General features: G+C 71.9%; 52 protein-coding genes and 2 pseudogenes (2 of these 54 cut by a window edge). 29 read left to right on the forward strand and 25 right to left on the reverse strand.

All coding sequences use genetic code 11. The annotated features are described in order from the left end of the window. Positions 1–114 carry the final stretch of a cytochrome P450 gene (locus tag ABD339_RS10700; RefSeq protein WP_344564625.1) on the forward strand. It extends 1,149 nt beyond the left edge of the window, so 114 of the gene's 1,263 nt are visible here — the last part of the coding sequence; the start codon falls outside the window, past its left edge; it ends in the stop codon at positions 112–114. Positions 115–221: 107 nt separating this feature from the next. Here ABD339_RS10700 and ABD339_RS10705 read toward each other — a convergent pair whose 3' ends face one another. The 5 genes from ABD339_RS10705 to ABD339_RS10725 form a co-directional block, all read right to left on the reverse strand. Beyond that, on the reverse strand, positions 222–1,214 hold the full coding sequence (locus ABD339_RS10705; protein WP_344564627.1) for an AraC family transcriptional regulator: 993 nt from the start codon (positions 1,212–1,214) through the stop codon (positions 222–224). A gap of 373 nt (positions 1,215–1,587) precedes the next feature. Further along, entirely contained in the window at positions 1,588–2,394 is an 807-nt protein-coding gene (locus ABD339_RS10710; protein ID WP_344564629.1) for an alpha/beta fold hydrolase, read from the reverse strand. Positions 2,395–2,773: 379 nt separating this feature from the next. Then, positions 2,774–3,100, reverse strand: a complete 327-nt coding sequence (locus ABD339_RS10715; RefSeq protein ID WP_344564631.1) for an SCO4225 family membrane protein — start codon at positions 3,098–3,100, stop codon at positions 2,774–2,776. 226 nt (positions 3,101–3,326) lie between these two features. After that, on the reverse strand, positions 3,327–4,007 hold the full coding sequence (locus tag ABD339_RS10720; RefSeq protein ID WP_344564632.1) for a response regulator: 681 nt from the start codon (positions 4,005–4,007) through the stop codon (positions 3,327–3,329). Next, a complete protein-coding gene (locus tag ABD339_RS10725) occupies positions 4,004–6,415 on the reverse strand; it encodes an ATP-binding protein (protein ID WP_344564633.1) in 2,412 nt (803 codons plus the stop codon). Before ABD339_RS10725 ends, ABD339_RS10720 begins: the two co-directional genes overlap by 4 nt. 372 nt (positions 6,416–6,787) lie before the next feature. Between ABD339_RS10725 and ABD339_RS10730 the strand changes: the two genes are divergently transcribed. Continuing rightward, positions 6,788–8,248 carry an FG-GAP and VCBS repeat-containing protein gene (locus ABD339_RS10730; protein WP_344564634.1) on the forward strand — a complete coding sequence of 487 codons (1,461 nt, stop codon included), beginning with the start codon at positions 6,788–6,790 and terminating at the stop codon, positions 8,246–8,248. A gap of 141 nt (positions 8,249–8,389) precedes the next feature. Here ABD339_RS10730 and ABD339_RS10735 read toward each other — a convergent pair whose 3' ends face one another. Beyond that, entirely contained in the window at positions 8,390–9,421 is a 1,032-nt protein-coding gene (locus ABD339_RS10735) for an aminoglycoside phosphotransferase family protein (RefSeq protein WP_344564635.1), read from the reverse strand. A 928-nt stretch (positions 9,422–10,349) separates the two neighbouring features. Here ABD339_RS10735 and ABD339_RS10740 point away from each other — a divergent pair. The 3 genes from ABD339_RS10740 to ABD339_RS10750 all read left to right on the forward strand — a co-directional run bounded on the left by ABD339_RS10740 (position 10,350) and on the right by ABD339_RS10750 (position 12,687). Then, the gene (locus ABD339_RS10740) at positions 10,350–11,291 is read left to right on the forward strand and encodes a D-alanyl-D-alanine carboxypeptidase family protein (RefSeq protein ID WP_344564640.1); all 942 of its coding nucleotides are present in this window, start codon (positions 10,350–10,352) and stop codon (positions 11,289–11,291) included. 146 nt (positions 11,292–11,437) lie between these two features. After that, entirely contained in the window at positions 11,438–11,920 is a 483-nt protein-coding gene (locus tag ABD339_RS10745; protein WP_344564642.1) for a DUF6153 family protein, read from the forward strand. An 89-nt stretch (positions 11,921–12,009) separates the two neighbouring features. Then, positions 12,010–12,687 (forward strand): DUF305 domain-containing protein, encoded by a 678-nt coding sequence (locus ABD339_RS10750; RefSeq protein WP_344564644.1) that lies wholly within the window; start codon positions 12,010–12,012, stop codon positions 12,685–12,687. 164 nt (positions 12,688–12,851) lie between these two features. On the opposite strand, the gene ABD339_RS10755 is transcribed toward ABD339_RS10750, so the two are convergent. Continuing rightward, the gene (locus ABD339_RS10755; protein WP_344564646.1) at positions 12,852–13,847 is read right to left on the reverse strand and encodes an aldo/keto reductase; all 996 of its coding nucleotides are present in this window, start codon (positions 13,845–13,847) and stop codon (positions 12,852–12,854) included. Positions 13,848–13,976: 129 nt separating this feature from the next. Here ABD339_RS10755 and ABD339_RS10760 point away from each other — a divergent pair, with 129 nt between their 5' ends. Both ABD339_RS10760 and ABD339_RS10765 read left to right on the forward strand, forming a co-directional pair. Further along, a complete protein-coding gene (locus ABD339_RS10760) occupies positions 13,977–14,852 on the forward strand; it encodes a helix-turn-helix transcriptional regulator (protein ID WP_344564648.1) in 876 nt (291 codons plus the stop codon). 77 nt (positions 14,853–14,929) lie between these two features. Next, positions 14,930–15,550 (forward strand): L-threonylcarbamoyladenylate synthase, encoded by a 621-nt coding sequence (locus ABD339_RS10765; RefSeq protein WP_344564650.1) that lies wholly within the window; start codon positions 14,930–14,932, stop codon positions 15,548–15,550. 5 nt (positions 15,551–15,555) lie between these two features. Here the strand turns inward: ABD339_RS10765 and ABD339_RS10770 are convergent, their stop codons facing one another. Together ABD339_RS10770 and ABD339_RS10775 are read right to left on the reverse strand one after the other, a co-directional pair. Continuing rightward, a complete protein-coding gene (locus ABD339_RS10770; RefSeq protein WP_486388539.1) occupies positions 15,556–16,005 on the reverse strand; it encodes an oxygenase MpaB family protein in 450 nt (149 codons plus the stop codon). Next, a complete protein-coding gene (locus ABD339_RS10775; protein ID WP_344564652.1) occupies positions 16,005–16,418 on the reverse strand; it encodes a hypothetical protein in 414 nt (137 codons plus the stop codon). Before ABD339_RS10775 ends, ABD339_RS10770 begins: the two co-directional genes overlap by 1 nt. 283 nt (positions 16,419–16,701) lie before the next feature. Between ABD339_RS10775 and ABD339_RS10780 the strand changes: the two genes are divergently transcribed. The 5 genes and pseudogenes from ABD339_RS10780 to ABD339_RS10800 all read left to right on the forward strand — a co-directional run bounded on the left by ABD339_RS10780 (position 16,702) and on the right by ABD339_RS10800 (position 20,614). Continuing rightward, the gene (locus tag ABD339_RS10780; protein WP_344564654.1) at positions 16,702–17,571 is read left to right on the forward strand and encodes a DMT family transporter; all 870 of its coding nucleotides are present in this window, start codon (positions 16,702–16,704) and stop codon (positions 17,569–17,571) included. Positions 17,572–17,819: 248 nt separating this feature from the next. Next, the gene (locus ABD339_RS10785) at positions 17,820–19,031 is read left to right on the forward strand and encodes an MFS transporter (protein ID WP_344564656.1); all 1,212 of its coding nucleotides are present in this window, start codon (positions 17,820–17,822) and stop codon (positions 19,029–19,031) included. 185 nt (positions 19,032–19,216) lie between these two features. Then, positions 19,217–19,597 (forward strand): TnsA-like heteromeric transposase endonuclease subunit, encoded by a 381-nt coding sequence (locus ABD339_RS10790; RefSeq protein WP_425575953.1) that lies wholly within the window; start codon positions 19,217–19,219, stop codon positions 19,595–19,597. A 102-nt stretch (positions 19,598–19,699) separates the two neighbouring features. Beyond that, positions 19,700–20,346: pseudogene (locus tag ABD339_RS10795) on the forward strand (TniB family NTP-binding protein); the annotation flags it as partial. 73 nt (positions 20,347–20,419) lie between these two features. Beyond that, positions 20,420–20,614, forward strand: coding sequence for a hypothetical protein (locus ABD339_RS10800; RefSeq protein ID WP_344564658.1), 195 nt, complete (start codon positions 20,420–20,422; stop codon positions 20,612–20,614). 236 nt (positions 20,615–20,850) lie between these two features. Here the strand turns inward: ABD339_RS10800 and ABD339_RS10805 are convergent, their stop codons facing one another. Genes ABD339_RS10805 through ABD339_RS10815 form a run of 3 tightly spaced genes read right to left on the reverse strand, consistent with a single transcriptional unit; the run spans position 20,851 to position 23,121 of the window. After that, entirely contained in the window at positions 20,851–21,558 is a 708-nt protein-coding gene (locus tag ABD339_RS10805) for a B3/B4 domain-containing protein (RefSeq protein ID WP_344564660.1), read from the reverse strand. A 49-nt stretch (positions 21,559–21,607) separates the two neighbouring features. Continuing rightward, positions 21,608–22,255, reverse strand: a complete 648-nt coding sequence (locus ABD339_RS10810) for an FMN-binding negative transcriptional regulator (RefSeq protein WP_344564661.1) — start codon at positions 22,253–22,255, stop codon at positions 21,608–21,610. 29 nt (positions 22,256–22,284) lie between these two features. Continuing rightward, positions 22,285–23,121 (reverse strand): EamA family transporter, encoded by an 837-nt coding sequence (locus ABD339_RS10815; protein ID WP_344564662.1) that lies wholly within the window; start codon positions 23,119–23,121, stop codon positions 22,285–22,287. A 119-nt stretch (positions 23,122–23,240) separates the two neighbouring features. Here ABD339_RS10815 and ABD339_RS10820 point away from each other — a divergent pair, with 119 nt between their 5' ends. After that, a complete protein-coding gene (locus ABD339_RS10820; protein WP_344564664.1) occupies positions 23,241–23,825 on the forward strand; it encodes a helix-turn-helix domain-containing protein in 585 nt (194 codons plus the stop codon). Positions 23,826–24,372: 547 nt separating this feature from the next. Here the strand turns inward: ABD339_RS10820 and ABD339_RS10825 are convergent. Then, a complete protein-coding gene (locus ABD339_RS10825; RefSeq protein ID WP_344564666.1) occupies positions 24,373–25,755 on the reverse strand; it encodes an APC family permease in 1,383 nt (460 codons plus the stop codon). Then, the gene (locus ABD339_RS10830) at positions 25,749–26,627 is read right to left on the reverse strand and encodes a carbon-nitrogen hydrolase family protein (RefSeq protein WP_344564668.1); all 879 of its coding nucleotides are present in this window, start codon (positions 26,625–26,627) and stop codon (positions 25,749–25,751) included. The genes ABD339_RS10825 and ABD339_RS10830 overlap by 7 nt, the downstream gene beginning before the upstream one ends. A gap of 193 nt (positions 26,628–26,820) precedes the next feature. Here ABD339_RS10830 and ABD339_RS10835 point away from each other — a divergent pair, with 193 nt between their 5' ends. Beyond that, positions 26,821–27,717: a LysR family transcriptional regulator gene (locus ABD339_RS10835; protein ID WP_344564670.1), complete on the forward strand. Its 897-nt coding sequence runs from the start codon at positions 26,821–26,823 to the stop codon at positions 27,715–27,717. Positions 27,718–27,871: 154 nt separating this feature from the next. Then, positions 27,872–29,713, forward strand: coding sequence for a serine hydrolase domain-containing protein (locus ABD339_RS10840; protein ID WP_344564672.1), 1,842 nt, complete (start codon positions 27,872–27,874; stop codon positions 29,711–29,713). 649 nt (positions 29,714–30,362) lie between these two features. Here the strand turns inward: ABD339_RS10840 and ABD339_RS10845 are convergent. The 5 genes and pseudogenes from ABD339_RS10845 to ABD339_RS10865 form a co-directional block, all read right to left on the reverse strand. Beyond that, a pseudogene (locus tag ABD339_RS10845) lies at positions 30,363–31,310 on the reverse strand (SDR family NAD(P)-dependent oxidoreductase); the annotation flags it as partial. A gap of 213 nt (positions 31,311–31,523) precedes the next feature. After that, positions 31,524–32,258 carry a nitroreductase gene (locus ABD339_RS10850; protein WP_344564674.1) on the reverse strand — a complete coding sequence of 245 codons (735 nt, stop codon included), beginning with the start codon at positions 32,256–32,258 and terminating at the stop codon, positions 31,524–31,526. Between the two features lie 31 nt (positions 32,259–32,289). Continuing rightward, a complete protein-coding gene (locus ABD339_RS10855) occupies positions 32,290–32,922 on the reverse strand; it encodes a TetR/AcrR family transcriptional regulator (RefSeq protein ID WP_344564676.1) in 633 nt (210 codons plus the stop codon). Between the two features lie 225 nt (positions 32,923–33,147). Then, positions 33,148–33,624: a hypothetical protein gene (locus ABD339_RS10860; protein ID WP_344564678.1), complete on the reverse strand. Its 477-nt coding sequence runs from the start codon at positions 33,622–33,624 to the stop codon at positions 33,148–33,150. Between the two features lie 373 nt (positions 33,625–33,997). Further along, positions 33,998–34,834: an endonuclease/exonuclease/phosphatase family protein gene (locus tag ABD339_RS10865; RefSeq protein WP_344564680.1), complete on the reverse strand. Its 837-nt coding sequence runs from the start codon at positions 34,832–34,834 to the stop codon at positions 33,998–34,000. A 443-nt stretch (positions 34,835–35,277) separates the two neighbouring features. On the opposite strand from ABD339_RS10865, the gene ABD339_RS10870 reads away from it, so the two are divergent. Further along, entirely contained in the window at positions 35,278–36,249 is a 972-nt protein-coding gene (locus ABD339_RS10870; protein ID WP_344564682.1) for a L,D-transpeptidase family protein, read from the forward strand. A 249-nt stretch (positions 36,250–36,498) separates the two neighbouring features. Beyond that, positions 36,499–37,068, forward strand: a complete 570-nt coding sequence (locus ABD339_RS10875; RefSeq protein ID WP_344564684.1) for a hypothetical protein — start codon at positions 36,499–36,501, stop codon at positions 37,066–37,068. A gap of 168 nt (positions 37,069–37,236) precedes the next feature. Here ABD339_RS10875 and ABD339_RS10880 read toward each other — a convergent pair whose 3' ends face one another. Then, complete coding sequence (locus ABD339_RS10880) at positions 37,237–37,698, reverse strand: GNAT family N-acetyltransferase (protein WP_344564686.1); 462 nt, start codon at positions 37,696–37,698, stop codon at positions 37,237–37,239. An 89-nt stretch (positions 37,699–37,787) separates the two neighbouring features. After that, positions 37,788–37,916: an LPFR motif small protein gene (locus ABD339_RS10885; protein ID WP_344564688.1), complete on the reverse strand. Its 129-nt coding sequence runs from the start codon at positions 37,914–37,916 to the stop codon at positions 37,788–37,790. Positions 37,917–38,081: 165 nt separating this feature from the next. Between ABD339_RS10885 and ABD339_RS10890 the strand changes: the two genes are divergently transcribed. Beyond that, positions 38,082–38,453 (forward strand): VOC family protein, encoded by a 372-nt coding sequence (locus ABD339_RS10890; RefSeq protein ID WP_344564690.1) that lies wholly within the window; start codon positions 38,082–38,084, stop codon positions 38,451–38,453. 92 nt (positions 38,454–38,545) lie between these two features. On the opposite strand, the gene ABD339_RS10895 is transcribed toward ABD339_RS10890, so the two are convergent. Then, positions 38,546–41,254 (reverse strand): polysaccharide lyase family 8 super-sandwich domain-containing protein, encoded by a 2,709-nt coding sequence (locus tag ABD339_RS10895; RefSeq protein ID WP_344564692.1) that lies wholly within the window; start codon positions 41,252–41,254, stop codon positions 38,546–38,548. Between the two features lie 367 nt (positions 41,255–41,621). On the opposite strand from ABD339_RS10895, the gene crcB (ABD339_RS10900) reads away from it, so the two are divergent. Next, positions 41,622–42,119, forward strand: coding sequence for a fluoride efflux transporter CrcB (gene crcB, locus ABD339_RS10900; protein ID WP_344564694.1), 498 nt, complete (start codon positions 41,622–41,624; stop codon positions 42,117–42,119). Between the two features lie 14 nt (positions 42,120–42,133). Beyond that, the gene (gene crcB, locus ABD339_RS10905) at positions 42,134–42,508 is read left to right on the forward strand and encodes a fluoride efflux transporter CrcB (RefSeq protein WP_344565057.1); all 375 of its coding nucleotides are present in this window, start codon (positions 42,134–42,136) and stop codon (positions 42,506–42,508) included. Between the two features lie 58 nt (positions 42,509–42,566). Here crcB (ABD339_RS10905) and ABD339_RS10910 read toward each other — a convergent pair whose 3' ends face one another. Further along, complete coding sequence (locus ABD339_RS10910; protein ID WP_425575954.1) at positions 42,567–44,639, reverse strand: SpoIIE family protein phosphatase; 2,073 nt, start codon at positions 44,637–44,639, stop codon at positions 42,567–42,569. A gap of 495 nt (positions 44,640–45,134) precedes the next feature. Here ABD339_RS10910 and ABD339_RS10915 point away from each other — a divergent pair, with 495 nt between their 5' ends. From ABD339_RS10915 to ABD339_RS10925, 3 genes are all read left to right on the forward strand, one after another. Continuing rightward, positions 45,135–45,557, forward strand: a complete 423-nt coding sequence (locus ABD339_RS10915) for an ATP-binding protein (protein ID WP_344564696.1) — start codon at positions 45,135–45,137, stop codon at positions 45,555–45,557. Between the two features lie 276 nt (positions 45,558–45,833). After that, complete coding sequence (locus tag ABD339_RS10920) at positions 45,834–46,718, forward strand: SigB/SigF/SigG family RNA polymerase sigma factor (RefSeq protein WP_425575964.1); 885 nt, start codon at positions 45,834–45,836, stop codon at positions 46,716–46,718. 377 nt (positions 46,719–47,095) lie between these two features. Then, complete coding sequence (locus tag ABD339_RS10925; protein WP_344564698.1) at positions 47,096–47,923, forward strand: SigB/SigF/SigG family RNA polymerase sigma factor; 828 nt, start codon at positions 47,096–47,098, stop codon at positions 47,921–47,923. Between the two features lie 80 nt (positions 47,924–48,003). On the opposite strand, the gene ABD339_RS10930 is transcribed toward ABD339_RS10925, so the two are convergent. Further along, positions 48,004–49,125, reverse strand: a complete 1,122-nt coding sequence (locus tag ABD339_RS10930) for an NAD(P)/FAD-dependent oxidoreductase (protein WP_344564700.1) — start codon at positions 49,123–49,125, stop codon at positions 48,004–48,006. A gap of 146 nt (positions 49,126–49,271) precedes the next feature. Here ABD339_RS10930 and ABD339_RS10935 point away from each other — a divergent pair, with 146 nt between their 5' ends. The 3 genes from ABD339_RS10935 to ABD339_RS10945 all read left to right on the forward strand — a co-directional run bounded on the left by ABD339_RS10935 (position 49,272) and on the right by ABD339_RS10945 (position 51,296). Further along, complete coding sequence (locus ABD339_RS10935; RefSeq protein WP_344564702.1) at positions 49,272–49,634, forward strand: EthD domain-containing protein; 363 nt, start codon at positions 49,272–49,274, stop codon at positions 49,632–49,634. A 79-nt stretch (positions 49,635–49,713) separates the two neighbouring features. Further along, positions 49,714–50,820: an NAD(P)H-dependent amine dehydrogenase family protein gene (locus tag ABD339_RS10940; protein ID WP_344564704.1), complete on the forward strand. Its 1,107-nt coding sequence runs from the start codon at positions 49,714–49,716 to the stop codon at positions 50,818–50,820. Beyond that, complete coding sequence (locus ABD339_RS10945) at positions 50,817–51,296, forward strand: carboxymuconolactone decarboxylase family protein (RefSeq protein WP_344564706.1); 480 nt, start codon at positions 50,817–50,819, stop codon at positions 51,294–51,296. The genes ABD339_RS10940 and ABD339_RS10945 overlap by 4 nt, the downstream gene beginning before the upstream one ends. Positions 51,297–51,392: 96 nt before the next feature. Here ABD339_RS10945 and ABD339_RS10950 read toward each other — a convergent pair whose 3' ends face one another. Continuing rightward, positions 51,393–53,060, reverse strand: a complete 1,668-nt coding sequence (locus tag ABD339_RS10950; RefSeq protein WP_344564708.1) for a GMC oxidoreductase — start codon at positions 53,058–53,060, stop codon at positions 51,393–51,395. A 389-nt stretch (positions 53,061–53,449) separates the two neighbouring features. Between ABD339_RS10950 and ABD339_RS10955 the strand changes: the two genes are divergently transcribed. The 3 genes in view from ABD339_RS10955 to ABD339_RS10965 are tightly spaced (at most 26 nt apart) and all read left to right on the forward strand, a layout consistent with a single transcriptional unit that may run on beyond the window. Continuing rightward, the gene (locus ABD339_RS10955; RefSeq protein WP_344564710.1) at positions 53,450–54,295 is read left to right on the forward strand and encodes a response regulator transcription factor; all 846 of its coding nucleotides are present in this window, start codon (positions 53,450–53,452) and stop codon (positions 54,293–54,295) included. Between the two features lie 9 nt (positions 54,296–54,304). Next, complete coding sequence (locus ABD339_RS10960; RefSeq protein ID WP_344564712.1) at positions 54,305–55,906, forward strand: HAMP domain-containing sensor histidine kinase; 1,602 nt, start codon at positions 54,305–54,307, stop codon at positions 55,904–55,906. Positions 55,907–55,932: 26 nt separating this feature from the next. Further along, positions 55,933–56,156: the start of a bifunctional glycosyltransferase family 2/GtrA family protein gene (locus ABD339_RS10965; RefSeq protein ID WP_344564716.1), read on the forward strand. The gene runs 1,297 nt beyond the window's last position; 224 of the gene's 1,521 nt are visible here — the first part of the coding sequence; its start codon is at positions 55,933–55,935; the stop codon falls past the right edge of the window.

Consider the following 56,156-nt stretch of genomic DNA (forward strand, 5'->3'; position numbering starts at 1 on the left):
GAGGTCCTGATCCACCGTCTCCCCGGCCTCCGCCTGCTGGCCGACCCCGCCCAGCTCACGGACACGGCCTCCACCTGGGAGACGCGCCTGGACCACCTCCCGGTCAGCTTCTAGGTCTGCCGGGCGGATCTTCCTGATCGTCCTCTTTCCCGGTGCCGGGCAGAGGCTGCCCCTGTCCGTGCGGCGCACCTGTGCGCCGCCGGCCGGGTGCGCGGGGCGGCTCAGGTGCGCAGGGTGAGTGAGGGGGCGTGCCCGTAGCGGCGGCGGTACCAGTTCGCGAACCGGCCCAGGTTGGAGAAGCCCCAGCGGAAGGCGATCTCCGCCACCGTCACCGGCCCGTCGGCGTCGGCCGCCACCAGGTCGTGATGGGCACGCTCCAGTCGGACCTCGCGCAAATAGGCCAGCGGCGTCCGGCCCACATACCGCTGGAACGCCTCTTGCAGTGCGCGGGGGCTGCACCGGGCCGCGACGGCCAGGTCGGAGAGGGTCAGCGGCTGGTCGCTGCGCTCCTCGATGAGCTGGATGGCCCTGCGCACGGCGGGGTGTGCCACGTTCCCGGCGTACCGCACCGGTTCTGAGCCCTGCACCAGCCGGTGGGTGGCCATCAGCGTCGCGGCGGCCGTCTGGGCGAGCTGCGAGGCGACCAGGGGGCTGGTGCGGGCGACTCCGCCGGACATCACCTCGCGGTGGATCGTCGCCGAGATCCCCGCCCAGCTCTCGGCCGCCGCCTGGGAGATGGTGCCGCCGAGCGCGAACATCGCCCGCGCCGGCTCCTCCCGGCCCAGCGCGTCACCCGCGGCCCGCTCGGCGAGATCGCGGGCCAGCCTGATCGTCGTCACCCTGGTACCGGGCGCCCAGTAGACCCGCAGCCGCTGGTGCGGGTCCATGACGTAGGTCTGGCCCGGAGCGACGAACTGTTCCTCACGGCGCTCGGCGGACTCCAGCCTGATCCTGCCCTGGTGGACCTGGCAGACCAGCAGATACGAGGTGAGCGGCTCGGGCGCGACCAGCGTCTCCGTGCCGTAGCCCAGTGCGGAGAGGGTGATGCCGGGGAAGCCGCCCTCGGCGTACCACGCGGAGAAGTCCTGGGGTCTTTCCAGGGCACGCAGCTCGTACGGGCTGTACGCGGTGCTGATCATCTCGCGCGTCTCGTCGAGATCATCGCTGCGGACCAGCATCCGCATCCGGCTGTCGTCCGCAGCGGGCGTGTTCATCAGAGCCGTCCTCACTCACCGTCGCGTAATCCGGCCAGGGGCCGCGTTCTGCGGCTAGCCTGCCCTTTCAGCAGTGAGTAACGTTCTGAATCCCAGGAGTCAAACACCGTTCGGGGCCGTGGACTTCACACGGTCGAGTATCGGCCATTCTCCTGGAGCCGTACCGCGCATGGGGGTCGGGGGACCCCAGCGCCGTACGGCAGGGCCCCGAGTCGGCATTCCCGGCTCGGGGCCCTGCTGGTATGTGCGGCCTGGTGTGTGCGGCCGGGTGCGTGAGACTGGTGTGTACGGCCTGGTATGAGCCGCTCGGTGCGCGCGGACTGGTATATGCGGGCCGGTACGGGCGCACCCGGGTGTGCCGCCCAAGTTGGGATCAGTCCGCGGCCGAAGCGGGCGCCCCGGCAGGCGGCGCGAAGCGCCGCAGTACCGACCACAGCAGCGCGTTGAACTCCGCGGGCTGTTCCACGTGCGGCATGTGTCCCGACTCCTCCAGGATGTGCGCCTCGCCGCGCGGAGCCAGCTCCGCGAGCGTCTCGGACACCTCCATGGGAATCTCCGCGTCCAGCTCTCCGTGGACGAAGACAGCGGGCACGGTGAGTTCCCCGATGGTGGCGCGCGGGTTGTGGTGTACCGCGTCGGTGAGCAACTGGTCGATGGATTCCGAGGACTCCAGGATCTGCCGGGTCGTCCACGTCAGCAGTGCCGGGTCGGCCAGCGGGCCGTACCAGTCCACGACCCACTGCTTGACGGCCGCTGCCCGGTCGGTGCTCAAAGCCTGCCGCAGCAAGGCGAGCTGCTCCGCCTTCCGCTCCGCCGGCCAGTACCCGGGCCCGTCCACGGCGACCACCGCACGGACGGACGAGGGCGCCCGGCAGGCCGCTTCGAGCACTATCGCCGCCCCGGCCGAACAGCCGACGAGCACAGGGAGTTCCAGCTTGAGCGCGGTCGCCAGCGCGAGGATGTCCTCCGCGTTGTCCGCGATCGTGTTGCTCTCCGGCCGCCCCGAGCGCCCGCAGCCGCGCCAGTCGGGCGTGATGACCCGGTAGTCGCCGGCGAACTCCTCCCGCTGCGCGTTCCACACCGAACCGCAGGTGCCCCAGCCGTGCAGCAGGATCAGTGGCTGCCCGGATCCGTGATCCTCGTAGAACAACTCGACGCCGTTGACATGCGCGTAGGGCACTGATCCTCCTTGCGGTGCGGCACAGAGCACCGGGATGAGACAGGTACAAGCAGGGCCCCGAGCCGAAATGCGACTCGGGGCCTGCCGCACGGCGCCGGAATCCCCCGAGCCCCGGCCACGTGACAGCCCCAGAACCGAACGCGGTTGCCCTGCACAAACCCCCGCCCGGTGAGAACTCGGCGGCCTGGCACGGCGTTCGGCGCCTGGGATTCAGGACGGTACTCACGGCGCGCGGGGCGGGCTAGCCGCAGTGCGCGGGCTCTGGCCGGATAACGCGCCCGCGCGTGCGATACGGGGGCGGAGCCGGAGCGCGAGCCGGAATCGGCGCCGGCGCGATCGGCATAGGGGAATCGGCATGGGAGGAATCGGCGCCGGGCCGTCAGGGCCGGGGGCCCGCGTTGCCGAGACCCCGGCTCAGGGCGCGGACGCACAGGCCGATGAACAGCGCGTTCACCAAAGCGCCGAGGACGACGGCGAGGACGAGCATGGACATGTGGTCCGGCAGCACGAACACCACCAGGCTCAACGGCGCGGTGGCGATCAGTGGCACCACCCCGGCAAGAGAGGCGTCGGGGCTGTCGCTGGAGCTTGCCACCACGGCCCAGATGAGCAGGGCCGCGCACGCGGCGAGGTAGACGCGGGCGAGGACGGTGCGCAGGGCGCCGCGCACGGCGCGCGGGACGGGGCGGGGGGACCGGTCGGTCATGGCGGTGTGCTGCTCCTTGTGGGCGGTGCGGGTGTACACGGGTCGGCGCTTGTCTCGGGTGACGGGCCGGCCGGACCGCCGGGCGGCAGCGTCCGGGCAGGGCGCGTCGCCCGTACGGCGCGCCGGCGCAGGCGGGAAGAAGGGGAGGGGCAGGGCGCGCAGGTGGCGGCGGGTGCCGGGGATACGCGGCGACGCGGGCCGGGCCGGGGCGGGGCGGTGGCCGGGGTCAGGTGTGCGTTCCCGGGTTCGCGCGGGCGAGGCCCAGGTCGTACGCGAGGATCGTCGCCTGCACCCGGTCGCGCAGCTCCAGTTTGCGCAGCAGCCCGTTCACATGGGACTTGACGGTGCCGACGGTGATGTCGAGTTCGGCGGCGATCTCCGCGTTGTTCAGTCCCGAGGCGACCAGGGTGAGGACGAAGCGTTCGCGCCCGGTGAGCCGGTCCAGCGCCCCTGTATCCCGGGCGGGCGCCGGCTCGTCGGGCGCTGCCGCGGCGTAGTGGCCGATCAGCCGGCGGGTCGCGGACGGCGCGAGGACGCTCTCACCGGCGGCCACGACCCGGATGCCGTGCAGGAGTTCGGCCGCCTGCACGTCCTTGAGCAGGAACCCGGAAGCGCCCGCGCGCAGCGCGTCGAACACGTAGGCGTCGAGGTCGAAGGTGGTCAGTACCAGGACGCGCGGCGGGTTGTCGCGGCCGGTGAGGATCCGGGTGGCGGCGATCCCGTCGAGGCCGGGCATCCGGATGTCCATGACGACCACATCGGGGGCGAGCTGTTCCGCGAGGCTCACCGCCGAGGCGCCGTCGCCCGCCTCCCCGACGACCGTCATGTCCGGCTCGGCGTCGATGACGGCGGCGAAGCCCGCCCGGACGACGATCTGGTCGTCGACCACCAGCACCGAGAGTGTCATCGCGTTCCCTCCTGGTCTCCGATGCCTGGGGCTGGGGCTGGGGCCGGGGCCGGAGCCCCGTCGTCCGGAACAGTGGTCAGGGGCAGCCGCAGCAGCACCGTGCCGGGCTGCTCGGTGGACAGGGTGCCGCCGAGCGCGGCGGCCCGCGCCGCCAGCCGCTCCCGGGCGGCGGGGCGGATGGCGCGGGAGACGCCGGTCGCGGTGAGGGTCAGTATCCGGTCCTCGGCGTCGAGCACGAGCACGGCGGGGTCCTCCCCACCGGCCTCCAGCACCGTCTCGGCGGCCCGGTAGGCGGCGAGGTCCGTCTCCGGCGGGAGCCGCTCCGGTACCCGCTCGGTGAGCCGCACCTCCACCTGGCGGCCGGTGGCCCGGCACTGGTGGGCGAGCAGGTCGAGGGCCTGGAGCGTGGGCTGGGGCCGGAGTTCGGCGTGCTGCTCGCCCTCCCGGACCGTCTCCAGCAGGGTCCGCATGGCGGCCAGCGCCTCGCGGGCCCGCTCGGCGGTCCGCGCGAGCCGCCCCGCCTCCGCGTCCTCGACGAGCTGGGCGGTACGGGCCAGGACGGTGGTCTCCAGCCCGGAGGTGATGCGGCGGCGTTCGGCCCACGCCTCCCGGACGGCCTCCTCCGTCCAGGCCGCCACCCGGCCGTCGTGCGCGTCCTCGGCGCTGCGCCGGCGCCTCCCGTACCGGGCGCCGCACCACCAGGCGGCGGCGGTCGCCGAAGCGGCCACGGCGACGGCGATCCCGGCGACCGCCCAGGCGGGCGCGGCGGCATCACGGGCGTGTACGGCGACCGCCACCGCCGCCGCGTGGACGAGAGCGGCCACCGCGGGCAGCGCGCAGCGGCACACGGCCACGCCCCGGCCCTGGACGAAGGCCGCGTCCCGGGCCCGGAGGGAAGGGGCGCCGTCCTGGTGGGCGCGGGCCGCGACCGTGGCGAGCGCGACGCACGTCACGAGCATGCTCAGGCCGGGCGGCAGGAGCACCGGGCCCGCGTACGCGCTCGCGGACATGGCCGCCGGCCACAGCGCGGCGAGCGCGAGCAGTACGCCCAGCGCGCTGCGCGGGGCCCGGCGCAGCCACAGCAGGGCGAGCGCCTGCGCCGTGGCGAGCAGCGTGAACAGCGCCCCGGCGGAGACCCCGGGCCCGGCCGGGGCCGACCGGTCGTGGATGACGAGGAACGGCAGCAGCGGCTGGAAGCACAGGCCCGCGGCGGCGGCGAACTGCGCGAGGCGGTAGCCGCGGGGCACGGAAGCGGAGGGCGGGGCGGCGGTCCGACCGGGCAGTGCCGCGCGCACCTCCCAGCCGCCGTCCGGCGTCGGTCCGCTGGTGAGCGTGCCGCCCGCCTCCCGGGCCCGGCCGCGCAGCAGGCTTTGGCCGCGCCCGCCGCCGAGGCCCGCCGCGCGCGGCGCGCCGCCCTCGGCCATATCCGGGGGCGGGGGCCCGTTGCGCACCACGATCTCCGTCCCCGTGTCCTCGCAGACGCGGCGCACGGTGGCGGGGGCGCCGGAGGCGTGGCGGACGATGTTGGTCAGCGCCTCGCGGACGATCCCGTACGCGGCATCTCCCACGGAGCCCTCGGGCAGGGCCTGGATGTCGCAGGTCACCGGCTGCCCGAGCGCCCGGAAGCCGGCCACCAGCTCCCGCAGCCGCTCCTCCGGCGCCGGCCGGCCTTCCGGAGAGGGTGCCGGGGCGCGGACGGCGCCCAGCGCGCGGGTCACCTCGCGCCCGGTCCCGGCGGCGAACTCCAGCGCCTGTCCGGTCAGTTCGGGACGGCGCTCGCGCAGCCCCAGCGCCGCCTCGACCGTCACGACCACCGCCGTCAGATGGTGGGCGCTCACGTCGTGCAGCTCCCGCTCCATCCGGCGCCGCTCGGCCGCGGGGAGCCGGTGGCGCTCGGCCTCCGCCCGGTTCAGCCGCCGCTGGGCGGCCTGCTGGGCGGCCCGCAGCCGCCGCGCCCGCAGCCCCGCGCCCGTGGCAGCCGCGTAGAGCAGGGCGGTCAGGACGAGATCGAGGCCCTGGCTGTCACCGAGTCCGTGCAGGCTGACCCCGTGCAGGGCCTGCCAGGCGGCGAGCGTCAGCACGCACAGCAGCGCCGTGGTGGTGTCCCGCTCGACGGCCACCGTGAACAGCGCCAGGGCGGCCCCGGCGCTGCCGAGCACCGCCACGGCGCCCGCGGGCAGCGGCCCGGCCCCGACCGCGCAGACGGCGGCGACCAGCACGAGGACGGGCACCGGGCGGGTGCGCCGTACCGCGAGCGCCGCGGTCACCAGGCCGCCCACCAGAGCGGTCGCGAGCAGTTCCGCGGCCGTCGGGGCGGCGGTGCCGCGCACCAGCGCGAACCCGGGCCACACCACGGCCTGGGCGCCGAGCAGCAGGACCGGGAGGAACCGGTCGTCGTGTCGTTCCATGATGCGTCCCAGGCTATGGCGGCAACCGGAAGGCGGGCATCGGGCGGAAGGGCGATCAGTCCCTCCAACCAGCGATAGAGACACCCGCCCGCCCGCCTGCTGTCGCTGCCGCTGCCGAGACGGACCCGCGCATTCCGGCAGCCGGGCCTGGTGCCGTTGCCGCGCACCGACCCTGGGGGCGGGCGGGTGTGCCGGGGCGCGCGGCCTTCCTTGATTCCCTCGGTTTCAGAACCGTTCAGCCCGCGCTTCCGTATACGTGGACAATCCCTTGCGCACCGACCGCGGGGGCCATGGTGCGGTCGGGCTCACGGGGCGACCCAAGCGCTGATTGATGGAGGTTTTGTGCGCAATCGAACCAGAGGTGCGGTGGCAGTGGCAGCGGGTGCCGCCGTGGTCGCGGCGGTGGCTGCTGGAGCCAGTGCCGTCGGGACCGACGGCGACGGACCTGACCAGTCCTCTGCCAAGGCCGCCAACGCAGCCAACGCAGCCAACGCAGCCAAGGGCCCCAACGCGGGGAAGACCGCGGGTGACATCGACGGGGACGGCTACGCCGACCTCGGCGTGGGCGCGCCGGACGGGACCGTCTCCGGCAAGTCCAAGGCGGGCTACGTGGGCGTGACCTACGGCGCCAAGAGCGGTGTGGACACCGGCCGGCACTCCACACTGTCCCAGGCCGGCAAGGGAGTCCCCGGCACCCCCGAGGCCGGGGACCACTTCGGCTCCGCCGTGGTGCGCGGCGATGTGGACGGCGACGGCTACACCGACCTCGTCGTCGCCGCGAACTACGAGGCCATCGGCAAGGCCAAGCGGGCCGGCAGCGTCACCGTCGTCTTCGGCTCCAAGGACGGCCTCTCCAGCGACGCCATCGCCTTCCACTCGCCGAAGGCCACCGCCTACGCGCAGTTCGGCGACCAGCTGGCCGTGGGTGACTACAACCACGACGGCCGTGACGACATCGCCATCTCCGACCAGGGCAAGGTCCAGGTCGTCAACGGTGCCGCGAACCTGCGGGACACCGCCACCCCGAAGATGACCACCGTCGCCCCGCCCGGCACCGAGGGGGACCTGGACTCCCTCTCCTCCGGGGACATCAACGGGGACGGCTTCAGCGACCTGGTCACCGTCGGCTGGCAGGACGACGGCGCCGACGAGGGCACGCTCGGCGTGCTGCCCGGCTCGTCCACGGGCCTCAAGAGCAAGCCGCTGGGCAAGAACGTCATGCTGCCGTTCTCCTCCTACCGGGCCGTGGTGGGCGACATCAACGGCGACGGCAAGGACGACGTCGTCACCGACACCAGCTTCGAGGACGGTCCGGAGGACGCGCGGCTGCGCACGTTCCCGGGCACCGCCAAGGGGCTGGACACCGACAACCCGGTGATCTGGAAGGGCAAGAAGCAGGCCGGTATCGCCGCCCGGCTGAGCGACATCAACGGTGACGGCCACGACGATCTCGTCGTCAGCGACACCGGAGCCGAGACTTCCGACGGCTACAACGACGCCGGTGCCATCACGGTGCTCAAGGGCACCAAGAACTGGCTGACCGACGAGGGCGCGCAGACCTTCACCCTCGACAGCGAGGGCGTCCCCGGCTCCATGGAGGGCAACGACAAGTTCGGCGAGGCCGTCTCACCGGCCGACTACAACGGCGACGGCAAGTCCGACCTGGCCATCGGCGCCCCGAACCGCGCGAAGAACGGCGCCGTCGTCACGCTCTACGCGGGCGCCGACGGGCTGACCGGCAAGGGCTCGGCCCTCTTCGGCCCGAAGGACCTCGGCTCCCCGGAGACCGACGCCGCCTTCGGCCAGGAGCTGTCGAACTCCGCGACGAAGTAACGAAGCAGCGCGGTAACGCGGCCGTACGGCCCCAGGTCCCGCCGCCCGCACACGCGGGCGGCGGGACCTTTCGCCGGGGCCACGGGGCCACGACGGGGGCGACGGAATCATGGGGTCACGGAGCCACGGGACACCCGGCGGCTATGTCGTCGCCGCCGGCCTCGCGCGGTCCCTGAGCAACTCCGCCATGTGCTCGGCGAACTGGAGGAGCCGGGCCAGTACCGCACCGTCGCGGGCGCGGCCGAAACCGTGGCGACGGCCCCAGAACGCGGCCTGGACAGCGTGGAGCTGGGTCCAGCGACGGGCGCGGTCCCGGTCGAGTTGCGCCGCTTCGGCGAAGATGTCCAGAGCGCGGTGGACGGTCTTGCGCAGCTCGCCCGCTTCGAGGTGCAGAAACACCGGCCCCCGCGCCGTGAGCAGCGTCCCCGCGTCGTAGGCGGGGTCTCCCGCGCACCCCTTGGGGTCGATGGCCAGCCACGGCTCGCGCTCGGCGCGCAGGATGTTGCGGGCGTGGAAGTCGCCGTGGATGAGGGTGTCCGGCTGGTCGCGGCCCAGTTCGCGGACGGTCGCTCGCGCGGCGCCCAGCGCGCCCCGGGACAGCCCGTGCGGCAGCTCCCGGGCATCCTCGCGCAATCGCTCCTCCCAGCCGTCGGCCTGATCCCGCAGCCGGGGCAGGCCGGGTGGGGCGGGGACGGCCAGCCGGCGGTGGAGCCGCCCGGCGACCGCCGCCACCTCGTCGCCGTCCTCGACGTCCGCCAAGGTCGCGGTCCGGGCCCGCTCCAGCAGCATGGCGAACCGCGCGTCCTCGCGCTCCCGCAGCCGGACGGCCCCGCGCCCGTCCCAGGCCGTGAACGCGTCCGGCTCATGGACGTTGCCGGGGTGGGGGAACGACACCTTGAGTACGTCCTCCGCTCCGGCGGCGGCGTCCTCCGCTCCTCCTGTGCCCTCCGGTTCTGTCCCCTGCGGCTCTTCCGGCCCGTCCGCGTGCCCGCTCCGCCGCCGCACCGGCACGATGATCCCCACCCGGCCGTGCAGGACCTCGCCCGCCGGTACGCGCGCCCAGCGCTTCGACAACTGGTCCACGATCAGGGGCAGTTCGGCGAGCCACGCGGCGCCGGGCTCCCCCTCCCGCTCGATGGTGCCCTGCGCGAACGCCTCCGGTACCACGATCATGCGGGCACGTTACGCGACGGCGGGCCCCCGGCCCTGCCGGGGCCGGGCCGAGGCCGGGGGCGGACCAGGACGTCCGCGACGGGAAGACGGCTGTGGTGCGCTGTGACTATGCTGCGGGCGTGGCGGCATCAGCTTTCTGAGGCTGGTGTGGTGACCGCCGTCACCGCTGCGCGCGGCCGACCGCCGTCGTCCAGGCCGCCGCCGAAGCGCTCATCCGCGCCATCCGGCATCGCCGACCGAAAGGGTGCCCGTGCGCCACTCCACCCCGGTGGACGGCTCCCCCCCCTCGCCCGCACCGGCCGCGAACCCCCCGTGCCCGTGCCGGGGTTCACCTTGGTGACTGCCGGGCCGACGGCATCCGCGTCGGCCGCTTCGAAGTTTTTCCGGCTGGCCGTGAACTTTCGCGCCACGCCGCTCATCGAACCTCGCGTCCGGTCTGCTCCGGCCACGGGGGCCGGGCAACAGCACCACCGCGACAGGTCGGCGCGGCCGCTCGGCCGTGCGGGCCACACCCCCACATGTGGTGAGTACCCCCCCACCCTGAACGGAGAACGAATGCGTAGGAGACGGGAGAGACCCACCGGGGCAGGCGTCACAGCGCCCGCCCTCGCGGCCCTCGTCGCGCGCTGATTCCGGTCCACCGACCAGGCGCTCCGCCCCGGCTTCCGCAATGCCATCGGGCGGACGCCTGCCGAGAGTCCGGAACGACGCACACGACGGGCCCTTTGTCCCGCCGGCTCCCCGCCGTGCCACGCCTGCCGTGCCACGCCTGCCGTGCCATGCCGTGTGCGTCACGCCCTCGTGCGTCGTCACGCGCTGCGGAACGGGCGCTGCGCGGATCCGGCGCGGCACGGTGCACGGGTTTCGTCGTCCGGCCTCTCACAGCACCACAGTTCACCCAGTCAATGCGGATATGGAGCGATTCTTCTTGAGTTCCAGAATTCTGACCAAGCGCAAGACCATCATCGCCGCCTGCGCCGGTGGTGCGCTCCTGGTCGCCACCCCCCTCGTGGCCAGCGCCACCACCTCGGACACGCCGGAGCCGCGGCCGGCGCCGGCCATCGCGGCCAAGGGCGCCTCCCTGCTGGACGGGAGCGGCAAGGTCCTCTACGGCAAGACCGAGAACAAGGCCCGGCCCATGGCCAGCACGGCCAAGATCATGCTCGCCACCGTGGTGCTCGACACCAAGGACGTGGACCTGGAGCGCCAGGTGCCCGTCAAGCAGGCGTACCGCGACTACGTCACCGAGCACGAGGCCAGCACCGCCGACCTCAAGACCGGTGACAAGGTCACCGTCCGCCAGCTGCTCTACGCCTCCCTGCTCCCGTCCGGCGCCGACGCCGCCTACGCGCTCGCCGACACCTTCGGCACCGGCGCGACCCCGGAGGAGCGGAGCAAGTCGTTCATCGGGAAGATGAACACCAGGGCCGACGAACTCGGGCTGAAGAACACGGAGTACGACAGCTTCGACGGCACGAGCAAGACGACCTCCAGCACCCCCGCCGAACTGGCGCGACTGGCTCAGCACGCCATGCAGAACCCCACCTTCCGTACGGTCGTCAGCACCAAGACGTACAAGGGTGACGCCCCGGCCGAGAACGGCGGTACGCGCACGTACACCTGGGCCAACACGAACAAGCTGCTCGGCTCGTACAAGGGCGTGCTCGGCATCAAGACCGGGACCACGACCCCGGCCGGCCCCTGCCTGGTGTTCGCGGCGGCCCGTGGCGAGAAGAACCTCGTCGGCACCGTCATGAACAGCAAGGACCGGTACGACGACGCGGCGAAGCTGCTGGACTACGGGTTCGACACGAACTCCGTGGAAAAGATGAAGCTCCGCAAGCTCCCGACTGGCGCGCAGGCCGACTGATCCGTTCGGAACGCCATTGAGGAGGGCGCGGCCACGAGGGTGGCCGCGCCCTCTGCCCGTTCCCGTGCCCCGCTCGTTCCCCGGCTCGGTCCCGGGAGGGGCAGGCCGCCTCGGACCGCCTCCGAGCTGGTGCGTACGATGCTGGTGTGAAGCGGGACGGGTACGAGGCGGACAGCCGGCGGTCATTGCCGGCCCGAGCCGTACTGGTCGCCCTGCTGCTCGTCGGACTGCTGGGCATGCACGGGCTGGGTTCCCCCGCCCCGTCCCACGGCGAGTCGCACCCCGGGGCCCCGCACGCGGCCGACGCCCCGACGGACACCATGCCCGCCGTGCCCGCCACGGCGTCAATGGAGTCCGCGGCGTCCGTGACCTCCGTGCCCGATGACGGCGGCCCCCGGCAGGAACGGGCGTGCCACGGCCACGGGGACGGGTCCGCACACCACAGCGCCCACGCGGACGACCTGTGCGCGGCCGGCGGCATCTCCGGGGCTCCCGCGCTGTCCGTGCCGGACGTCTCGTCCCTGGCCCCGGCCCACTCCGCGCTCCGGCCGCACCTCCCGGCGCGGTACGAACCCGAGGGCGGACGCGCCCCGCCGTCCCTGGCCGAACTCCAACTCCTGCGGATATAGCCGCGCCCGCACCGCGCCCGCGCCCCCTGGGGAGCGCGCGGGCGGGTGCTTCGGCATGTTCGGATCCGTACCACGCAGGAGTGACACGCATGACCAAGACCCGTTCCCTGATCCGGAACATCTCCCTCACCGCAGCCCTCGCGGCCACGGGCCTCGCCCTGACGGCCTGCGGCAACGACGACGCCCCGGCGAAGAGCGGCGACGGCGGGACCAAGGCGGCCGGCCACAACAAGGCCGACGTCGCCTTCGCGAAGGGCATGATTCCGCACCACCGCCAGGCGGTGGAGATGTCGGACCTGGCCGCGAGCCGGGCCTCGTCGGGCGAGGTCAAGAACCTCGCCAAGGAGATCGCGAAAGCTCAGGACCCGGAGATCACGACCATGTCCGGCTGGCTGAAGTCCTGGGATGTGAAGGTCCCCACCGCCATGCCCGGCACGGAGCACGACGGCATGAAGGACGGAGGCATGAAGGACGGAGGTATGAAGGGCGGCGGCATGGACCACGGCGGCATGGACCACGGCGGCGGCCGGGAGATGCCCGGGATGATGGACCGGCAGCAGATGGACCAGCTGAAGTCCTCCTCGGGCAAGGACTTCGACACCCGGTTCCTGACCATGATGATCGACCACCACAAGGGTGCGGTCGAGATGGCCGAGGCCGAGCGGAAGCAGGGCGTGTACGGCCCCGCCAAGAAGCTCGCCGACGACGTGATCAGCACCCAGAACGGTGAGATCACCCAGATGAACAAGCTCCTCGGCAAGAGCTGACCCACCCGCCGCGCGGGAGCGGGGGCATCGCGCCCGCTCCCGCGCGGGACCCACGTCCGGGCCGGAATCCGCCGGAACCGGAACCGGAGCCGGGACCGAGACCGGAAACCGGAGCCGGAACCGGGCTCCGCCCCGGGGCCGCCGCTCCCGCCGGAGAGCCCGGCTCAGTTACCCACGCCGAGGCCGGACATGAACGCGGCCGGGTACCGGTCCCCGCGCGCGGCACCCCGCGGCATCGCCTTCTCGATCTCGGCGAGGTCGGCTCCGCTGAGCTCCAGCTCCGTCGCGGGCAGCGCCTCGGCCAGCCGCTCGCGGGTACGGGCGCCGACCAGCGGCACGATGTCCTCGCCCTGCGCGGAGACCCACGCGATGGCCAGCTGGGCGACGGTGCAGCCCTTCGCCTCGGCGACCCGGCGCAGTTCGTCCACGAGAGCGAGGTTGTGGTCCACGTTCTCGCTCGCGAAGCGCGGGCTGAAGCCGCGGCTGTCGTCCGGGCCGGCGGTGTGGCCGGCCGTCCAGTGCCCGGAGATGAGACCGCGGCTCAGTACGCCGTACGCGGTCATGCCGATCCCCAGCTCGCGGAGCGTGGGCAGCACCTCCGCCTCCACCGCGCGGGAGATCAGCGAGTATTCGATCTGCAGGTCGGCGACCGGGTGCACGGCGTGCGCCCGGCGGATCGTCGCCGCGTCCACCTCCGAGAGGCCCAGGTGCCGCACGTACCCGGCGTCGATCATGTCCTTGACCGCGCCCACCGTCTCCTCGATCGGCACTGCCGGGTCCAGCCTGGCGGGACGGTAGATGTCGATGTGGTCGGTGCCCAGCCGGGTCAGCGAGTAGGCCAGGAAGTTCTTCACCGCCTCGGGACGGCAGTCCGGCCCGCCGAACGCCGAGCCCGGCCCCCGCAGCATGCCGAACTTGACACTCAGCGTGTAGCTGTCGCGGTCCCGGCCGCGTAGCGCCTCGGCGAGCAGCAGCTCGTTGTGGCCCATGGCGTAGAAATCGCCGGTGTCGATCAGTGTGACACCGGCCTCCAGCGCGGCGTGCACGGTGGCGATGCTCTCCGCACGGTCGGTCGCCCCGTAGGCGTCCGACATGCCCATCGCGCCCAGACCCAGCGTGGAGACGGCCGGTCCGGTGCGGCCCAGGGTTCGCGTCTGCATCAGTCTTCTCCTTCGTTTCGATGTCCTCTCCCTCACTCTGCGTCCGGCCCGGAACGCCCGAAAGCGGAGCGCTCATCATGGGAGTCCCGCTCCCTGGCTCGCCGCGCGGGTGCGAGAGAGCATGGAGGCATGCAACGCGAACAGCTCGCCGACTTCCTGCGCCGCCGCCGCGAGGCGATCCGCCCGGCCGAGGTGGGCCTCACCGATGCTCCCCGCCGCCGCACCAGCGGCCTGCGCCGGGAAGAGGTGGCCATGCTCGCCGGGATGTCGGTGGACTACGTCGTACGCCTGGAGCAGGGCCGCAGCAGTCAGCCGTCGCCCCAGTTGCTCGGCGCGCTGGCCCGCGCCCTGCGTCTCTCCGACGACGAGCGCGCTCACCTGTTCCACCTGGCAGGACACCGGCCGCCGCCCGCCGACGGGGTGGCCCGGCTGGCCCGCGCCGGCCTGATCCGCATGCTCGATCTGCTCGGTGACACTCCGGCCCTGGTGATGTCCGACCTGAGCGAGGTCCTCGCCCAGAACCGGGCGTCCGTCCTGCTGTCGGGCGATCACACCGGTTACTCCGGCGACCGGCGCTACATCGCGTACCGCTGGTTCACCGATCCCGCCGCCCGCGCCGTGAGCCCGCCCGAGGAGCGGGCGCGTCAGTCCCGTCAGCTCGTGGCCGACCTGCGCGCGGCGACCGGCCGCAGATCCGGCGACCCCACGGTGGCCGGGCTCGTCGAGCGGTTGCGGGCCGCGAGCGCCGAATTCGACCGGCTCTGGGCCGGACACGAGGTGGCGGTGCGGCGCGCCGACCGCAAGACCATGCTGCACCCTCGGGTGGGCAGGCTGACGATGGACTGCGAGACCCTCGTCACTCCCGACCAGCGTCAGCAACTGCTGGTGCTCACCCCGGCGGACGCCGAGGCCCGCGAGCGGCTGGAGCTGCTGCGGGTGCTCGGCGTCGAGGAGTTCCCCACAGGGGCGGGGACCACGGGGGCCATGGGCCCGCCGGCTCGCTGAAGCGCCCGGCCGGCCGGCGGTTGTCGTGGTGATCTCCCCGTGTCACGTGGTGATCGCCCGTGCCGTAGGGTCGGCGGATGGCGAAGTATTTCGACGTGCACCCCGAGAACCCGCAGCGCCGCACCATCAGCACCGTGGCCCAGAGCATCCGGGACGGTGCGCTCATCGCGTATCCCACGGACTCCTGCTTCGCACTCGGGTGCCGGCTCGGCAGCCGGGACGGGATCACCCGGATCCGGTCCATCCGGAATCTCGACGACCGCCACCACTTCACGCTGGTGTGCCAGAACTTCGCCCAGCTGGGCCAGTTCGTGCAGGTCGACAACGACGTGTTCCGCGCGGTGAAGGCGGCCACGCCGGGCCGCTACACCTTCATCCTCCCCGCGACGAAGGAGGTGCCCCGGCAGCTGCTGCACCCCAAGAAGAAGACGGTGGGGGTCCGCATCCCCGACCACGTCGTGGCCCAGGCGCTGCTGAGCGAACTCGGCGAGCCGCTGCTCTCCAGCACCCTGCTGCTGCCGGACGAGGAGGAACCGCTGACCCAGGGCTGGGAGATCAAGGAACGGCTCGACCACGTGGTGGACGCCGTACTCGACTCGGGCGACTGCGGTACCGAGCCCACGACGGTCGTGGACTTCTCCGGCGGAGAACCCGAGATCGTACGGGAGGGCGCGGGCGACATCTCCCGCTTCGCGTAGCCGCGTCACCGGCCGCCGGGCCGGTCACGCCGGCCGGTTCGCGGGCCGCGCCTCCGGCTGCCCGGCGCGTACGTGGCCAGGGCGCGCACGGGCGCGGGCGGGCGGCGCACTCCCAGGGCCGTACGCAGCGGTTCGTCCAGCAAGGTGGCGGTCACCGCCGAGGCGAGCGGGGCCAGCGGGGCGGGCAGTCGGGCCGCCGGCAGACCCGCGCTGGTGGACCGCCACAGTGCCCGCGCCGCCTCGGTCGGAGCGAAGTGCCGGGTCTCGCAGGTGTCCATCCGGCGCGCCACCTCCGCCAGCCCGCCTGCCGGGGACGGCGGGAGGCCGAGCGCCGCCGCCAGGTCCCGGTGGAAGGCGTACGCCGTCGCCCGCTCGTCGTCGGTGACGGGGCGGTGCCCGTGGGCGTCGATGAACCGCAGCGGGCACACGGTGAAGCACGCCAGCACGTACTCCATCAACTCCGGTGTGATGCCCGGACGTTGATGTGCTGGTGCAGCCTCTTGAGCGTTCCCCGTCCCTCGTCGCTCTGCAGCCCGTGTCCGATCAGGGTGAACCTGGCCACGCCGGTCGCCTTGGCCCGGCCGCGCGGCTCGTCGGTCATCCGTCCGGTGCCGTGCAGCACCCGCGCGATGTCCGGAATGCCGAAAGTCCGGACGAAGCCGAGGGCGAGGCCGATCCGGGACTCCCGGGGCATCGTCTCCAGCACCAGCCGCGTGGAGGCGCCGTAGGCGGCGCGATCCTCCCGGTCCCCGTACGGACTGTGCCGGTCACGCCGGTCACGCTGTCCGTGCCGTTCATACCCTTCGTGCCGTCCACGCCGCTCGCGGCCGGTGTGTTCTTCGTGGGTGTCGTCGTCGGTGGCGGTCACTGGTGGACCCTCCTTGCCGCGGGCCTCGTTGAGAGGGTCGTGCGCGGGCGTCCGTCCGCTCGTGCCGGTGTGTCGAAGGCGGAGAGTAACGCTCTTGCCAGCGCCGGGCCATCACCGAGCGGCCTGCGGCGAAGTGCCCGCTTTTCCGCCCCGCGGCCGATCGTGTGAGCGGGCCGTGCGGGCGCGGACGTGGCCCGGAGTGGTGGGGCGGGGCGGCCGGACGGGTCTGACACCGTGGCGCGCAGTGCCCAACGCCCCAGCCCGCACCGGAGGGACCGCAACCGTGGCCGTCGTACTCTCGGTGCTGTTCGCTCTCCTCGCGGCCGTGGGAAACGCCGGGGGCACGGTGCTCCAGAGGGTGGCCGCGCGCCGGGTGCCGCTCGGCGACGCGTTCAGCGTGCGTCTCGTACGGCGGCTCGTGCACAGCAAGGCGTGGCTGTGCGGGATCGCCGCCATCGTGGCCGCCGCCGTCTGCCAGGCGCTGGCGCTCACCCTCGGCTCGCTGTCCCTGGTGCAGCCGCTGCTGGTGACGGAGCTGCCGTTCACCCTGGTGCTCGCCCGCGCCGCCTTCCGGCGCAGGCTGGCGCCGCTCGGCTGGGTCGCGGCGGTGACCGTCGCCGCCGGACTCGGGCTCGGACTGGTGGCCGCCTCGCCCACCGGCGAGCCCCGCGAGGTGGCGGCGGCGACGTGGACCCTGGCCCTCCTGGCGGCGGGCGCCGCGATGGCCGTCGGTGTGCTCGCCGCACTGCGGCGCCCCCAGGGCAAGGCCCGTGCCGCGCTGTTCAGTTCGGCCTCGGCGATCGGCTACGCGGTGACCGCGACCTTGATGAAGTCGGCGACGGACACCTTCAGCGAACGCGGCGCCACCGCGTTCTTCACCGCCTGGCAGACCTACGGCCTCTTCGTCGCCGGAGCCTGCTCCCTCTTCCTGCTCGCCAACGCCATGGAGGCCGGTCCCCTCGTGGCCTCCCAGCCTGTTCTCACGCTGGGTGAGGCGCTGGTGAGTCTCGCCCTGGGCATCGTGGTGTACGGCGACAACGTCCGTACCGGATGGTGGCTGATTCCCGAGGCGGTGGGTGCCGTCCTCATCACATGGGGAACGCTGATCCTGCCCGGTCTCGATTCGGGGGACAGCGAGACGTCGGCCACGTGAGACCGCCGCCGAACACCCGCTGCCGTGTGGTGTGTTCGGCGCTCCGGCCGTCAAGCGCGCCGCACCCGGTGCGGTTCCGCGGCGCCGCACCGGCTCGTTGACGTCCCCGCCCGCGCTCCCTGATGTCCTTCCCGAAACCTGGAACAGGCCCGAACAGGCCCGAACAGGCCCAACAGAGAGGCGAACAAATACTCCCTTCCGCCGAAGAAAGCCCGCGCGGGGCCAGCACACCGAGCCTCTGCGCCCCCGTGCGTCACAGACCTTTCCGGCAGCTGGCTGCCGCCCGGTGCGCCAGCGCCTTCGACAAGACGATGGCCCCCGTCGTGCTGGCCTTCGCCGTCCTCGACATCGGCGGCTCGACGCTGGACCTGGGCCTCGTCATCGGAGCGCGCTCCCTCGCCCTGGTGGCGTGCGTCCTCGTCGGCGGTGTGGCCGCCGACCGGTGGCCGCGCGTGCGGGTCGTGCGGGGATCGGGACTTGCCTCCGCCCTGGTGCTGGCCGCCACCGCCGGCAGCGTCCACAGCGGATGCGCCTCGGTGCACACGCTGCTCTGGCTCAGCCTGGCGGGCGGCGGTCTCGCGGGCATCTCGCTGCCGGCCCTCTCGGCGCTCACCCCGCAGACGGTGCCCGAGGAGCTGATCCAGCAGGCCAACGCCACGGCCCGGATGGGTGCCAACGCCGCCATGTTCCTCGGGGCATCGGCGGCGGGCATGCTCGTGGCGGTCTTCTCCGCCGCGGTCGGCATCGCCGTCGATGCGGCCGTCTGTCTGGTGATGGCCCTCTGCTTCCTCGGCGTCAGCCGGGCGCAGGACGCGCGGACGAGGCAGGGCCGGACGAGTCCGGTCACCGAACTGCGGGAGGGCTGGCAGGAGTTCACGCTCCGACAGTGGGTGTGGGTGACCACCCTCTCGTTCGCGGTGATCAACGCGGCGGGGGCCGGTGGCCTGCAGGTGCTGGGCCCGGTGGTGGCCGACGCCTCCTTCGGCCGTGCCACCTGGGGGTTCGCGCTCGCCGCACAGACTGTCGGCATGCTGTGCGGGGCCTTGCTGGTGACGTGGTGGCGGCCCGTCCACGCCCTGCGCAACGGCGTCGTGCTCTCGGCGCTGGAAGCGGTTCCGCTCGCCGTGCTCGCGTTCTGGCCCAGCACGCTCCCGCTGGTCATCGCCATGTTCCTGTCCGGGGTGGCCATCGAGCAGTTCGGCATCGCGTGGGACGTGTCGCTCCAGGAGAATGTCCTGGCGGACCGGCTGGCGCGTATCTACGCCTACGACACGCTGGGCTCCTATGTGGCCATCCCGCTCGGCCAGGTCCTGGCCGGACCCCTCGCCGACCGGCTGGGGGTGCGAGCGACGCTGGTGACGGGGGCCGTTCTGGTCGCGGTCTCCGTCGTGGGGGCCCTGTGCGGCGACAGCTTGCGAAGCTTGACGCGCCGCGGCGGCGCCACCCGGTCGAACAGCTGACGTCGTCGATGAACTCGCGCCGTCCGTGTCCTTTGTCATCCAATCGAGGCGTTTGACAGCGAACTCAGTCGTTTCGGTTTTTCTGACAGTGAATCTAGTCGGAGGGGTGATCACGCTGGGGGTGTCGAATGTCGGTATCGACAGGGGCGGAGAGCACTGCCCCGTACGTAGAGGTGTCGTGTCGTGTGGACGACAAGCGCGGGAGCAAGCGGCGTCGTCCGTTGCTGGACTGCGCGACGGTGAGGTTCGAAGACGCGGTGCCGGTCCGGCCGTTTCGGTGGTCGTGGGGTGGGCGCCACTTCCCCGGGTGGTACTGGGCGGCGACGACAGGGCAGCACGTCGGTTTCGAGGCGTGGTTGGAGCGGGACCGGCTGGTGCTCATGGACTTCGATCCTGCGGTGGTGGGGATGGCGTCCCAGCCGTTCTGGCTGCACTGGCACGACGGGGAACGTGAGCGCCGGCATGCCCGGACTTCTTCGTGCGCCGGGTCGATGGCCCGGCGGCTGTCGTCGATGTCCGTGCCGACGGCTGGATCGCTCCGCGGGACGCCGAAGCGTTCGACTTGACGCGCCGGGCCTGCGCGGAAGTTGGGTGGAAGTTTGAGCGGGTGGGGGCGCCGGAGGCAGTGCTACTGGCGAATGTCCGGTGGCTCTCACGCTACCGGCACCACAGACCGGATTCCGGTCGTCTATGTCACCGTCCCGCCCGCCGCGACCGCCCGCATGATTGCGACCGAGTTCGCGCGCTTCCTGGGTCTGCCGGTGCGGGCCCGATCGAATATGGCGGACATCATCGAGGCTGTCGTCGGTGTCTGCACCGACACCCGCACGGCTCCGGTGCTGGTCGACGAACTCCACAACATCTCGCTCACCAGCCGCCACGGCGCCGAAGTCGCCGACACCCTCAAGTACTTCTCCGAACGCCTGCCCGCCACTTTCGTCTATGCCGGCATCGACATCGACGAATCCGGGCTGCTGTCCGGGACACGCGGCGCCCAGATCGCCGGCCGCTTCACCCTGATCCCCTCCCGTCCCTTCCCCTGCAACAGCGAATGGAAGGGCCTGGTCGCCACCATGGAGGACACCCTGCGGCTGCACGAACACCGCTGCGGCACGCTCACCGACCTGGACCGCTTCCTGCACAACCACACCGGCGGCATGATCGGCTCTCTCTCCCACGCCATCCGCGGAGCCGCCCTCGACGCCTTCCTCACCGGCACGAGAAGATCACCAAGAAGAGCCTCCAGATCATTCCACTCGACCACACCTCCCACACCGCGGCGTCGATGGCCACGAAGACCGCAACGTCCCGATGAAAGGCGAGCTGCCGCCCCGGCCACTCGCCCGAAGCTCTCGAACGGGCTCGCCGACGCCAACTCCCTGGACGGCATGAACAGATCACGTCGGCGCCTACCCAGGAAGAATCCCTTCACCCGACGCCAGGACCTGGCCCACCGCATCACCCAAGAGGCCCGCAGCGGCACACACATCCGCATGCTCGCAAAGCGCTACAACCTCCGCAACTGGGACGTCCGCCTCGCCCTGGAGACCCCACGCCTGACCCCGCAGAGGCAGGACCGGTGACCCACCCCGTCAAAGGCGAACTCGCCGACCTGATCGAGAACATGATCAGCCGAAGGCGCAATGGAAGGCAGATCTGGACAGAACTCATGGATCAGTACGACTACTTGGTCACCTACGACAGCATCCGCCACTACATCAGATACACGCGATCCCGAACGGCGTCAGCATGAGCAGACTCGTAGACCTCCAGCGTCCTGAGCCCCCGAGCTCCGTGGCACCTCGGTCGACCAGCCGGCTCACGCTGTGACTTCGGGATGTTCCGGGCCGAGGTAGTGCACGCGCGTTTGCTCGGCGTGGAGCATCAGCAGGCCGTGCAGCTCCTCGGCGGCGATCTTGAGCAGGTGGCCGTCACGGGAGGCGTGGAGGGTTTCGAGGACGAAGGCGACGCGGGTGGAGTCCTCGGTGACGCGCGTGTGGTGGGCGTCGCGGTGGTTCCAGTGCCGGGTCAGCACACCGGTGGTGTCGGTGTAGATGATCTCGCCGGGCTTGGGGTTCTCGGTGGTGTCGGGTTCGCCGAGCGGGGTGAACTCCTCGGTGCCGTCCGCGTAGCGGATCTCGACGTCGCCGGTGACGTGGTCGAGGTCGAAGGCTCCTGCGGGCAGGCCGTGGTGGACGGAGACGGCGTTGTAGGAGTCGACGGCCGGATTGATGCGCGGCAGGGTGCCCTTCTTGGCCATGCGGCGGCCCAGGGCGTCGACGCTGGGGCGGATGCGGCGGGGGTTGGTGCCGAAGGAGCGGTAGGCGGTGTGCCACGCCTCGATCCGCGGGTCGCTCTCGTCGGCCGGGGTCCAGGTACCGGCGGCCAGCTGCTGTTCGAGGTCGTCGAGTGCGGCGGCGGTGTCGGGCCAGGGTTCGCGGCCGCGCAGTCCGCTGGCGGTGACCACGGCGATCAGGGTGTCGGGGAAGGCGTTGGCGACGGCGGGGGTAATGCGAAAGGCGGTCATGGGCAGGGCTCCGTTCCGAGGTGGTGCGGGGTGGGCGGGGTGGGCGGAGTCAGGGTTTCCAGGGCCCGATGCGGTCCAGGCGGCGCCGCTGCTGGAGAGCCGTGGGCTCGTCGAGGGCCTGACTGCGGGCGGTGAGGTGGTCGGCGACGGTGGCGCGGTGCTCTACGGGCTTGTGGTCGTCGTACTTGAATTTGGCCCGGACCTCCGTCACCTCCAGCCTCAGGCCGCGGATGCCGGGCAGCATCCGCCCGTACGGCGCCTTGTCGACCTCGATGGGTGCGTGGTCGCGGTCAGGCTGGAAGTGGGCCATCTGTCGGCGCAGTAGCTCGGCCTTGGCATCCGGCTCGTCGACGATGTGGGCCCGGCAGATGAATTGAACGGCGGCGTAGTAGCTGGTGGGCACGCCCTCGGTGGGAGGCGTGCCCGGCTTGGCGCGCCAGGGGCCGGGGACGAAGGCGTAGTCGCCGATCACGGTGAAGGTGACGTTCGGGTCGTACTCGATCGAATCCCAGACCGGGTTCGGGCGGGCCAGATGTATCAGCAGCTGACTGCTGTCGGGGACGAAGTGGGTGGGCACGGTGGTGGGTGCGTGGCCGGGCAGGCCGTTGACGCTGAGCAGTCCGAAGTCGTGGCCTTCGGCGATCCAGGTCTGCCATTCGGCCTCGTCCAGGGCGGCGTCCCAGGGCTGGATGAACATGCGGGGGCTCCTTGAAGTGCGCAGGGTGGTCAGGTGAGGGCGAGGAGGCTGACGGCGACCGCGGCTGCGCCGAGGCCGATGATCTGTCCCTTGTGGATGCGTTCGGCGAGCACGCTGCGGGCGAGCAGGACGGTGCCGGCCGGGTAGAGGGCGGTGATCACGGCGACCACGGTGAGGTCGCCGCTGCGTGCGGCGAACAGGAACAGCAGGTTCGCCAGCGAGTCCAGCACACCGGCGGCGGCCGACAGGGCGTAGGCGGGCTTTTCGGAGCCGAGCCTGCGGTGCAGGAGTCCGGCCGCGGTGAGCGTGACGGCCGAGGAAACCGCTCTGCCGGTGATCAACGGTGCTACGCCGCTGTCGGACGGTGCCTGGTGCAGGAAGATCAGCTGCAGTGCGATGGCCGCGCCCGCGCCGAGGGCCAGCAGCAGCGCCGTGCGCGACGGCCGGGACGAGCCCGTTCCGTGTCCGGCGCTGACCAGCACGACCGCGACCAGCGCCAGCGGCAGACCCACAAGGCCGGCCGTCCCCAGGTGCTCGCCGTGCAGGAGGCCCACCGTGACCGGGAGCGCGGCGGACACCAGCGCGGTGACCGGGGAGAGCACGTTCATCGGGCCGATGGCGAGGGTCTTGTACAGCAGGGCGAACGCGGCGGCCGAGGCCACCCCGGAGGCGGCTCCCCAGCCGAGCGCGGCGGGGCTGAACGAGGCCCCGAGCACGGGCCACAACAGCAGCTCGACCGCCAGGCTGGCCGGCGCGGCGACCATCACGGTGCGGAGCACGTGGGCCTTGCGGGCGCCCAGGCCGCCGAGGAAGTCGGCGCATCCGTAGGCCAGTGAGCTGCCCAGGGCCAGCAGTAGAGCTATCACGAGACGATCCCTTACGATCACAGTAGAACGACCAAACCGTACAATGGAACGACCACCCTCTGTCAACCTAACGACCGAGTGGTGCGTTACATTGACCGACCGATGGGGATGGTGACCAGGTGACCGAGACAGAGGCGGCCCTGCGCACGCTCGCGCATAACGTCCGTTCAGCTCGTACTCGCGCCGGCCTCTCCCTGGACGAGCTCGGCCGTCGGGCCAAGGTCAGCAAGGGGGCCTTGGTGGGGCTGGAGAAGGCGCAGGGAAATCCGAACTTCGCGACCCTGGTCCGGCTGGCCGACACGCTGGGTGTCTCGGTCTCCGCGCTGATGGACGGTCCGACCGAAGGGCGCGTCCGTGTGGTCTCGGCCAGCACAGTGATGCCGCTGTGGGCGGGCGAGCGCGGCAGCGAGGCCCGGCTCATGCTGACGACTTCGGGCCCCGCTCCGGTCGAGGTGTGGCGCTGGCGTCTTGAGCCGGGCGAGGAGTACCCCAGCCACCCTCATCAGACCGGCGTCGTGGAGACCGTCAGCGTCACCGCGGGTGGCATGGTCCTGGTCGTCGACGATACGGAGCACCCCGTCGAAGCCGGGCAGACCGCCACGTTCGACGGTGACGCCCCCCATACCTATCGCGGGGTGGGCGACGAGCCCTGCCACCTGATCATGACCGTCCATCTGCCACCCGGGCCCGCGTCCGCGGCCTGACCAGGCTACGGACGCGGGCCCGGGTGGCAGTCTTGAATGACTGGGTTCGACTTCTCTGACAGTGAATCCAATCGCGGCGGCCGCCACACCCAGCCCAGCGGGTCCCGGCCGAGACGACTGTGGATCTTGAACGCGCCAGTCGGGCACGCCCCCGTCCCGCGCATGCCCCGTCTTGCCAGCGCAATGGCCTGCCCTCGTCGGTGCGCTGGGCAACGCTTGCTCGTTCGCCGGGCTCTCCGCACGCCGGTGCCGCGTCTGCCTTCGCAGGCATCGGCCACAGCTGGGTCGCGGTGCCGGATGTCGGCGACGCCAATAGGGTCCGCTTTCCCTGGGTCGGCGAGGAGGCGTAAGCGGTTGGTCTGATCCGCCGCCGCACCATCTGCCCTGCTGTGTGCGGGCTGATGGACGCGCTTCCCTTCGTCGACTACGCCGCAGCCGTCCCTGGTCGCAGGGCGAAGGGCAGCTCGGAGGGGGTACGACCGTGCCTCACCACCCGGCTGGTGACGGCGTCGCGATACCGCACGACGAGCCGGGCGATGGAGGGGAGCTACGCGGTGACTGCTTCCGTGGCCGGGGTGTCGTCGTCGAAGGTCATCTCCGGTGCGGGCCGGCGGAATCCCTTGGTCAGGAAGGCCAGGTAGACGGTGCCGATCGCCAGCCAGACGCCGCCGATCCGGAGTGCGTCGTCACTGAGCTTCGTGAGCAGGTAGACGGAGACGGCGGCGCCGATGGCCGGCATGACCAGGTACGAGAAGAGGTTGAGGGGGCGGCCGTGCCTGCGTTCGCGGACCAGGTGGGCGATCACGCAGAGGTTCACCAGGGTGAAGCCGAGGAAGGCGCCGAAGTTGATGAACGAGGTGGCGGTGGTCAGGTCGAGTTTCAGGGCGAGGACACCGGCGGCCGCGGTCAGCAGCAGGTTCAGGACGGGCGTGCCGGTCTTCTTCGACAGGTTGCCGAAGACCGGCTTGGGCAGTGCGCCGTCGCGTCCCATGACGTACATGAGGCGGGCGGCGGAGGCTTGCAGGGCGATACAGGAGGCGACGGATCCGGCGATGGTGACGAAGTTGATGATCTCGGCGTACGTCTCGCCGCCGACCTGCACCTTCAGGTGGTAGGCGGCCGCGTCGACGTCGGCGAACTCCGCGCCGGGATGGACCAGTTGCATCACGAAGGACAGCACGATGAAGATCGATCCGGCGGCGATGACGCAGCCGATGATGCCTCGGCCGATCGTCCTCGCCCCGCCTCTGGCCTCCTCGCCCAGCGTGGAGACGGCGTCGAAGCCGAGGAAGGAGTACGCGGCGATGGCGGCGGCCGCCGTGACCGCGCCGATCGACGTGCCGGAGTTCCACACGGCGTCCGTAGCAGGGGCGGAGGAGCCGTGCTTGCCGAGGAAGACGACACACAAGGTGGCGAAGAGGACCAGTGATCCCAGAGCGATGAACATCAGGACCTTGTTGACGCGGTCCGCGAGCTTCATGCCGAAGACGTTGATGGCGGTGGTGAGGCCCACCGAGACGATCAGCCAGACCCACTTGGGTACGTCGGGGAACTGGGCGTTGAAGTAGATCGCCGTGATCAGCCAGCCGACCATCGGGATGAAGAAGTAGTCGAGCAGCATCGCCCAGCCGGACAGGAAACCGATGCGGCTGTCGAGCATCTTGCGGGCGTAGGTGTAGACCGATCCCGCGCCGGGCACGGCGCGCGCCATCTTCGCGTAACTCAGCCCGGTGAGCAGCATCGCGACGGTGGCGACGGCGAACGCGGTCGGGGCCGCGCCGCCGCTGGTGGCGGCGACCACGCCGAAGATCGTGACTACGATCCCGGGCGAGATGTAGGCCAGGCCGAACAGGACGACGGAGAAGAGGCTCAGGTCGCCCTTCAGCCTCACCGTGCTCTCTGTGCTCTGTGTGGTCTCGCTGTTCAACATCGCGGCTCCTCGGTGGGGTGGGCGGGGTTCCAGGTGGCGGGGTCGATGCGGCCCCCGTACAGCGGGAGTTCAAGGGCGGGGTCGCCGGGGCGGAACTGGTCCCAGACCCGGTTGAGACCGGCGGTGCCGTAACGGCGGACGTTGCCGACCTCGTCGAGGTCGATCACGTCGGTGAGGGTGCAGTCGCTGGCGTCGGCGGTTTCGGCGCGCACCGTGCCCTGCGGATCGATGACGAGGCTGCGGCCGACCCCGGAGGGAGCGGCGGCGTTGACGCTGGCGACGAAGACCTGATTGGTGATGGCGTTGGCGCGGTTGAGGACGACTTCCTGGGCGCGGTCGCTTGTTGTCGTGCGGACCACGTTGACGATCAACTCGGCGCCCATCCAGGCCAGGTGGCGGGAGATCTCCGGGAACCAGGTGTCGTAGCAGATGGACAGTCCGATGCGGCCGACCCCGGGGAGATCGACGACCTCGAACCGGTTGCCGGGTGTGGTCGTCTCGTACGGGCGCCACGGGCAGATCTTGCGGTACGCGGCGAGGCGCTCACCCTGGGGTGAGTAGACCGGTGCCGTGTTGTGGACGAGGTCACCGGCGCCCCGCTCGTAGACGCTGCCGGGCACCAGCCAGATGCCCAGATCCCCCGCGAGCTCGACGAAGGCCGCATCGCGTTTGCCGTCGAGCGGCTCGGCCGCCTCCTCGGGGGCGGCCGGGACGCCGGTGGCGCTCTCGCCGAGGTGCAGTTCGGGATAGACGACGAGGGAGCCGGGTGCGCGCAGCTTCACGCGCCGCTCCACGTCGGCGGTGAAGCCCTTGAGGTCGTCGGCCGGGCGGCCGGGCGCCTGGGCGAGGACCAGGGGCAGGGGGTGGGCCATGCGGGAACACCAGCCAATCGAAGGAACTGTTCGAGGAGAAGTCGACGGAGATTCGGGCGCCGATCACCCGGAATTCCGGTGGGACAAGAATGCAGCCAGTCGGCCATAGCCTCAAATACTTGGCAGTGCTGGTTATCATGCCTGCGAGGCATGCAGAGGTCATACCTCGTCCGACTCCCGAGGGGCCACCGCCATGGAACTCCGAGTGCTGCGCTACTTCCTGACCATCGTGGAGACCGGTTCGGTCACCAAGGCCGCCGAGGTGGTCCGCATCGCCCAGCCCTCGCTGTCGCGCCAACTGCGCGGCCTGGAAAGGACCTTGGGGATGACACTCTTCGACCGCGGCGGCAAGCAGATGGTCCTCACGGCGGCCGGCCGGCGCTTCCTTCCCCTGGCCCGCGACCTGGTCGCCCGCGCGGACGCCGCCGAGGCCGCGGTCGGCGCGCTGGCCGCCGGTCGTGCCATGCGGATCACCGTGGCAGCGCCGCCCACCACCATCACCGACGTGATCGCACCGTTCCTGGCCACCTGGGGACCGGAAGATCCGCTCGTCACCGTGCAGGCGGAGAGCCCGGCACATGCGTACCAGGCCCTTGCCAGGGGCGCCGACGTAGCCATCTCCTCAGCACCTCCGAGGAGTCGTTTCGCCGGGCTCCCGGTGGCCCGCCTGCCGCTGTGGGCCTACGTCCGTGCCGACCACGCCTGGGCGGACCGGGACCGCGTCACCATCAGAGAGCTTGCCGCACAGCCCCTCACCGTCCTCACCCCGGCGCACCGCACCCGCCGCATCCTGGACAACGCCGTGCAGGACGCGGACGCCTCGTACGACATCCTGCTCGAATGCGACACCCCGCACGTCGTACAGGCCATGGCGGCTTCGGGCCATGGCGTCGCCGTGGTCTCCGACGATCCCCGCTTCGACCTGCACCCGCTGCTGATCCTCGACAACTCCGGCGAACCGCTGCAGATCCACCTGCACGCGGCGTGGGATGCCGACCACTACGCGCTGCACAGCGTCGAGGCGTTCGCGGCCGGGCTGTCGCGTTTTTGCGTCGAGCGGTACGGGCCGCAGGTCGCCGCCCGCCTGTGAACTGCGGCGACGACTACATGGAGGTATGCCTGATAGGCAGCCTGGCCAGACCGGGCGGGCATTGGACGGTGGACCGGGCACGCCCCATCATGCGGCGATATCCCGCCACGCGGCGGGGTCCCGCCTCAGTCACCGACCGAGAGGACCTCGGGCCATGTCGAGATCGTTCCCTGTCCGACGCAGACGCCGTGCCGCTGCCGTCGCCGCCGTGCTCGCGGGGCTTTTCGCCGTCCCGCTGCCGACGATGGTGGCGCCCGCCGCAAACGCCGCGACCGCACCCGTGCCGGGTGATCCGCTCACCGGAAGCGGTGCGGTGAACCGGACCCGGCTCACCGCCGCCCAGCTCACCGGGGGCAGCGCCGAGGACACCGTGCCCGACAGTGCCTTCGCCCTGCCGGCGCGAGCGGCGCCACCCACCCACAGCTTCGAAGGCACCCTCACTCTCGACGGCCTCGCCACCGCCGGCGGTTTCCGGGCGCTGAAGGACCCGGACGGATACGCGGATGCGGCGGCGACCCGGCATCTGCCGCCGGTCGGCATCGCGCTCGTGCAGAACGGCAGCCACCTCGTCCCGGCGAAGCGAGGGTTGCAGTACACGGGGAATCCGGCGTGGAACCTGGCGATGGGACCCGGCCGCGCGTGGAACGAGGACGGCGACGGCCAACGTACTCGCGCCTCACTGCCGTTCGCGCTGATCGAGCGCAACGCCAACTGCGTGCACAACGGCGCCCTTACGTTCCTCTTCGACAACACATCGATCTCCGAAGTCCGCTACCAGATCACCACGGAGACCTGCGAGTACTTCCAGTTCGACATGTGGGGCCAGGTAGCGGCCGACTACCGGCCCGGCCCCGTCGAAGGCGCTGAGAACCTGCGCGACGCGTACGCCTCCGAGGTCAAGGACCGCCTCCCGACCAAGCCCATCTCGGCGCTGGCCGGCGACTACCCGGACAGTGGGGTGGACGTCTCGAAGTTCGGTTCCGGCGTCACGCCGTCCGCGCTGAGCACCTTCGGCTTCTACTTCGGCGGGGTCCACTACGTGGGCAACTGTCGTACCCGGCAAGGGGAATACCCGTTCTGCGGCCAGATGCTGCTGCCGTCGTACTCGACCGCGAAGTCGGCGTTCGCGGGAACAGCCATGCTGCGTCTGGCGCAGCGCTACGGCCCGGCCGTGGCCCAGGAGAAGCTCTCCGACCGGATCCCCGAGGCCGCAGGCAAGACGGCCTGGAGCGGCGTCACCCTCGACCAGACCCTCGACATGGCCACCGGGAACTACACCTCGCCCGGCTACGAGACCGACGAGTCGGGTCGCACCATGGCGGACTTCTTCGCAGCCGAGCCCTACAGCGACAAGATGCGACTCGCCCTGTCCTTCCCGCGTAAGGCCAGGCCCGGCAGCACGTGGGTCTACCACACCTCGGACACCTTCCTCGCCACCCGCGCGATGAACAACTACCTGCGGGACAAGGCTGGTTCGGGCGCCGACATCTTCGACATGCTCCGCGACGACGTACTCGGACCCCTCGGTGTCGGGCCCGACTCCCTCGTCTCCTCCCGCACCGGCAACAGCCCCGGCGGGGTAGCCTTCGGCGGCTACGGCATGTTCTGGACGCAGGACTCCGTCGCCAAGTTCGCGAAATTCCTCAACAACGACCACGGCGCCGTAAACGGCAAGCAGCTCCTCGATCCGGCACTGCTCGCGGCCACCATGCAACGCACACCGCAGGACCGGGGCATGACCACCACGGGCGCCAAGCCCATGAAGTACCAGAACGGCTTCTGGGGTCGCGAGTTCACCTCCGCCGACAACGCCGCCTACACCAGCCCCTTCTACGTACCGTTCATGTCGGGGTACGGCGGCATCACCGTCGCGATGATGCCGAACGGCGCCAGCTACTACTACTTCAGCGACAACAACGAGTTCAGCTGGAACGCCGCCGTCGCCGAAGCCGACAAGCTGGCGCCCATGCCCGGCGCGGCAGCTACCGCGAGGTAGACCACATCGAACGCACCCTTGTCGGCCGGGGATGTGCTTCGCCTGACGATGACCGTTGCCGGGGTGTGCCACCCGAACCCTTCCAGGTCCGTTAGGAAACTCGGGCCGGCCGACAGGCGCTGAGGGGTGGCCAGTTCGGCCTCCTGCGTGGGGTCAGGCTCCTGCCCATCGGGGGCTACAACCGGCGGGCAGGAGCGTGCCTGGGTGCGTCACCGGAGCGGGATCGCGATCAAGCAATGACGCGCCCAGATTCTACTGACCGCTCCCACGCCTGGGGCCCATCAGAATCTGCGACCGCTGCTGGCGAAGACCCATTCAGCGCGCCATCCGGTCGCCCCATGAGGCGGGAAACCTCGCCTGCTGGCGGAGCCGTGACCAGCGCTCATTGCCGTACAAGCATCCTCATGTACAGCCTTCACTCTCCACCGCTGTCGGGCATCTCCTGAGTGAATGCCAGCTTCCCCCTGGACATCCAACTCAGTCGCCCCAGGTCAGCCCACTCCACCCGACTAACTTCGCTGTCAAAGGACAGTCCGCCAGCTGACTTCGGCCAGGGGCTGGCTGACTTCCGCGAAAGACCCGGCAGTACCTGTTCGGAGCCGGAGCCGGAGCCGGCCCGGGGTCCGGCCACCCGCGCGTCGAGCCCGAGTCCGAGCCCCGTACCGACACCGGCCAGGTCACAGCTGGCGTCCCACAGCCGTTCCGCCGACGTCATGTCCTTCAGCACCTCCCAGAGGGGCTCGGCCCGCGGCCTGCCGCGCAGGCCGAAGACCCGCGGCCCCCACAGCGTGCCGCCGGTCGCGGCCGGATCAGGACGGCCGCACGGCGGGCCACGCTCCGGCCTCCTTGCCCTGGACGACAAGGCGCGCGGGCAGCCCGGCCGGCGCCTGCCCCGCGCCGCGCTCGTGCACCGGAGGCCGTGCGGGCGTGAGTGGGTCCAGCGCGCCCCCGGGATGGGCCAGGACGCTGAGCACCGTATGGCCGCCCGCGCGCAGCCGCCGGTCGAGTTCGAGGGCGAAGTGCATCTGCGCCGGCTTCGAGCGGCCGCAGGTGCGCTTGGGCTGGTAGTCCTGGGTGGACTGGAGATCGTCGAGGTCCAGGTGTTCGGTCCTCGCCGCGAAGCTGCCGACCGTGACGACACGGGCGGCCGGCGCGGCCGACAGCAGCGGCGCCAGCCACCTGGTCAGCGCGAGGTGGCCGAGGTGGTTGGTGCCGAACATCAGCTCGTGGCCGTCCCCGGTCTCCCGGCGCGGGCGGCTCGTCGAGCGCCACCCCGGCGTTGAGCACCCGCGTCGAGGTGTGCGGGACCCAGCGCGGCCGGCGCCTCCGCCGACGACTTGAGCGACCCCAGGTCGGCCGGGTCCAGCGGGAGATGCCGAACTCGGGCGCCCGGGATGCGGGAGCGGAGGGAGGCCAGCGCCGCTTCGGCCCTGGCCGCGCTCCGGCTGCCCAGGACGACGGTGGCGCCGGTCTGCGCGAGCTGCTCGGCCACGAAGTAGCCGATGCCCGCGTTGCCGCCGGTGACCAGGAAATTCCTGCCGTCGGCACGCGGCAGTCCGCGCACGTTCCCGGGCTGGGACGGGGATACGGCGGGCACGGTGACTCCTCGGACCGGGGCCGGAAGCAGAGAACAGAAGAAGCGGAGGGAACGGAGGGAACGGAGGGAACGGAAGAACAGGAGAGCGGGAGGGAGAGAGCGTCGAGCCGCGGGGACGGAGACCGCCGTCGGCGTCGCCCCAGCCGCAATCTCGCATCCCCCGCCGACATATCGCCGACAACCTCCCGACAGCCCCGCCGGTGCGCCCCGTGCTCAGAAGTGGAACCGGGTGGTCTCCGCCAGCTCGGCACGGGGGACGGCGATGCTGTTCACCGGGGCGGCGGGGTCGGCGTAGCCGAAGGAGACGCCGAACAACAGCTTCCGGTCCGCGATGCCCAGCGATTCCCTGACGGTGTCGGCATAGAAGCTCAAGAGCCCCTGCGGACAGCTGGCGATGCCGTGCGCGGTCAGGGCCAGGAGCAGCGTCTGGCCGTACATGCCCACGTCGGCGGCCATGCGCTCCTCAGCGGTGGCCGGCAGGAACAGCAGGGCGACGTGCGGTGCGCCGTAGAAGTCCAGACTTTCGGCGTTGAACGCGTCGCGCCCCGCGTGATCGTCACGGCCGATACCGAGCGCGTCGTACATCACCGCACCGGCCTCCCGGCGCCGCCGGTCGTAGGTACCGCGGTACCTCTCGGGCTGGTACGGGAAGTCCGGTGACATCCGCTGATCCGCGTGCGCGGCGCGCAGATCCTCGCTCAGCCGGTCGCGCGCCGCGCCGCTGACGACCTCGACGTGCCAGGGCTGGGTGTTGGAGTTGGAGGGCGCGGCCCCGGCGAGCGAGAAGACGGCACGGAGGGTCTCCTCCGGCAGGGGGTCCGGCCGGAACGCGCGGACGGCACGCCTGCCGCGGATCAACTGCTCGGCGTACTCCGGGGACCGCGGGTGCGCCGGGTGCTCCGGCGGGTTCACGGGGGCGGTCGAGGCGGTGGTCATGGTGGTGGTCACGGTGCGGGTTTCCTCGTTTCGTGCGCGGTGGTCACCGCTCCTCCAGGGAGGAGTCCGGCACGGAGGAGCCCGCCGTGGACGAGTCCGCCAGGAAGGAGTCGATGACCCGGTCCGCCGCCTCCTTCAGTGAGGCCGCGGACCTGTCCGCCGAGTAGATCTGGGTGGTGACGCTGGCCCCCTCCACCAGCATCTGGAGCATGTAGCCCAGCGCCCTGTGGTCACGAACGGGCAACTGTGCGACGAGTTCGGTCAGCAGGTCGAGGTATTCCGCCTTCAGTGAGACGACGGCCTTGCGCACCGGATGTTCGTGATCGGGGAACTCGACGGACGCGTTCACCAGCGGGCAGCCCCGGTAGCCGGGTTCGCTGATCTGGTCCGCGATCCCGCCGATCACATGGCGCAGCTGCGCTCGCGGATCACCGGGGCACGCGGCGCGGGCCGCCGCCAGCCAGTCGCGCGCAGGGACGGCTTTCGCGTTCACATAGGCCAGCGCGAGGCCGTCCTTGGACTCGAAATTGCGGTAGATGCTGGGCTTTCCGACCCCGGACCGCTCCGCGATCTCCGCCACCCCGGCCGAGCGGATGCCCTCGCGGTAGAAGAGCTCGCACGCCGTCTCCCACACGCGCTGCCCCGCAGGTGAGCGCCGGGTCTCCACGTCCGCCATCACATCTCCTCGGCCGGCCGCCGGGCTGGGAGCCCGCGCGTGCCTCATCGAAGGGGGTACCGATCGGTACGCACAGCACAGTACCGATCGGTACGCCCCTCGTCAACACCCGCCTGCGGGACGGCGCCGACACGCTCAACTCCGGCTCAGGTCCGGCTCATCCGGCGCTCCGGGTCCCGGGTCCCGGGCTCGCTCCGGACGCTGGGCCCCGGGCTCGCTCCGGGCTCACACGTGGATCGCGAGTTTGAACTGGGCGTGTGTGATGCGCCGGGACGCGCTGCCGCCATGGCCGACCAGGAAGGCGATCGGCGTGCCGGGGTGCACGAAGATCTCGTGGTGCTTGGTGAAACACTGCATGCCCGGCGAGGGCGCGCGGTGATCGGTCGCGGTGGAGTCGGCTCCCGTGGACAGACCGAGCGGGTCTCTGACGAAGCGGTCACGCAGCTCCGAGTAGCCGCGGTCCTCCCACTGCACCACGGCGGACAGCGCCCCCCACCCGTCCACATGCGGCCATATCAGGCCGGAGCGGTCATCGCGCTTCCAGTCGCCCACCGTGGCGCCGTCGGGCTGCTGGACCTGGTGCATGCCGTGCATGTCGTACGACTCGCCGCCTCCGAAGGGGAAGTGGACGATGTGATAGCCGCCGTTGCCGGGGATGGTCTGTGGGGCGGTGGTGATGAGAGAGCACACGTACACGGTCAAGGGGAGCCTCCTGCATGGGGGGAGTGCGGACGCCGGGGCCGGGCCCGGGCGGCGCGGCGGCGGTTCCAGGCGCTGACAGCCGCCGTGGACTGGTTGTACCCCCAGTGAAGCCCTTGCCAGCACGTCACACCCGGTACTTCACATCCAGTGCGCCACACGCCCCGAGTTGTGGAGGTGTCGTGCCGTCAGCTCGCGGCGCGGCGGCGGCAGCGCGGACGGACCGCCGGGCCGCCGGACCCGCCCTCGGACCGGACCCGTCCTCGGGCCGGACCCGTCCTCGGGCCGGACCCCGCCCTCGGGCTGGTCCCGCGATCGGGCCGGCCCCGGACCGGCCCTTCATCGGCGGGGCCTCGTTACCGGACGCGGAAGCTCGTCACTGGACGCGGAAGGTGGTGAGGACCGCCTTGTGGTCACTCGGCCAGATATTGCCGCGCTGGTGCGGCTCCGGACGGGGGCGGCCCTCCACGATCGTGGTGGAGGAGACGACCTTCAGGCGCGAGCCCTTGTAGTGGACGAAGTCCACGCGGTCCTGCGGTTCGGGTGCGCCCTTCGGCCCCTCCTCCCCCTGGTGTTTCTTCACGATGGGGGACCAGGTGAGGCCGGGGGTTTTGCGGGGGGCGGGGTGGGCCTGGCGGAAGGAGTCGCGGAAACCGGCGTCCTGGAGGACCCGCGTCGTGGGCCAGGGCACCGGTCCGCGCCCGCAGTGCGGACGCCGGGTCGCCCGCGTCCAGTCCAGGTGCGAGGGGGCGTTGAAGTCTCCGACGAGCAGCAGCGGTTTGCGGTGCGTCCGCGCGAGCTTCGCCCCGAGCTTCTTGACGATCTCCCGGGCCTCGGGCGCGCGCCTGCGCTCCTCGCGGGCCACCAGCTGACGGGTGGTCTCCTTGGTGAAGCAGGCGCCGTACGGGCCGTAATCCTGGTACCACAGATGTGCGTTCCACAACTCGGCCGCGCGCCCGTGGGGCAGCCGCAGCCCGACTCCCACGGCGGCGCGCGTGGTGCCGGTCACCTTCATGGGATAGCGGCTGACGATGCCCAGATCGTGGCCGGACTGGTAGTAGTGCCAGTGGAGTCGGCGCCCGATATCGCGTGCCGTGTGCGCGTCGGTCTCCTGCAATCCGACCACGTCCGCCTTGTGCTTGCGGATGACGGCCACCTGCTTGTCCAGCGCCCGGTCGACCATGGATCCGCCCAGCCAGACATTGAAGGACATCACCCGCAGGGTTGTCGCGGGCGCACGGCCGGGTTCCGTTTCGGATCCGTCACCCGCGGCGGCGGGAGCGGCGACACAGGAAACCGCCAGTGCGACGGCCGCACTGCGTCTGAGTCCGGTTCGGATGGACATCGGAGGTGCCCTCTTTTCTCTTCTGTTTTCCGTGGTGGGAAGGAAGGAACCGAAGGAGAGGAGCGTCGGCGGATCTCACGGCCCGCGGACTTCGCCAACGGCTGTCCGCGGACGGCTGCCAGGGACATCCTCGTGTTTCCTCGATTCGCCCCGCGTCGCTTACGCATCTCATATCAGGAGCCTCGGGAAGCGGACCCTGTGACACGCGCGCGGGCAGTTCCGGGTGAGGCGCGAAAAGGCAGGTGTGCGGCGCTCAGGTGAATCCGGGGAACGCGGCACTGGCCCGCGTGATTCGGTGGGAAAGGGCGTGCATGCCTGTCACACCCTTCGCCCCTTTCGCGCGTGCCGCCTGTATGCCGGCTGCCGCACTGCTGTTGCTGCTCGGTCTGGTCGAGGCGGCGCCCGCGGGCGCCGCCGCACCCCCCTCGGCCGCGCCCGCCCCCGCCCCGGCCCCCGACCCGCGTCCGGTGCCGTACGACTCCCTCGTCCCGGGCATCCCCGTCCCCTCCGGGAACCCGCACAGCCGGGACACCCCCGACCAGGGCGCCTACCCCCCGCTGAGTGAAGCCGAGCGCCGCGAGAGCGCCACCAAGCGGAATCCGGGCGCCGAGCAGGTGGACCCGGGCCCGGGGGTGGAGTACGTCCCTCCGGGCGAGGCCAGGACAGGGAAGGAGGAGGACGAGCAACTGGTGTGTTCGGACAGCACGGGGCCGTACCAGGCGAAAGTGGAGGAGTATCTGCGGCTGCCGGTGGACGGCAGGCAATCGCCCGCGGACTGCGATGCCATCCAGAAGTTCCAGCAGAAGGAGAACATCCAGCCCGCGAACGGCTTCGCGGGTCCGGTCACCTTCCGGGCCTCGTACGCGAGTTTCGCGGCGCACCACCCCGGCCGGCTGCTCGCGGACCGGCACTGCCCCTCGACCGGGCGCCGGGTGGCCTGCCTGGATCTGACCAACCAGATCATGTGGGTGCGCGAAGGGAGCCGGGTCGTGTATCCCGCGGTGCCCATCCGTACCGGAATGCGCGGCTACGCGACGCGTACGGGCACATTCTCCGTACAGCGCCGCATCCGTGACGAGTGGTCACGGCTCTACCATCAGCCGATGCCCTTCAGCCAGTATTTCAGCGGGGGCCAGGCCATGCACGGCACGTACAAGAACATCTACAGCCCGCCCGGATCCTATGGCTGCGTCAACCTCCGCTATGGGGACGCCGAACGGCTCTGGAGCATGCTGCGGATCGGTAGCGGTGTACGTATCTGGGGAAGCAAACCGAGGGCCTAGAACCGAATGAATGGAGCGGATGCGTGACCGCGCTCGCGATGACGGCGAATGCGACCGCGCCCGCGGTTACGGCAAACGAGGGTTTCGGTGTGGGGCGCGATCGGTCAGTGGAGGGAATCTCCGCCCGCCGCACACGAATCGGGCCGCCCGCGTGCGTCGTCGGCCTCTCCTGATTGCCGGATTTGCTATTCGTAGTCCTGCGTATCCGCACCGCGCGGTACTCGCACTTCGACGGAATGAGGAAAACACATGAGACGTAGCCTTCTGCGGCCGGTGGCCACCGGAATTCTCGCGCTGAGCGTGCTCGGCGCGGGGGCCTCCTCCGGCGTGGCCGCCGACCACCCGCCGGTGCCGGCGCAGGGCCAGTCCCAGGGCGCGCCCGCCCAGCAGGACCCCGCGGCCGGGGAGTACGGCACCGAGCCCGCCGGCGAGTACGACGTGGCGTCGGCTCTCGAACGCGACCAGCAGCTGACCCGGCCGGCCCAGCACCAGGCCGCCCCCGCCGTTCCTCGGGGCGAGGGCCCGCCCTCGTGGGGCGAGGTGCCCCGCAAGAGCAACGAGGCGCACGCCGACAAGAAGGTCGTCCGCAAGTGGGAGGAATTCCGCGTCTTCGGCAAGGCGACCGGGATTTCGCGGCACAGCGTCGCCGTTCTCCAGCAGAAGCAGCGCGGCCGGTGGGCCACGTTGCCGATCCGGGTCCCCGTGCACCGCAACGGCACCTACACCATGCGCGTGCGGCTCGCGCTCAAGGGCAACAACGAACTGCGGACCATCGCGGGCGGCGTCCCCTCCAGGCCCTTCCACGTGTTCGTGCGCTGAGGTTCTTCAGCTGACCGGTGCGGGACGGCAGTGCATACGCCTTCTGGTTGCGCACGCGCGCCGTGAACCACGCGGGACGCGTCACGCGGCGGAATCCGGACGCGGGGCCGGGGCCACACGCCCCGGCCCCTGTCACCGCCGTGTGGTGTACGGCCATGTGCGGGGCGGTCACGCCGGGGGGAGGGTCGCTTTCATGACGACGAGTACGCGGCCCGGGGCGACTTCGCGGCTGCCGATGCGCTCGGCGCCCATGTGCAGGTAGAAGGGCTCGGCGTGGGGGTCGGAGTCCCAGGTGAGGGTGCGGAAGCCGGCAGCGCGGGCCGACTCCGTGGCGTGCTGCCACAGGATGCGGCCCAGGCCGGTGCCGATCACCTCCGGGTCGAGGAACATGTCGCTCAGCTCGCCGTCCGGGGGTTCCCCGCCGAGCTGGTAGTAGCCGGCCAGGTCGCCGTTCCGCTCCGCGACCACGACCCGGCCGTCCCGGATCTCCCGCGGACTGACGGTGAGCATGTCGCGGTTGCGCTCCAGTTCTTCCGCCGTGTAGCCCCAGTGGCTCTTCGAGCGCTGGGTCAGCGCGGTGAGTATGTCCGCCTCAGCGGGCTCCGCCGGACGCAAAATGATCTTGGCCATGCGCGAGGGTACCGCGCGGCTTCCGGAGCGGCCACGGGGTCCCCCGGCCTCGCGGAGGCCAGGGGCGACGGCCCCGGGGGCGGTCCGGATCAGTGGTGGCCGTGGGCGCTGTCCGAGACGCCGCCGAAGAGCCGGGCGACCGCGCGGAACGGGAGCGTGACGACGGTGGCCACTGCGCCACCGATGGAGCGGAGCACGTCTGCGATGGCCTTGAACACGGTGCCTCCTTGTCGTCGTGCCTGTACCAGATCGGCCCCGACCAGCTGGGCTTCTTCGACTTCTACCGCTCGGAGATCCTGCCGCGCCTTACCCGCTGACGGGGATACCCCGGCCGACCACGGGTAGCCGGTCGAACACACATCCAGTCGGACACAGGAGAATTCATGCCGCTCGCGAAGATCCGCACCCTCGTTCTGGACTGCCAAGAGCCCTACGCCCTCGCGGAGTTCTACGCCCAGCTCCTGGGCGGGGAGATCAAGGGCGACGCGGAGGCGAGGTGGATCGACCTCTATGTCCCCGGCGGACGGCGGCTCTCCTTCCAGCGGGCCCCGGGCTTCGTGCCGCCTCGGTGGCCGAGCGCCGAGCACTCCCAGCAGCTCCATCTCGATCTGGATGTGGACGACATGGAGGCCCGGGAGAAGGACGTGCTCGCGCTCGGTGCCCGCGCCCTCGACCTGGACGACGACGGCGGCAAGCGCGACTTCCGCGTCTACGCGGACCCGGAGGGACACCCCTTCTGCTTCATCCGTTCCTGAACCTCCGTCGGCCGGGAGCGCCGGGCGTGCTGGATGTGGCAGGAGCGGCAGGAGTGCCGGACATGCCGGGTGGATGAGGCGGGCCGGGGTGCTCAGCGTTCCCGCAGGGTGACCGCGAAGGTGCGGCCGTAGGCGTGGTGGGTGGGGAAGCGCAGGAGGGTGCCGCCCGGCGCCGCGCGTGCCGTCACACCGGGGTCGGCGGCGACCGCGGCGAGGCGTCGGCCCCGCAGCAGGACACTCAGGCGCGGGCGGCGCGTCGTCGGGTCGGATGCGGCAACAGTGATCCGGCCCCCGCCCCGGCCGTTGGCCCCCTCCTCGCGGACGAGGACGGAGGCGGGCCCGTCGAGGCGCAGGCCCGCGACGGTGTGGTGGCCGGCGGCGAAGGAGTTGGCGGCCACCAGCCCCAGGCCCCGGTGGCGGATCGCCTGGAGGCGCGGGGTGTTGGCGAGCACCGCGAGCGGACCGCCGCTGTGCGTGCTCTCTTCGCCGTATGACCGCAGCGCGGATTCCGTGGCGTTCGGGAGCAGCGCGTAGGCCAGGGCGATCCGGCCGGTGCGCGGGGCCTGCCGGAAGGAGGCGCCGAAGACCTGGCGGGTCACGGCGGTGTCGGGGTTGGCCGTGCGGACGACGCGGCGGCTGCGGGTCACGGGCTCCAGCGCGACGGTGACCGAGTGCCCGGCGTCGAGGAAGAGATAGCCGACGGAGGTGCCCCGCGTCTGGTTCGCGTACCGCAGCCAGCGCAGCCGCCCGGTTTCCGGGGCGCTGCTGGTGCTGGTGCCGGGCTGGGGCCCGGTGCCGCCGCCGTGACGGGCGCCGGGGGACCAGTTGGTGCCGTCCAGGCGGGCCCCGGTGAGGGTGACGCGGTCCTCCGGTGCCGCGACGCGCGCGTCGATCGTCGTGGTGACCGCCCGGCCCGCGGGGTCGCCGACGCACGCCGCGAGGACGACGATCTCCTCGTCCAGCAGGAACCACGACTTGGTCGCCGTCGCGTTGCGGTAGACGGCGAAGTCGTCGGGGAGCCGCGCCCGGTGCGCGTAGGCGACATCGTCGGACTGCACCATCGCGGCCACGCCGTACGCGCCGAGCACCGCACCGCCCGAGTGGGAGCCGGTGCCGCACGGAAAGTAGACATAGGTGTTCTGCGACTCCGAGGACGCGGTGAAGTGGAGCGGGTGGTCCGGGTTGTCGTAGTACGGCTTGCCGTACAGCTCGGGCACCGTGCGGCGCCGTTCCACGGGCGCGGTCACCCCGGCGAGCCCGTACGGCGAGACGGTGGTGAAGTGGTCCACGCCGAACGCCTGGGACTGGTCCTGGCCCGCGAGATACAGGTAATGGGCGCCCTCGCCCTGGAACCAGGGCATCAGGTTCTCGCCGCTCATGTACTCGTACTTGCTGATCCGGGCCGAACTGCGGGAGAGCGCGAAGGCGTAGCCCGGGCGGCGGTGCACCGTCTTGTCCATGGCGTTGAACGCCGTATGACGCTCTGCCGGGTTGAGGTCGGCAGCCGGAACGCTCTCGTCCGCCAGCAGGTCGGCGTAGTGCACGACGGTGAGCGGGGAGGCGAAGCGTGCCGGGTCGGGCGACGGTCGGGCGAGGGCGTGCAGATGCTTGACGTAGCTCTTGAGCGCGGCGGCGCGCGCGCCCGCCGCGTACCCGGACAGATCCGTGACGGCCTCGGCCACCGCCGCCGTATCCGCGTACCCGGTGCCGGTACGCGAGACCGCGCGGCCCTTGACGATCTCCATCATCCAGCCCTCGAAGATCACGGGCGCGAAACCGTCGGCCACCCAGCGGTGGATGACGGGGACGAGGACGGAGGTGTCCGCGTAGCCCGTGCCGTCGAGGAGCTTCAGGGTCTGGGTGACCCGGGTCAGCAGGCCCTTGCCGTAGGAACCGGTGTAGGCGACCGAGTGGTGCTGGATGAAGGAGCCGTCCGCGTAATGGCCGTCGGTGACCCCGTGCTCGAGGGCGTAGGGGTCGATGGTGGCGTAGACGGTGAGCTGGTCCTCCAGCGCCTTGCGGATCCGCGCCTCGCCGTCGGGCCCGCCGCTCAGCGCGCCTTGGAGGAGCCGGTTGGTCGTGATGTCGGCGAGGTTGGCTCCCGTGTGGAAGCGGGAGTCGAGATCGACATCGCCGTCCTTGCCGTTGCGCAGGTAGGCGTCCATGGCGGCCAGGTAGGCGCCGCTCAACGCGGGCCGCTGGGCGGCGACTTCGTCGGCGAGGAGGACGAGGGTGGCGGTGACGCTGGTGGAGATGCCGATCTCCCAGGTGAACCAGTTGCCGTAGTAGCCCTTGTCCTGGTCCCCGTAGTAGCGCTCGTGGAGCAGCGCGAGCGCGTCGATGACGCGGCGCCGCACGGCGTCCGGGTCCGGGTGGCCGGGCAGCGGCCCGAGCCCGGGGGCGCGGGCGGCGAGCGCGATCTCGTAGAGCTGCCGGAAGGTGGTGTTGAGAGGCGCGTCGTCGCTGCCCAGCGGCAGCCCGGCGAACACCTCGTCCTCGCCCGCCGCGTCCATGGCGGCCAGATGGGAGGCGGCTGCTTCGGCGGCGGCGGCGAGCTTGGCGGCCGTCTCCGGGCGGGCGTTGGACACGGACGTACCGGCGGCGACGGCCACGGCGTTGGCCAGCAGCCGCTCGGCCCCGGTGGCCCGCCCGTCGGCCCGCGAGGCGGCCTCGGGCGGGGTGGCGGCTGCCGGAGCGGCCTCCGGCGAGGCCGCCCGCGCGCTCGCCGCGTGGGCGGGAAGCACCGCCGCCAGTCCGGTGGCCGACAGGAGGGACAGGACGCGTCTTCGTGTGAACTCCACGGGGCCCTCCCTGCCGAGAGCGAGGCGAGACCGACGGTGCGCAGTCAAACAGGTGCGGCAGCGGCCGACAAGCGGGGGCGCACGGCCCGTGACACCGCGCCATCGGCCCCGCTGCCCCCTCGCCCCGCTGCCCCCTCACCGCGCTGGACGCCACTGCCCTGCTGGACCCACTGCCCTGCCGGACCCGCTGCCCGCTGGGCGTCGTGGGACGGGGGCACGTAGGCTGTCCGGTGCGGGCCCGCTCGGGCCCGCGCGGCGGTGGGGCCCGCCGTACCCGACCGCGGCGCGGCAGCCGCCAACGGTCCCTACTCGTGGACGGCGCGCTGTGCGCGTGCGCGCCCAAGGCAGGCGAGTAGGAGACAGAGCCGTGACGAAGGCCCCGTTGAGGCCCGAAGAGCCCGTAGACCCCGATGTTGACCTCCACGTTCCCGCCCAGCGGACACCGCTGTGGCGCGGGCAGCTGCCGGTCGTCGCGGCCGTCGCGGCGGGCGGGGGTCTGGGCGCGGCGGCCCGCTACGGTGCCGGACTGGCCCTGCCCACCGCGCAGGGCGCCATCCCGTGGACGACCCTGCTGGTCAACGCGACCGGATGCGCGGTCATCGGCGTGTTCATGGTGGTCATCACGGATGTGTGGAGCGCCCACCCGCTGCTGCGGCCCTTCTTCGGGACCGGCGTGCTCGGCGGCTTCACCACCTTCTCGACCTACGCCGTGGACATCCAGCGGCTGGCCGCCCAGGGCGAGGTCAAGGCGGCGCTCGGCTACCTGGCGCTCACCCTGGCCGCCGCGCTGGCCGCGGTGTGGGCCGGGGCGAACGCCACCCGCCGGATCGTCTACCGCGCCGCCCGGCGCAGGGGAGACAGGTGACCCCCGTGAACCCGGTGAACTGGGCGCTCGTCGTCCTGGGCGGCATGGTGGGCGCCCCCGCGCGCTATCTGCTCGACCGGATCGTGCAAAGCCGTCACGACAGCGCGTTCCCCTGGGGAACCTTCCTGGTCAACGTCGTCGGCTCGCTCATCCTCGGGACCGTGACCGGCGCGCTCCTCGCGGGCGCCCTCGGCTCGCGGACGGGGCTGCTGCTGGGCACCGGGCTGTGCGGGGCCTTCACCACGTATTCGACCTTCTCCTACGAGACCCTGCGCCTGGCGGAGAGCGGAGCGCGCCGCTACGCCGCCGCCAACGTCCTGGCCGGGGTGGTGGCGGGCGTGGGTGCCGCGTATGCCGGTGCGGCCCTGGCCGGGGCGCTCTGGGGCTGAAGCCGGGGGAGGCGGGGGATGACGGGGGGCCGGCGGGAGGGGCGACGGGGAGGGGCGGTCAGTCGCGCGGGCTGGTGATGAGCAGGGCGACGTCGTCGTGGTTGTCCGGCTGGCGCAGCGAGGTCAGCAGATGGTCGCAGGTCTCCTCCAGCGAGCCGGCGGAGCCGCGCAGCAGGTCCACGAGCACCGCCAGCCGGTCGTCGATGTCGTCCTTGCGGGTCTCGACCAGTCCGTCCGTGTAGAGCACGAGCCGGTCACCGGCCATCAGGTCCACGGTGAGTGTGTGGTACTCCGCCTCGCCGGTCCCCAGCGGTGCGCCCGTGCGCAGGTCGAGCAGCCGGGGCTCGCCGTGCGCGGGGACCAGGACGGGCGGCAGGTGACCGGCCGTGGCCAGGTGACAGCGGCGGCGGTGCGGGTCGTACACGGCGTACAGGCAGGTCGCGAAGTAGGGGTCGAGCCCCGTGGTGATCTCGTCCAGGTGTCCGAGCACCTCGGCCGGGCGCAGCGCCAGCCGGGAGAGGGTCTGGGTGGCCGTCCGCAGCCGTCCCATGGTGGCGGCGGCGTTGATGCCGCTGCCCATGACGTCGCCGACGACCAGCGCGGTGCGCTCCTCGCTCAGGTCGAGTACGTCGAACCAGTCGCCGCCGACCTCGCTGAGCGCACCGGCAGGCTGATAGCGGGAGGCCACCCGCAGCCCTTTGGGCTCGCCGGGCAGGGTGGGGAGCATGCTGCGCTGGAGGGTCAGGGCGATGTCCTGCTGCTGGCGGTAGAGGCGGGCGTTGTCGATGCACACGGCGGCTCTGGCGGCCAGTTCGCAGGCCAGCACGGTGTCGTCCGTGCTGAAGGGCCGGGGGTTGCGGGCCCGCTTGAGGTCGAGCGCGCCCAGTACCTCGCCCCGGGCGATCAGCGGCACCGCCAGATAGGAGTGCACCCCGGCCTCGGACAGCAGCGCCGCGGCGCGCTCGTCCCGGGCGATCTCGCGCAGATCCGCCTCGCTGACGACCGGCACCCGCACCGGCTCGGCCGTGGCGACACAGCGGGTGACCAGCCGCTCGGAACCGTAGTGGGCCACCTCGCCCGGCGCGTCCGCCGCGTCCGTGGCGACCGTCGGGTAGGCAGTGGCCACGGCCAGGGCACGGAAGACCGCGGTCTCCTCGGCCGGTATCCGCACCGGCTGGTCCTGCACCGCGGCGTCCAGTACGTCCACGGCGGCGATGTCGGCCAGCTCGGGCACGGCGACCTGGGCCAGTTCGCGAGCCGTCTGCTCCAGGTCGAGCGTCGTGCCGATGCGCACCGACGCCTCCGCGACCTGCGCGAGCCGGCTGCGCGCGTGTTCGACCTGCTGGGCCGCCCGGTGGCGTGCGGTGATGTCGGTGACCGAGACGGACAGCCCCAGCGGCAGCCCCGCCGTGTCCTCCAGCCGGAAGACGGACACGGACCAGGCGTGGCCCTTGCCCGTCGGCGTCGATTCGCCCACCACCTCGCGGTCGATGACCGACTCGCCGGTCTCCAGCACATGGCGCAGCACGGCCTCGGCGTCCTCGGCGTGCTGCGGGGGCAGGATGTCGTGGACCGTCCGGCCCAGGTGCGCCTCGGGGCTGACGCCGTCGAGGCGGGCGATCGTCGGGTTGACGGAGACGTACCGCAGCTCGGTGTCCAGGACGGCCACCCCCAGCGGGGACTGCTCCACGACGCGGGCCGTCAGCGCCAGATTGCGCTCGACCACGCGCAAGGTGGCCCGGTCCGTGGCCAGCGCGAGCGCGTAGGCGCCACCGTGGTCGTCGCGCAGCCGCATGTTCCGGAACTCCAGCGCCCGGATGCTGCCGTCCTTGCAGCGGACGGGGAAGACGCCGGCCCACTCCTTGCCCTCGCGCATGACCTTGTCGAACAGGTGCAGCACCAGCTCGACGTTCTCCTGGGGCACCAGCAGGCGGACGGCGTACTGGCCCAGTGCCTCCTGCGGGCTGTAACCGAACAATTGCTCAGCCTGGGGGCTCCACAGCACGATGCGGCCCCGGCCGTCCAGCACCACGGCCCCGACCGCGAGCACATCCATCAGCCCGCCCGGCGGTGAGGGCCGCACGCCCGTCTCGCCTGCGGTGTTCCCGGGCGAGTCCTCGCCGATTCTCACTCCGCCAGCCACCTCCGTGGCCCCGACGCCTGCGCCTGCGCCCCTCCGGTCCTCTTCCGGTAGCCCCACGAGTGCCCTTCCTGCTCGCCGCGCCAAACCTGCCTGTGCTGGAACGCCGCTGATGTACGGGTCGGCTGATGTGTACCGGTCAGCGGGCGGATCTCGCGAGCTTATGCGGCGGGACGCCGAAGATCAGCCGAAACGCTCGACCGGGAGCGTTCGGGCCGGGCGCGCGGCCCCGGCGCCCCGGGCCGGGGCGGGCTCAGGTCGCGGCCCGTAATCGCGTGGCGGAAGCTGTTTACAACGAACATTCCCGGTCATGCGGACGGCAGTGAATCCATACGCACTCCGCGCGCCGGGTGCCGCGCCGCAGGACAGCCCCGGGACAGGTCCGCAGCCGCCTGCCACTCCCAGGGGCGCCGGGGCGAGGCCGCGCGGGCGATGAGCGATGCGGGACAGCGGCGCGAACAGCGATGCGGGACAGCGAGGCGAGAGATGGCACAGGAGAGGGGAAGTGCCGCCGGCAGTATCGGGCCCAAGGAGGTGGACAGCCCGGCCGAGGTGCGCCGGGAGGTGGCGGACCTGCTGCGCGAGTGGTCCCTGGCCGGCCACGAGGACGTGGTGGGCGACGCGCTGCTGGTGGCGTCCGAGCTGGCCTCCAACGCGATGCTGCACGCCGGGGGCATCACCGTCTTCGCCGCCGAACTGACGGACCGTGCGGTGTCGCTGCACATGAGTGACGGCAGCAGGGAGGTGCCCGAAGTACTCCCGGCGACCACCCCCTCGGGGCGGCTCCACGTCGGCGGGCACGGGTGGCGCATGATCACGAAGCTTGCACGGGACATCGCGGTGACGGACCTGGGGGAGCGGGGCAAGCGCATCTCGGTCACCGTCGCCCTGACACCGCCCCCGGGCTGACCCGGGCGCCCCCGGCTTACCCGGGCTGACCCGGGCGACACACCCCGGGCCGAATCGCTCGCCACATCGGCACCGTTCGCCCGAAGTCCCGGGCCCGGCCCCGGCGTTCGGGAGTTTCCCGGGCCTTCGCCCCGCCCCGCGTCCTCCCTTCCGGAGGCGCGGCGGGAAATTATTGCCTCACGGCAAGCATGCTGAAGGTGTGCGCGGGCAGGGGCGCTATGACGGGGGGACCGCAGCACGTCCGAGAAACGATCTGTACTTGTGGGGATGAGCGATATGGCATCCATGACGGTGACGCCCGCGACAGACGCCGACGAAAGCTGCGAACGCAGTTCCAGGGTTGCCCCCTCGCTCCCGTTCGTCGAGGAGCCGAGCGCCGTGGCACCCATGGACGCGAGGGAGCTTTCGCGGCAGTTCCTCGCGCGCCTGTCCGAGGTGGAGGAGGGGACGCGCGAGTACCAGTACGTCCGGCACACCCTTATCGAGATGAACCTCTCCCTCGTGCGCTACGCGGCCTCCCGGTTCCGGGGCAGCGGCGAGGAGCGCGAGGACGTCGTCCAGGTCGGCACGATCGGACTGATCAAGGCGATCGACAGGTTCGATGTGGACAGGGAGGTGGAGTTCACCTCCTTCGCCGTGCCCTACATCGTGGGGGAGATCAAGCGCTTCTTCCGTGACACCAAGTGGTCCGTCCACGTGCCCCGGCGCCTCCAGGAAGCCCGGATCCAGCTCGCCCGCGCGGGCGAGGAGCTGAGTTCACGGCTCGGGCGCCGCCCCACCGACGCGGAACTGGCGGAGCTGATGTGCCTCACCGAGGAGGAGGTCACCGAGGCGCGCAAGGCGGCCAACGGATACCACTCCTCCTCCCTCGACTCGCTCCTGAGCCCCGCCGACGCGCCGGGGCCCGGTGAGGACGGCAGCCTCTACGAGGTGCTCGGCGAGGACGACTACGCGCTGGAACTGGTCGAGGACTTCCAGACGCTCGCCCCGCTGATCGACCAGCTCGACGAGCGCGACCGGCTGGTGCTGCACCTGCGGTTCGTGGAAGAGCGCACCCAGGAAGAGATCGGCGAGGAGATCGGCGTCTCCCAGATGCAGGTCTCCCGCGTGCTGCGCCGCATCATCGGCGGACTGCGGCAGGGGCTCATGGCCACGGACTGAAACGGCGGGCACGCCCCGCGTGCCGCCGCCGGCTCGCAGCCCCACGGGTACGGACCCACGGGCGCACAGGCGCGTAAGCGGACCTGTGGGCCCGTGGGTTCTTGTGTTTCCGCCGGGATCCGCCCCGGCCTTCTGCGCGCTCCGGCCCCGTCCCGGCCCCGTCCCGACCCCTGCTCCGCCCCTCGGAAAGTTCCGAAAAAGAAATGAAGTGGGGGCCGTTTGGCCCTTGCGGGCGCGGACACAAGGGGGGCGAGTGCTTGAGAGCGCAGGCACACCGCGGGAGTCGGCCGCACACGGTCGTCACGGGTGGTTGTTCTGCGCCGCCCGTCCCTCCCGCGCCGTCCCCACCGCAACGAAACCGGGAGGAGCACGATCTGATGTGCGCCGTACGGTACCGTCCCCAGCGAGCACGCCACAGCCACGACGACGCTCCTGACACCAGCGAGGGCTTCAAGAAGCTGGCCGCCCTCCCCGAGGGGCCCGAACGGCAGGCCCACAGCGAGCGCCTGGTGGAGGCGTGGCTGCCCATGGCACACCGGCTCGCCGCCAAATACCGCAACCGGGGCGAGACGCTGGAGGACCTGGAGCAGGTCGCGGCGCTCGGTCTGGTCAAAGCCGTGGACCGCTACGATCCCGCGCACGGCACCCCGTTCGTGCCGTTCGCCGTCCCCACCATCGTCGGCGAGATCCGGCGGCACTTTCGCGACCACACCTGGGACGTCCATGTCCCGCGCCGCACCCAGGAGTTGCGCAACAAGGTCCGCGCCTCCGTCAAGGAGCTGAACACCGGCGCCGACGGGCGGACCCCGGGCATCGAGCGGATCGCCGAGCACAGCGGGCTGTCCGAGGAGGACGTCAAGGCGGGCATGGAAGCCTTGGAGAGCTTCAGCTCGCTGTCCCTGGACGCCTCGCCCAACGGGTCCGACGACCTCTCGCTCGTCGATGCCCTCGGCAGCACCGAGCCCGGCTTCGAATCCGTCGTCGCCCGCGAGGCCGTCAAACCGTGCCTGCGCGAACTGCCCGAACGCCAGCGCAAGGTGCTGTACCTGCGGTTCTTCCGGGATATGACGCAATCCAGCATCGGTGCCGAGCTGGGGATCTCCCAGATGCACGTCTCCCGTCTCCTCTCCCGCACCTGCCAGGAGGTGCGGCGCCGGGTCGAGCGCGAGCACCCCACGGGCGCGGGGCACCGTCCCGCCGCCTGACCTGACCTGACGTCGCCGGGGCGGGCCCGCCTCCTGACCTCACGGAGGTGGGCTCGCCGTCCGGCCTCACCCGGCCGGGCTCAGCGCAGCGGGGCGTAGGCCGTCAGGTCCGTGCCGGGATCGGTGCCCAGAGCGATCCGGGCGGCCAGCGATCCGGCGTAAGGTCCCATCGTCAGCCCCGAGGCGCCCAGTCCGTTGGCGACGATCAGGCCGCGCAGCCCCGGCACCGGACCGAGCAGCGGCAGCGGGTCCGGGCCCGTCGGGCGGAAGCCGACGCGGGTCTCCAGGTGGGTGGCCCCGGCCAGTCCGGGGGCCACCGCGAGGGCCTCGTCGAGGACTTCGGCGAGGCCGGCGGCCGTCACCCGGTGGTCGAAGCCGCTGCCCTCCTCGCGGGTCGCGCCCACTACGATCCGCGAGTCGTCGAAGGCCAGCAGATAGTGCCTGGTCGGGGGCAGCACCACCGGCCACTGCGCGGTGTCGGCCCCCGGCAGCCGCAGATGGACGATCTGCCCGCGCTGCGGAACCACCGCAAGCCGTACGCCCAGAGGGGCCAGGAGCGCGGCCGACCACGCGCCCGCCGCGTCGATCACCGCGTCCGCCGTCAGTCGCTCCCCGCCCGCGTGGACCGCGCCCACCCGGTCGCCCTCCGCTTCGACGCGGGCCTCCGCCTCGATGAGGCGGGCCCCGTGGCGCGCTGCGGCGCGCCGCAGCGCCGCGCACAGCAGCCGCCCGTCCAGGCGCGCGGCACCGGCGACATGGACGGCCGGTCCTTCGTGGCGCAGCGGCGGGAAGAGCGCGGCGGCCTCGGCCCCGTCGATCAGGGAGACCTCCCCGGCCACCGCGGAGGCGGCGGCCCGCGCGGCCACCGAGGAACGCACGCTCTCCGCCGCCTCCTTCGCCGCCCCCTCCGTGCCGGGCGCCAGCAGCCGCAGTGCGCCGACCCTGCGGTAGCCGACCTCCTTCTCGCCGTCCTGCGCGAGGGCCGCCAGCAGCCCGGGGTAGTGCTCGGCTCCGGCAGCCGCCATCCGGTACCAGTCGGGATCGGTCAGCCGGCTCGTCCAGGGGCAGATGATCCCGGCGCCCGCCGAGGTGGCCCGGCCCTCCCGCGCCGCGTCCACCATGACGGTGTCCACGCCGGAACGCGCCAGCTCATACCCCGCTGCCGCGCCCACGACTCCGGCCCCGATGACGATGACCCGCACGCTGTCCCCTTCCGCCGGCTGTGAAGACTCCCGCGCTGTCTGATGTCCCTGCCCGCCTCCCCGCCTCTTGATCCGGGCGCCCCAGGGCCAATTCCCCGGAGCCCGCGCCGGAGTTCAACACGGCCGTGCGGGGCTAGCCTTGACGCATGGTCATCCTCGTGAGCCTGCTGTGCCGGCTACCGGAGCTGTCGGGAGAGGAGTTCCTCAGCCATCACCGTGAGCGGCACGCGCCGTTGGTCGCCTCGACCGCCGTCGCCCGGCGGTATGTGCGGCGCTACACCGCGGACTATCCGCAGCCGCTGGGGTTTCCGGGTGTTGCCGAGGTGCGGTTCGACGCCGTCGTCCGGCAGTGGTTCGACAGCACGGAGGACATCCAGGGGCTGGTCAGGTCGGCGGAGTACCGCGAGACGATCCAGCCCGACGAACGGCGCTTCATCGACATGAGCCGCAGCGAGTTCTACCTCACCACGGAGCGGGTCTTCCTCGGGGACGGCGGCGCCGCGAGGTGAACCGCCGGGCCGGGGCCGGCGGCGAGTTTTCCGGTGCACGGCACTATGAACCCATACGCCCTCTCGCTACCCTCCGCGCATGATTTCCACGGTTGTCTGGGGTACCGGCAATGTCGGGCGCGCGGCCATTCGTGCCGTGGTGGCCCACCCGGCGCTGGAGTTGGTGTCCGTCCTCGTCCACAGCCCGGCCAAGACCGGCCGGGATGCCGGTGAGATCGGCGGAGTCGGCGGAACCTGCCGTGAGTTGGGGGTGGCGGCGCGAAGCGACGCCGACGCGGTGCTGGCCGAGGGGCCCCGCGCCGTGGTCTACGCGGCCTCCGGGGATCTGCGCCCCGAGGAGGCTCTCGCCGACATCCTGCGCGCGCTCCGCGCCGGGGCCGTGGTCGTCACCCCGTCCCTCTACGCGCTCTACGACCACAGGAGCGCACCGGCCGAGCTGCGCGAGCCGGTGCTGGCGGCCATCGAGGCGGGCGGCGGCTCGCTGTTCGTCTCGGGTGTGGACCCCGGCTGGGCCAACGACGTGCTGCCGCTGCTGATCAGCGGGCTCGGCACCACCGTGGAGGCGATCCGCTGCCAGGAGATCTTCGACTATTCCACCTACGACCAGCCCGACGCGGTCCGCGATCTGGTCGGCATGGGCCGGCCGATGGACTACGAGCCGCCGATGCTCGCCTCCACCGTTCCGACCATGGTGTGGGGTGGGCAGATACGGCTGATGGCCCGCGCGCTCGGCCTGCAACTGGAGGAGGTGTGCGAGACGTTGGAGCGGCGCCCGCTCCTGTCCGACGTCAGCACGCCGACGATGGGCGCGTTCGCGGCCGGCACCCAGGGGGCCGTCCGGTTCGAGGTGCGCGGGATCGTGGACGGTGCGCCCCGCCTGGTGGTCGAGCACGTCACCCGTATCCACCCGTCCTGCGCGCCCGACTGGCCCACGCCGCCCGACGGCGTGGGCGCGCACCGGGTGGTCATCGAGGGTGTGCCCCGTATCGAGGTCACCGTCGAGGCCATGGACGAGGCCGGCAACCGTTCCGCAGGAGGCAACGCCACCGCCGCCGCCCGCCTGGTCAACGCCATCGACTGGCTCGTGAACGCGGGGCCCGGCCTCTACGACGCGCTGGATGTGCCGCTGCGCCCGGCGCCCGGCGGACTCGGCAGACCCGACGATCCAGGAAGGACGCGGTCATGAACATCGACATCCCCGAGGGCAAGGACCCGATCGGCTACGTGTGGGGCGAGATGGTGCCCGGCATCGGCCCCGCAGCCGCCGGGCTCTCGCTTGCCGTGTACGCCCACACCACCCTCGGCCTGCGCGAATTCGAGGCGGCCCGGCTGCGGACCGCCCAGCTCAACGGCTGCGCCCTCTGCCTCGGCTGGCGCACCGAACGGGACGGGCACAAGGTCGAGGAGGGCTTCGCCGAGGCGGTGACCCAGTGGCGTACCACCGAGGCGTTCGACACCCGCACCCGGCTGGCCGCCGAATACGCCGAGCGGTATGCCCTGGACCACCACGGCCTGGACGACGCGTTCTGGGCCCGGATGACGGCCCACTACAGCCAGGCCGAGATCGTCGAACTGACCATGAGCATCGGCTCCTGGCTCGCGTTCGGACGGCTCAACCACGTGCTGGGCCTCGATACGGCGTGCGTGCTGCCCGGCCACTGAGACGGCGCCGGGCACCCGCGTACCGGGCGGGACCCGCGTACCGGGCGGGTCCCGGATCCGGTGCCGGGCCCCGCCGCACAGCCCGCACAGCGCGTGTCACAGATCGGTGGCGATGATCTTCTCGATGTTCCGTTCGGCGAGTGCGGTGATGGTGACGAACGGATTGACGCTGGTGTTGCCCGGGATCAGCGCGCCGTCGATGACGTACAGGCCCGGATGCCCGTGCAGGCGGCCGTAGTTGTCCGTCGCCTTGCCCAGGACGGCGCCGCCGAGCGGGTGGTAGGTCAGGTGGTCGCCCCAGATCTTGTACGTACCGAACAAGTCGGTCCGGTAGATCGTCCCCTCCTTCGCGTTGATCTTGTCGAAGATCGACTTAGCCATGTCGATGGACTCCCGCTTCCAGGCGGTCTGCCAGTTCAGCTCGACCCGGCCCGCCCCGGAGTTCCAGGAGAACTCCGCGCGGTGCGGGTTCCTGGTGATCGACAGGTAGAAGGAGGCGAAGGTCTCGATGCCGGTGGGCAGCGGCGCCACCTCGGCGAAGGCGCCGCCCGCCGCCCAGTTGTCGATGCCCGCCGTGGGGATGCTCGACTGGAGTGACCCGGTCGGGTCCCACAGGTGGTTCGCCCGGCCGCACATCACATTGCCGTTGTCGCCCCAGCCCTTGCCGATCTCCTCGTTGAGTCGCGGCAGCGCGCCCGAGGCCCGCAGGGCGACCAGGAGCTTGCTGGTGCCGACGCTGCCCGCCGCGAAGAACACCCGGTCCGCCGTGACCTCCTTGGTGGCGGTGGTCGCGCCGCCGGTGTCGAGCTGTTCGAGGGTGACCGTGTAGCCGCCGCCGGATGCCGGGCGGACCGTGGTGACCTTGTGCAGGGGCGAGACGGTGACCTTGCCGGTGGCCCGGATCCGGGGCAGGTAGGTCTTCTGCAGCGACTTCTTGCCGTGGTTGTTGCCGTAGAGGATCTCCCCGGCCAGCGCCGACTTGGGCACCGCCCCCGCCGCCTCCTGCTTCATGTACGCCCAGTCGTAGACGTCGGGGACGAAGACGAAGGGGAAGCCGGAGCGCTGCGCGTGCCGGCGGCCGACTCGCGCGTACTGGTAGCACTCGGTGGTCTCGAACCAGTCCGGGTCGATGGCGGCGACACCGAGCGCCGTGTTGGCGCGCGGGTAGTAAGTGCCGTACATCTCCGCGCTGTTCACCGTCGGGAGGATGGCGCCGAAGTTCTCCCGACGGGGCGTGACGGCCATGCCCCCGTTGACGAGGGAGCCGCCGCCCACGCCCCGCCCCTGGTAGACGGTGATGCCGCTGAAGTCCTCGGCGTCCAGGATCCCGGTGTAGCGGGCGATGTCACGGTCGATCGGGAATCCGAGGAAGTTGCTGATGGGCTGCTTGGTCCTGGTGCGCAACCAGTAGGAGCGCTGGTCCGGATCCGTGGTGTTGGCGAAGATCTCGCCGTCGGCGCCCGGGGTGTCCCAGGCCATCCCCATCTCCACCAGCTGGACATCGACGCCCGCCTCCGCCAGCCGCAGCGCGGCGACGCAGCCGCCGTATCCGCTGCCGATCACCAGTGCCGGGACCTGGGCGCCGTCGGCGATCGAGGCGTCCCGGGGCGCGGCGCCGGGGGCGGCGGCCCGGCCGTGACGGGGGGTGGCGGCGAGCGCGCGCCCGCCGAGCGCCGCGGATCCCAGCAGAGAACCCGTTCCCGTGATGAGGCCACGGCGGGAGACGTTTCGGGGGGTGGACTGCTCCATGACAGGGTTGTTCATGGCAGTTCCTCACTCTCGGGGGGAATGGGAACGGGTTCTACTGTTTCTCGCTTCTTAAGTCACGACATACCTTTAAGTAACCTGTATGCCCTTACAGGGGACCTCCTGGTCCCGCCGCCGAAGGGCCTCCCGGTCTCGCAGCCGGGCACCACGCCTCTCTCCTGCAAAGGTCCTGGCGCCCCCGGCCGCCCCGCCGCCGGGCCCCGGTCCGGACGGCGTACGGCGCCCGGCCCTGGGGCCGGCGCACGGGACGCCCGCGCATCGGACGCCCGTGGCCCGGCGCATCGGGCCCGCGCATGGGCAGTGTCCGGCCGTCACGGCGTTCGCTTCTCAGCCGATTCACAGGCAGCACACAGCCCGCTCTCAGCGGCGGACGGCAGCCTGGCCCCATGAGCGATCCCCGCGCCGCCTCCCCGTCCGCGCCCGCCGCACCTCCGCACACGACCGTACCTGCGCACGCCCCCGCGCCCGCGCCCGGATCGGGGCTCGCGCCCGCCCCAGCGCGGGAGGGGCTTCGGCGGCAGGACGGCGGGCCGGTGCGGGTGCTCGTGGTGGACGACGAGCCCGCGCTGAGCGAGCTGCTGTCGATGGCGCTGCGCTACGAGGGCTGGGAGGTCAAGGCGGCAGGGGACGGCGCCGCCGCGCTGCGCACGGCCCGCGGCTGGGGGCCGGACACGGTGGTGCTGGATGTGATGCTGCCCGACATGGACGGGCTCACCGTGCTCAGCAAGCTGCGCCGCGAGGCCCCGGAGGTGCCGGTGCTCTTCCTGACCGCCAAGGACGCGGTCGAGGACCGGATCGCCGGGCTGACCGCGGGCGGCGACGACTACGTCACCAAGCCCTTCAGCCTGGAGGAGGTCGTCGCCCGGCTGCGCGGGCTGCTGCGCCGGGCGGGCGCCGCCGCCGCGCGGAGCGCCTCGCTGCTCGTCGTCGGGGACCTGGTGCTGGACGAGGAGAGCCACGAGGTCACGCGCGGCGGCGAGGACGTCCGGCTGACGGCCACCGAGTTCGAGCTTCTGCGCTATCTGATGCGCAACCCGCGCAGGGTGCTCAGCAAGGCCCAGATCCTCGACCGGGTATGGAACTACGACTTCGGCGGGCAGGCCAATGTCGTCGAGCTGTACATCTCCTACCTGCGCCGCAAGATCGACGCCGGCCGGGCCCCGATGATCCACACCCGGCGCGGCGCCGGGTACGTCATCAAGGCCGCCGCGCCTGTGACCCCGAAAAGCTGACGTCCTGTCATGCGCAAGCCCCGCTCGCTGCGGACCCGGCTGGTCGTCTCCTCCGTCGCGCTGATCGCGGTGGTCGCCGCCGTCATCAGCATGGTGACGACGATCGCCCTGCACTCGTACCTCTTCAGCCAGCTCGACACCCAGCTCTCCGATGTCGCCCGGCGCGCCGCGGGCCCCGCCCCGCCGGGGGTCAAGAACCCGCCGCACGCTGCCGACTTGCGGTTTCTCACCATGGGAGGGCAGCCCCTCGGCACGATCGGCGCCGTCATACCGGACGACGGCGGGGACGACGACATCCAGCGCGGCGGCATCAGCGCGCAGAGCGAGACCACCGCGGGCGAGCCCCGCGTCGATGCGCGGCAGCTCACCCGCGAACAGACCGACGCGCTCCAGCAGGTCTCCCTCGACGGGTCCCCGCACAGCGTGGACATCCCGCACGCGGGCGGCTACCGCGTGACCTCCCACCCGTTCGACGGCGGCACCCTGCTCGTCGGACTGCCGACCGCCCAGGTCGAGGACACCCTCAGCACACTGGTGGTGGTCGAGATCTGCGTCTCGGCTGCCGGGCTGGCCGCCGCGGGGATCGCGGGCGCCGCCAGCGTACGGATGGCCCTGCGCCCGCTGCGCCGCATGGCGCAGACCGCCAAGCGAGTCTCCCAACTCCCGCTGCACGAGGGGGAGGTGGTGCTGCGCGAACGGGTTCCGGAGCAGGACACCGACCCGCGCACCGAGGTCGGCCAGGTGGGCGCGGCCCTCAACAGAATGCTGGGCCACGTCGGTTCGGCACTGGCCGCGCGCTACGAGAGCGAGATGCGGGTACGCCGCTTCGTCGCCGACGCCAGCCACGAGCTGCGCACCCCGCTGGCCTCCATCCGCGGCTACGCCGAACTCACCCACCGGGGCGGCGAACCCGTCGGCCCCGACACCCGGCACGCGCTCTCCCGTATCGAGTCGGAGTCCACCCGCATGACGGGCCTGGTCGAGGACCTGCTGCTGCTCGCCCGGCTGGATACCGGACGGCCGCTGAAGACCCGTACGTTCGACCTGTCACCGCTGGTGGTGGACGCGCTCAGCGATGCCAGCGCGGCGGGCCCCGGGCACCACTGGCGGCTGGACCTGCCCGACGAGGCGGCACTGGTGCGCGGCGACGCGCCCCAACTCCAGCAGGTACTGGTCAACCTGCTGGCCAACGCCCGCACCCACACCCCCGAGGGCACGGTCGTGACGGCGCGGGTGCGCCGGACGGCGGGGGGCGGCGGTGTGACGGTACGGATCGAGGACGACGGGCCCGGCATCCCGCCGGAGACGCTGCCGCACATCTTCGAACGCTTCGCACGCGGCGATCCCTCGCGCTCCCGCGCGCACGGCAGCACGGGCCTCGGTCTGGCCATCGTGCGGGCCGTCGTCACGGCTCACGGGGGAGAGGTGTCGGTGACCAGCGCGCCCGGCCGCACCGTCTTCACCGTCCACCTCCCGGCCCCGGACAGCCCCGCGCTGCCCACCTCGGAGCAGAAGCCCGCTCCGGAGGGGAAGGCGCCCGCCGCCGACGAGGCCGGGGCGGCGCCGGAAGGCAACTCACAGGCGGAGCACAGCTTCACCACAAGGCGCTGACAGCGCGACTGGCGAGCGTCGGTGTCATGCGAACCGACATCACTCCCACCACGGGGCGCGCAGGCGCAACTCGCGCGGGCGGCACCGCCGGCGCGGTGGCGGAGTCCGCCGGGCGGGCGCTGCCCGAGGGCGAAGCCCTGCCCGCCCGCCGCCACCTGCCCGCCCTCCCGCCCACGCGCACGGTGCTCGACGTGGTCATCCCCGTCTACAACGAGGAGGCCGGTCTCGAAGCCTGCGTCCGGCGCCTGCA

The sequence above is a fragment of the Streptomyces axinellae genome (genome assembly GCF_039532135.1).
Taxonomy (GTDB): Bacteria; Actinomycetota; Actinomycetes; order Streptomycetales; family Streptomycetaceae; genus Streptomyces; species Streptomyces axinellae.

Coding starts and splice junctions, on each gene's coding strand:
- ABD339_RS10805 (WP_344564660.1), bottom strand. CDS start 21,558: ATGACCGCCTTTCGCATTACCCCCGCCGTCGCCAACGCCTTCCCCGAC.
- ABD339_RS10770 (WP_486388539.1), bottom strand. CDS start 16,005: ATGGAGTACGTGCTGGCGTGCTTCACCGTGTGCCCGCTGCGGTTCATC.
- ABD339_RS10960 (WP_344564712.1), top strand. CDS start 54,305: ATGCGCAAGCCCCGCTCGCTGCGGACCCGGCTGGTCGTCTCCTCCGTC.
- ABD339_RS10830 (WP_344564668.1), bottom strand. CDS start 26,627: ATGGCCCACCCCCTGCCCCTGGTCCTCGCCCAGGCGCCCGGCCGCCCG.
- ABD339_RS10945 (WP_344564706.1), top strand. CDS start 50,817: ATGAACATCGACATCCCCGAGGGCAAGGACCCGATCGGCTACGTGTGG.
- ABD339_RS10875 (WP_344564684.1), top strand. CDS start 36,499: ATGAGACGTAGCCTTCTGCGGCCGGTGGCCACCGGAATTCTCGCGCTG.
- ABD339_RS10915 (WP_344564696.1), top strand. CDS start 45,135: ATGGCACAGGAGAGGGGAAGTGCCGCCGGCAGTATCGGGCCCAAGGAG.
- ABD339_RS10825 (WP_344564666.1), bottom strand. CDS start 25,755: ATGTTGAACAGCGAGACCACACAGAGCACAGAGAGCACGGTGAGGCTG.
- ABD339_RS10810 (WP_344564661.1), bottom strand. CDS start 22,255: ATGTTCATCCAGCCCTGGGACGCCGCCCTGGACGAGGCCGAATGGCAG.
- ABD339_RS10755 (WP_344564646.1), bottom strand. CDS start 13,847: ATGCAGACGCGAACCCTGGGCCGCACCGGACCGGCCGTCTCCACGCTG.
- ABD339_RS10935 (WP_344564702.1), top strand. CDS start 49,272: ATGGTCATCCTCGTGAGCCTGCTGTGCCGGCTACCGGAGCTGTCGGGA.
- ABD339_RS10865 (WP_344564680.1), bottom strand. CDS start 34,834: ATGTCCTTCAATGTCTGGCTGGGCGGATCCATGGTCGACCGGGCGCTG.
- ABD339_RS10705 (WP_344564627.1), bottom strand. CDS start 1,214: ATGAACACGCCCGCTGCGGACGACAGCCGGATGCGGATGCTGGTCCGC.
- ABD339_RS10880 (WP_344564686.1), bottom strand. CDS start 37,698: ATGGCCAAGATCATTTTGCGTCCGGCGGAGCCCGCTGAGGCGGACATA.
- ABD339_RS10720 (WP_344564632.1), bottom strand. CDS start 4,007: ATGACACTCTCGGTGCTGGTGGTCGACGACCAGATCGTCGTCCGGGCG.
- ABD339_RS10765 (WP_344564650.1), top strand. CDS start 14,930: ATGGCGAAGTATTTCGACGTGCACCCCGAGAACCCGCAGCGCCGCACC.
- ABD339_RS10715 (WP_344564631.1), bottom strand. CDS start 3,100: ATGACCGACCGGTCCCCCCGCCCCGTCCCGCGCGCCGTGCGCGGCGCC.
- ABD339_RS10870 (WP_344564682.1), top strand. CDS start 35,278: ATGCCTGTCACACCCTTCGCCCCTTTCGCGCGTGCCGCCTGTATGCCG.
- ABD339_RS10760 (WP_344564648.1), top strand. CDS start 13,977: ATGCAACGCGAACAGCTCGCCGACTTCCTGCGCCGCCGCCGCGAGGCG.
- ABD339_RS10725 (WP_344564633.1), bottom strand. CDS start 6,415: ATGGAACGACACGACGACCGGTTCCTCCCGGTCCTGCTGCTCGGCGCC.
- ABD339_RS10920 (WP_425575964.1), top strand. CDS start 45,834: ATGGCATCCATGACGGTGACGCCCGCGACAGACGCCGACGAAAGCTGC.
- ABD339_RS10890 (WP_344564690.1), top strand. CDS start 38,082: ATGCCGCTCGCGAAGATCCGCACCCTCGTTCTGGACTGCCAAGAGCCC.
- ABD339_RS10925 (WP_344564698.1), top strand. CDS start 47,096: ATGTGCGCCGTACGGTACCGTCCCCAGCGAGCACGCCACAGCCACGAC.
- ABD339_RS10800 (WP_344564658.1), top strand. CDS start 20,420: ATGAACAGATCACGTCGGCGCCTACCCAGGAAGAATCCCTTCACCCGA.
- ABD339_RS10735 (WP_344564635.1), bottom strand. CDS start 9,421: ATGATCGTGGTACCGGAGGCGTTCGCGCAGGGCACCATCGAGCGGGAG.
- ABD339_RS10855 (WP_344564676.1), bottom strand. CDS start 32,922: ATGGCGGACGTGGAGACCCGGCGCTCACCTGCGGGGCAGCGCGTGTGG.
- ABD339_RS10750 (WP_344564644.1), top strand. CDS start 12,010: ATGACCAAGACCCGTTCCCTGATCCGGAACATCTCCCTCACCGCAGCC.
- ABD339_RS10950 (WP_344564708.1), bottom strand. CDS start 53,060: ATGAACAACCCTGTCATGGAGCAGTCCACCCCCCGAAACGTCTCCCGC.
- ABD339_RS10955 (WP_344564710.1), top strand. CDS start 53,450: ATGAGCGATCCCCGCGCCGCCTCCCCGTCCGCGCCCGCCGCACCTCCG.
- ABD339_RS10940 (WP_344564704.1), top strand. CDS start 49,714: ATGATTTCCACGGTTGTCTGGGGTACCGGCAATGTCGGGCGCGCGGCC.
- ABD339_RS10835 (WP_344564670.1), top strand. CDS start 26,821: ATGGAACTCCGAGTGCTGCGCTACTTCCTGACCATCGTGGAGACCGGT.
- ABD339_RS10840 (WP_344564672.1), top strand. CDS start 27,872: ATGTCGAGATCGTTCCCTGTCCGACGCAGACGCCGTGCCGCTGCCGTC.